Origin of the sequence: Corynebacterium sp. HMSC074A01 (genome assembly GCF_001831515.1) — a bacterium.
In the GTDB taxonomy this organism is placed as follows: Bacteria; Actinomycetota; Actinomycetes; order Mycobacteriales; family Mycobacteriaceae; genus Corynebacterium.
Genome location: NZ_KV825601.1, coordinates 59643 through 110350 on the forward strand (window position 1 = coordinate 59643; position 50708 = coordinate 110350).

Consider the following 50708-nt stretch of genomic DNA (forward strand, 5'->3'; position numbering starts at 1 on the left):
GCAGGATGATTTCCTTGGCGCCGTGGACCAGGTCCATCGCACCGCCCATGCCCTTGACCATCTTGCCCGGGATCATCCAGTTGGCCAGGTCGCCATACTGGGAGACCTCCATCGCGCCGAGGACGGCGACGTCGATCGCGCGGGAGCGAATCATGCCGAAAGAATCGGAGGATGAGAAGAAGGAGCCGCCGTTGGCCACCGTGATGGTTTCCTTGCCGGCGTTAATCAGCTCCGGATCCACCTCGTCCTCGTGCGGGTAGGCACCGACGCCGAGGATGCCGTTCTCGGAGTGCAGCACCACCTCGATCCCCTCGGGCAGAAAGCCCGGGATCAGCGTGGGCATACCGATGCCCAGGTTGACGTACTGGCCGTCGCGCAGCTCCTTCGCTGCGCGTGCCGCCATTTCTTCGCGGTTCCAGCTCATTTACTTGCTCACCGTCCTAAACTCGATGCCTGTTTCTTGCGGGCCAACCTCAACAACGCGGTCAACGTAGATACCGGGCAGGTCCACCTCTGCCGGGTCGATGGTGTCCACGACTTCCTCCGCCTGGACGATGGTGGTCTTGCCGCAAGTGGCAACGTCGGGGTTGAAGTTGCGGGCCGTCTTATTAAAGACGAGGTTGCCGTAGCGGTCCGCCTTCTTTGCGTGCACAAACGAGAAGTCCGGGGTCAGCGCCTCTTCCAGCACGTACTGCTCACCGTTGAACTCGCGGATCTCCTTCGGCTTGGAGTACTCGGCGATCGAGCCGTCCGGGTTGTAACGCACCGGGATCTCGCCGCTAGCCAGCGGGGTGCCCACGCCCGCCTTGGTGTAGAAGGCGGGCACGCCGGCGCCGCCTGCACGCATCCGCTCGGCAAGCGTGCCCTGCGGGGTGAACTCCACGGTGAGCTCACCCTCGAGGTACTGGCGCGCGTACTCCTTGTTAGTCCCCAGGTAGGAGCCGATGGAGCGGGCGATCTTGCCGTCCTTCAGCAGCAGGCCAAGGCCAAAGCCGTCGGTTCCCAGGTTATTGGAGATGATGGTCAACTCACCGGCGCCCTGCTTACGCAGCGCGTCGATGAGACGGGCAGGGATGCCGACGAGACCGAAGCCGCCGACGGCGATCGAGGCGCCGTCGCCGATATCAGCCACCGCCTCGTCGATTGATGTCACAACTTTGTTCAGCATGACTCCACCCTAGCGCCCGTTCGAAGACTGCACAAGGGTTCTCAACGCGAACATTTTTGGAGTACAGTGGGATGCAGCGCACATTCCAGTGCGCAATGTGCCCCGTGACATGGCGCGCAAAAACGCCCCTGAGCTGCAAAAAGGAGACCCGATGCAAGTACAAACCGTGCAGTCGCTGGTCCGTGGTCTTGCGGTCATCCGCGCTTTCGACGCCGAGCACCCCCGTCGCACCCTCGCACAGGTTGCCGACGCGACCGGGCTCGCCCGCGCGACCACGCGCCGCTTTCTGCACACGCTCATCGCCGAGGGCTACGCCGCCACCGACGGTGCAGAGTTCTGGCTCACCCCGAAAATGCTGGAACTGGGCTACGCCTACCTCTCCAGCCTCGGGCTGCCAACTATCGCGCAGCCGCATCTGGAGGCGCTCTCGCGCACGCTCAACGAGTCCTGCTCGCTGTCCGTGCTCGACGGATCTGACGTGGTTTACGTCGCGCGCTCCGCGGCCAGCCGCATCATGAGCGTGAACATCACCATCGGCACCCGCTTCCCAGCGCACGCGACCTCCATGGGGCGCGTCCTCCTGGCGGGGCTCGACGATGCGCAAATTGACGAGTACCTCGCCGACCCCCTCGAACCGATCACCCCGTCGACCATCACGGACCCGGACACCCTGCGCAGCGCGCTGCGCAACATCCGGGATGCCGGCTGGTGCGTGGTGGATCAGGAGCTCGAGGCGGGACTGCGCTCGATCGCCGCCCCCGTACGCGACTCCACGGGCAGGACGGTCGCCGCGGTCAACGTCTCCACCCACGTGGCGGCGCACCCCTACGAACAGCTTGTGGACAACCTCTTGCCGCAGCTGCTCAACACCGCCGAGGCCATCACCCGTGACCTCATGGCCACGCACAACAACGTCTAATCCCTGAAAGGACTACTCATGAACCAGCCAGAGATCGTCATTTGCAACCCGAAGCGCACCGCAGTCGGCCGCTACGGCGGCGCGTTTGTCGGCGTGCCTGTCCAAGAGCTCGCCGCGACCGTCGTCACCGAGGTCATCAAGGAGGCGGGCATCGAAGGCTCGCTTATCGACGACATCATCCTCGGCCAGGCCTCCCCCAACGGTGCCGCGCCTGCCCTGGGCCGCGTGGTCGCCCTCGACGCAGAACTGGGCGTAGACGTCCCCGGCATGCAGCTGGACCGCCGTTGCGGCTCCGGCCTGCAGGCAGTGGCCACTGCCGCAGCCCACATCGCCTCCGGCGCGGCCGACCTGATCATCGCCGGCGGTGCCGAGTCCATGTCGAACACCGAGTACACGGTGGACGGCAAGATCCGCTGGGGTGCCAAGGGCGGCAACCTCGAGTTCAAGGACCGCCTGCAGGAGGGCCGCGAGCAGGCCGGCGGCAAGCACCACCCGATCCCGGGCGGCATGATCGAGACCGCCGAGAACCTGCGCGATGAATACTCCATTGCCCGCGACCGCCAGGACACACTCGCCGTGAACTCCCACAAGCTCGCCGCCGCAGCCCAGGAGGCGGGCAAGTTCGACGAGGAAATCGTCCCCGTCTCTGTCCCGCAGCGCAAGGGCGACCCGATCGTGGTGGACAAAGACGAGCACATCCGCCCGAACACCTCCACCGAGTCCTTGGCCAAGCTGCGCCCGGTCATGGGTAAGAAGCTGGACGGTGCCACCGTGACCGCCGGCAACGCCTCCGGCCAGAACGACGGTGCCGCCGCCATGATCGTGACCACGCGCGAGAAGGCCGAAGAGCTGGGCCTTAACCCGGCTGCCGTCCTGCGCGGCTGGGCCGTCGCCGGCGTGGCCCCGGAGACCATGGGCATCGGTCCGGTCGCCGCGACCGAGAAGCTCTTTGACCGCCTCGGTATCTCCTTCGACGACATCGATCTCATCGAGCTCAACGAGGCCTTCGCCGCCCAGGCCCTGGCGGTGCTGGACGCCTGGGGCATCTCCGAGGACGACCCGCGCGTCAACCCGGTCGGCTCCGGCATCTCGCTCGGCCACCCCGTGGGTGCCACCGGCGCCCGCATGCTGGTCACCGCCTCCCACGAGATGCAGCGCACCGACGCCAAGCGCGCCCTGGTGACCATGTGCATCGGCGGTGGCCAGGGCTTGGCCGCGGTGATTGAGAAGGCGTAAACCGACGAGCAAGGGACGGTGTAACCCTATGACAGCGCCCCATCTCACAGCGCTCGGAGCCATTGAGCGCCCGACGCGCCAGCGCCCAAGCCTTAGAGACATACGGCGCGACCTCGGCCCGCTTGAAATAGGCAACGGGCTGGTCGCGCTCATCTTCTCCGCCTCGGGTCCGATCGCCGTCATTCTCGCGGCAGCGACGGCTGGCAACCTCTCACCAGACGAGACCTCATCCTGGATTCTCGGAGCCTTCCTGGGCAACGGCCTGCTGACGCTGTTTCTCACCTGGCTCTATCGGACGCCGTACGCGTTCTTCTGGACGATCCCCGGCACAGTACTTGTCGGAGACGCGCTCACGCACCTCGCGTTCGCGGAAGTCATTGGCGCGTACGTCGCCACCGCGGTGCTCGTCTTCCTCCTCGGCTGGACTGGCCTCATCGGAAGATTCATGGCGGTGCTGCCGCCCACCATCGTGCAGGCGATGGTGGCGGGTATCTTCCTCCACTTCGGACTCGGGCTGATCGAAGTGGCTATCGACGACCCACCGATCGTCCTGCCGATGATCCTGGTGTTTGTCCTGCTCTCCATCAATCATCCGGCGGTGCAGGGCATCGCGCGCTTCGCCCCGGCCGTTGCCGTGGCCGCCATCGTCGGCACCGCGCTCGCGTTTATGCTCGGCCGGGTCTCGGAGGGCATCCTCGACAACGGGATCTTCGCCCAGTCGGAGCTGATCATGCCGCAGTTCAGCTGGGCAGCCATGGTCGAGCTGGTGTTGCCGCTGGCCATCACAGTCGTGGTGGTGCAAAACGGCCAGGGTGTCGCCGTGCTCACCGCGGCCGGGCACAGGCCGGGCGTGAACTTGGCCTCGGCAGCCGCCGGACTGGTATCACTCCCGATGGCTTTCATCGGCAACGTAACGACCTGCCTGGCCGGCCCCACTAACGCCTTGATTGTCTCTGGCCCCAATCGCTCGCGGCACTACGCCGCAGCGATGGTCACGGCCATCGGCGCGATCGCCGTCGGGTTGGCGTCGCCAGCGTTCGTCGGCTTCATGCTGGCCATGCCGGCGTCCTTCATCGCAGCACTCGCGGGCATTGCGATGCTGAATTCGCTGAAGAATGCCTTCCTCGCAGGCTTTTCGGGCCAGTACCCCTTCGGCGCGCTGGTGTGCTTTTTGATCACGGTCTCCGAGTTCAAATTCCTCAGCATCACCTCTCCCTTTTGGGGCCTGATCATCGGGTGCGCGATCGCGTTTCTCATGGATGATCGCGCGTCGAAGTAGATTGCGGCTGCCTTGCCGGATGGGCAATCCACCGGGATACTCGGTGCCATGAACAATTCCAAGATGGATCTTCTGCTTGGCATCCTGGCGATTGTCGTCGCCGGGCTTGCCGTCGTGTTCCTCTCCGGCTCGATCGGCGTGTTCACGGCGATCGGTGCCGCGCTCGTCGGGGTGGTGCTGCTGATTCGCGCGGCTCAATCGGAAGGCGACGAAGCGCCTGCCGATCCCCTGCACCTGGAAAACAGCGAAGAGGCGGGCTTCGACTGGGACGCGCACTACCAGCGCGAATTCGGCAACCCCGACGACAACCCGTACAGCCAGCGCTAATAGTCATATCGCTGCCAGTGCGCAGCACGAGGGTCTTCTCAAGCCGCCGCCTGATCTAGAAAACGAGACACGTTGTACGGCTTTCCCTGTGGACGGCCGCTTTCACGACGCTGTACGCGCTGCCCGCGCACAGCGACTCGATGTGTGTTGCCCCCGTTCCAAGCGCGTAGACAGACATTGCCCATGAGGCAAGGCATGCCTTAGAATACTTTCGTTAGGTTAGCTATGCCTAACTCGATATTCTTTAACCATCTACGGAAGGTGCAACCTTGGCACTCTTTACCTCTCGTCCCTTCAAGGCAATCGCAGCCACTGTCACCGCGGCATTCATGCTTGCCAGCTGTTCGAGCGAAGCAAGCGGCCCAACAGCCGCTCCCGAAGCTTCCGATGCCAACGGGTCAGACGAGCGCATCGTGGCACTGGGTCTTGGCGACGTCGATACGCTCCTTGCCCTGGGCGAGCAACCGGTCGGTTACGCCACCTGGGAGCAAGAGGGCTCGGGCGATCCCTCCGGACTTGGACCGTGGGCCAAGGACAAGCTCACGGTCAACCCGAACCCAATCCGTGATACCACCACCGAATTCAGCACCGACACTGCGGAAAAGGTGGCCTCGCTCAACCCGACACAAATCATTGCAGTAAACAGCGGTCTCGAGGACGACAAGAAGGCACTGCTCGAGCAGATCGCGCCAACCACCTTCCACTCGGATGAGTACCAGGATTGGCAGGTCCCTTGGGATGCACAGGTCAAAGAGATCTCCAAGGCCGTAGACAAGGAAGACGAAGGTCAAAAGCTTATCGACGACGCCGAGCAGGCATTCGAAGACTTCCGCGAAGCACACCCAGAGCTGCAGGGGAAAACAGCGGTCATCGGCATGCCTTACGACGGGAAGTTCGGTGTGTACACCGCTGGCGACGGCCGCGGCTCCTTCATCGAAAAACTGGGCTTCAAGATTCCGGAGAAGTTCAACGGTGATGGCTCCAGCTTCTTCCTCGACTGGTCGCCCGAGAACTACGCAGATTTCAACGACGTGGACTACCTCTTCGTGTTGGACTACTACGGCGCGATCGATGCGCTGAAGAATGACGAGAACTTCATGGACCTTGACGTCAACAAGCGTGGCGGGCTCTATTGGCTCGACACCGACACGGCCAACGCAATGAGCATGCCCAACCCCCTCACTATCCCGTACGCAATCGAGCAATTCGAGCAACAGCTCTAGGCATTTCAGGGGAGGGTGCCTACCGAGGGACGACCAGTGGGCCACCGCTCACTGGGTCTGACGCCACAACCGCAGGCAGATCGAAAACGCGGCTCAGCAAAGACTCCGTGACTACCTCGGTAGGCGCACCGACCGCACGAACCTCGCCACGACGCATCACGATGAGCTGATCCGAGTAGCGTGCGGCGAGGTTCAAATCATGCAACACCATGAGCACAGTTCGCCCCTCCTGATCAGCGAGGCGACGTACAAGCGACAAGACCTCGACGGAGTGAGACAAATCGAGGTACGTCGTCGGCTCGTCCAAAAATACAAGCGGAGTGTCCTGCGCTAAGACCATCGCGATCCAGGCGCGCTGGCGCTGTCCGCCAGAAAGCCGCTCGAGCGGACGGTCTGCAAACTCTGCAATATTGGTCAGCTCCATCACTGCATCGACCGCACGCGCATCCTCAGCAGAGGCCTGCCGTAGCCAGGACTGATGCGGGTGGCGTCCACGGCTGACTAAGTCACGGACCGTGAGTCCCTCGGGGGCGACAGGCGTCTGTGGCAGTACTGCAAGCTGGCGCGCAATCTCGCGGCGCTTCAGTTTCGCCGTGTCCACGCCGTTCAGCGTGACCGTGCCACCCTCGCATGCAATAAGCCCTGCTGTAGCTCGCAACAGCGTTGACTTGCCGCAACCATTCGGACCGATGATTGTGGTGACCCCACCTTGAGGCACGTCGAGGTCAATGCCGTCAACAATGACGGAAGCGCCATAACTCACCTTGAGATTTCGAACTTGAAGCATCATACGGACACCTTTCGTGTTGCACGTAGCAGCGTGTAGAGCAGCGCTGTGCCACCAATCGCAGTTGTAGCTATACCTACCGGCAGGTTCCCGGGCACCAGGGTGCGCACCGCTAAGTCAGCGCCGGACACGATCGCCGCGCCAGCGAGCATCGCTGTTCCTAAAGGCGGCGTTGCTGCTTGCGTGATCTTGCGTCCGATCTGTGGCGCAACAAAGGCCACGAAAGCTATCGGGCCAGAGGCTGCGACGGCCACCGATGCCAGCACTACAGCCATGAGCATGAGGATGAGTTGCATATGCCGTGGCTCCACCCCGAGGCCAGCAGCCGTATCCTCGCCTAATGAGAGTGCCTGAAGATTGAAGGCTGCCCAACGCAAGAGCGGAACGACGACTGCCAGCGCAATGAGTACGGCGAGTGCATCGCGCCAGTTCGAAGAACCCACCGAACCGGTGATCCACGCCTGCGCTTTGCCTACATCGCGATAATCGGCGCGAACGAGCAGGAACGAGTTGTAGGCCATCGCTAACGCGTTGATGATGATCCCGGCGAAGACAAGTTGGAAAGATCCGAGACCCGCGCCACGGCTCAGCCACCAGATTGCCGCAGACACTGCCAATCCACCGAGGAACGCACTGAACGGGACCCCCAGAAGATGCAGCAGCATTCCGGAGCTTCCACCAGCAAGTAACGCAGTCAACGCGAAAGCGGAGGCACCCGAGGTGACGCCCAGAATATCTGGGCTCGCCAATGGATTCCTCGTGATGGTCTGGAAGATCGCCCCCGCAAAACCCAGCGCAGCTCCTACTCCCAAAGCTGTCACTACCCGCGGCAGACGCCACTCAATAATCACCGTACGAGCCAATTCCGTGGTTTGGCCCATGAGCGTAGAAACAACATCCCGGACCGTAAGCTCGAAGTCTCCGACCATGACACCCCCAAGGGCCGCGGCGAGAGCCAACACCGCAAGGACACCATTCGTCACGAAAACCCGCATCACAGTTTCGCCCCTTTACGCAAAAGGTACAGGGCGAACGGGGCGCCAACAAAGGCGAGCGTGATACCCACCTGCAATTCGCCGGGCCTGGCGATGATGCGTCCGATAACGTCGGCAAGCAACAGCAGCGATGCCCCCGCCAGCGCGGAACACGGCAGCACCCAGCGGTAATCTGGCCCCGTAAAGGCGCGCACTAGGTGCGGAACGACCAGGCCGACGAACCCGATCGGGCCCGCCCCAGCCACCGCGGCACCAGTGAGCAATGCAACGACGATGATGCCCACGGCCCGCGCGATGTTCACTCTCACGCCAAGTGCACTGGCCACGTCGTCTCCCAAGTTCAGGAGGTTCACCTGATGTGCCGTGCCAAAGGCGAGCACAAGCCCTAGGAGCATCACCGGGGCAAGCACCGCGACTACCTGCATGTCGCGCCCAGCGATAGCGCCCGCTGTCCAAAACCGCATCTCATTGAGGCTTTGCGTATTCGTCAGCACGATACCACTGGTAAGCGCACTACAGACCGCGCCCAGCGCAGACCCTCCGAGCACGACCATGATCGGGGACGATCCCAGGCTCCTCATGCTAAGCGCGAACACGAGCGCCACCGCGAGTATTGCGCCGAGGAAGCCCACTCCAACAGTGCCCAACACCGTCATGGAGCCGTGAAAGGAAATAGCTGCCGCCACTGCGAGCGCCGCACCGGGCCCTACGCCCAGCAGGTTTGTGTCTGCGAGCGGGTTTCGGGTGTGGCCCTGCAGCAGCGCCCCCGCTGTACCTAGCGCTGCCCCTACCAACAGGCCGAGCAGGGTGCGCGGAACTCGAAGTTGTGCGATGATCTTCGCCTCGTCGCTGGCCGCCTCGAGTTGTTCGGCGCCTCCCGAGAACGCCAGCGTGATTCCGTCGCGAACCGCGCTCACCGTTGCCCCGAACCCCATTTCGCGCGCCCCGAACAGAAGCGACACTAATGCTGCGCACACGGTGAAAGCCGCAAGGAAAGCGACAAGCCCTACACGTTTATCCACGTTGTAACCCCGTTATCGCCAGTACCCCATAAACGACACGTGGTGGCGAGGCACACCCGCTTCTTTCACCAGGAGCCGCCGCATCGCCGTCACAGCCGTGCTCTTCCCTGCGATCCAGTAGTAGGTATGCCCTGCAGTACCCGAAGCGGGGGCGATAGATTCACCGCCGCTGGAGTACGTGGGTGTCTCCCAGACCATGTCGAGAAGGGCCTCATCAACTGGCTCTAGTCTTCCAGCTCCCGAAGATACTGAGACACAGCGAGATGCGACATCGTCTTGCAGTTGTGCACGAAGTAAATCCCCGTGGTCGACGTCGCGGTGTTCGCGGAAGTGCCAGCGGACGTCGACCTGCGCAGGGGCGTCGATGGGCACATGGTTGCCGGCCGGTACCTCAATGTCAGCAGACCCGGCGAGGCCTCCGGGCCAATCCTCCAAGATGCGGGCTATTGCTGGAAGCGCGGTTTCGTCACCATAGAGGCATGCCATTGCTGCAGACCCCGGATTGAATTCGATGCCAACACCGGAATCATCGTCGCGGGTCGGCCCAATTATCAGGAGCTGCTGGCCAGGTTGCGCGTCCTCCGCCCATGCCGAGGCGGGGCCGGGGTTGTCACTGTGCAGAACAAAATCCACATCCAGCTCATCCGGTTCACCGGCGCATCGCCGGAATTCTCGAATCGAGTAGGTACGGAGGTGCCCGCGCGTGTGCTCCGGCATACCGCGCCACGCGTCCCACCACCCTTCCTCCGGAAGGCTGAGCACTCCACTGGCGGGCGGGATCAGCAGCTTGATGCGCAAATCCCTGATAGGTACGGCAGGCCCCATTGCATCGACCCCGGTGAACGTCACTCGTTGGAAATTCGGCGCGACGCGTTCACTACGGGCGACGGTTGCAAGGAAAGGTCTAAAACTCACCCTGCAGATTATATAGGATTGCCTTACCTAAAGGAAGAAGGGCGGGCGACCGGACCCTTTAATACCCATGCGCCTGGTTCAGTGCCTCGCCGTGCCCGAAGTGCGGGCGCAGGTGGTTATCAAACAGGGACAGGACCGCACCGATGGCCATCTGCATGTTCAAGCGCTGGCGGACGCCCCCGCCTCAGCAGGACCCAACGTTCACACAAATTGCGAACATAGCTGCAACAGTCAAGCACGAAAACCACTGCTGAGCCCAGCGCACAGGAGGCCGTCTCCCCTGCCGCGGATACGCTGGTCGCCAAGCTGATGCGGGAAGACGTCTACGCCCTGTCGCCGAACGACACGATCCGCCATGCGCTGCACATGTTCGTGGACAAGCGGATTTCTGGCGTGCCGTTGCTTAGCGACGACCGCACGCTGGCCGGTTTCGTCTCAGACGGGGACGTACTCGACGTGATCGGCGACTCCGTGCCGGCCTTCACCACGCCGTACGCGCTGCTCGCACACAACGACTCGACAGAGTTCGGTACTGACGTGGCCGCTGTTCTCGGCCGACCGGTCTCGTCGTTAGCAACGATGACTCCGTCGTTCGTCGTTGGCATCATCAATCGCTCCGACATCAACCGCTACCTCGTTTCGACGTTTGTGCCGGTCGCTGGGTAGCGCAACGCAACGGGCCGGAGCCTGAGAGTTGTTGGAGAGTTGTTTGAAACAACTCCAAACAACTCTCAAACAACTTCACCTCAAAACAATCCAGTAAATGCACTGTTTCTGCAGCTCAACATAGTTGTTTTGAGTTGTTCTGGGTTGTTTTGCTGACGGTCTGGCGTCTCTGGTTAAGTAGAAACCCATCGGACGCCTGGCCCCCGCTTAGGGCTATCGTGAGCGATCTTTGCTTTACCCAAATCTCTAAGGTGCCGGAGGAGCCGACTTACCGATTGCCTCTCAACACCTAATTCTTCAGCAACTTCACGAGCATTCAGAGCATTCCCTTCACGGAGCTGAGCGATAATCCAGTCCTCCGTCGTTACCGCACTGACTACAGAGGATGCTTCACCGTCAAAAGCGGCTCTGGCTTGCGCGGACAATATCCATTCAGGAGCATCCCTCAGCTGCTCCAGGAAGCCCTGCCTTGCATACCATCCTAAGGTTTCCTGGGCCTGCGCCTCCGAGACTTGCATAAGCCGAGCTGCAGTAGAAGTCATCAAGATCTGATTATTTGCCAAATGGCGTGTAACCAAGAGTCCATTCACACTATCGAAAATGGCATCCCCAAATGTTGAACGCAGCTGATATAGCGCCTTGATGAAATCTTGATCCACCTCACCAGAAGGCAAAGTAACCTCAACAAACGGCCCATCAGTGTTCAGACTCGGGGTTTGCCTGCCGCTTGAGAGCATAGAGACCCACATGCGGTCGAAACCGCGCGACGATTCCTCAGCGAGACTCAACTGCCTTAAAGCCCCCATGAGCACTGGGTTCCGCGGAATAGATTGGGTGGTCAAAATTCTTTCTTTACGAACACCCACTGGAAGGCTGCCAGGAGACCACACTGTCAAGCTGGTGGGAGACTGGTCTACGACTATTGCTGCGGTAGCTCCCCAATCGCGGTGAGCAAACGCATTGGAAACAACTTCGTCAACCGCCATCGTCGGGAACGCAGGAATCGGGAACTCCTGCCCATTCGGGAGCTGGACTCGAGCGATTTCCTGAGATGTATGGTCCGTGATGAGCGCGCGGAGGCGTTCGGAAGCTGTAATTAACGGTGCCGAGATCTCGGTCACCTTTGGATCACCACTGGGCACCTCCCGAAGAAGGTGACGAACTACCGACCGGTTATTTAACGGCTGCATGAAGAGTATTTCCGCTGCGAAAGTCAGTCCTCCATCAGGCTTTAGCAGGCCTAACTCACTGCATAGTTCGAGCCCCGTCCGCGGAACCGGTGAGCTGTCACCCAAGGCTTTTTCCGATTGGCTAGGAGAACTCTCGCCCGCTCGACGGCTTGCAGATCCAATTCTTCAGGCCCTCGCCTCGACGCCATAGCACTGAAATCTGGATTGGCGCGTGCCAGATGGATACTCCGACGCTCGTCTTCCCCGAGTGGGACACAGCTTTTCCCTACACGCTTGCTCGCTTGACCTTTGGATCGTTGGTAGAGCGCCATCCCTCGCGGAACACGCAAGATTATCAAACGCGCATCGCACCACTGGATTTCAAAAGCTTCTACTTGGATATGTGGCTGGGTCTTACTGTAGATCTTCTCCACCAACCAGTCGCAAGCACGGTCAGTTCCAGTAAACGCAGATGGCCCCGACTTCTTGTCGTTAACACCAAGGACGATGTATGCGACTCCGCCATCCGCGTTGGAAAAGCAAATAACTTCGTCGACGAGAAATTCTATTAAGCCCGCATCGGGATTCTTGTTCATCGGATGCACAGCGGGGTCTTCCTTGAAGTCCAATATCTGCGATTCCCTACTGCTGGCGTTCTCACCAGCTTCAATCGCAGAAAGCGCTTCCCTTACAACCTCAAACTCCGCATCGACCATGCAATGAGCATAACAGGAGTAATACACGAGTTGTTTGAAACAACTCAAAACAACTCTGAAACAACTTCCGCTCACAACGACCCAGTAAATGCGCTGTTTCTGCAGATCGACATAGTTGTTTGGAGTTGTTCAGAGTTGTGCATTACTCACCGCATTGCCCTGACAACTCACGCCACGCGGGATTCTTTCGCCCCGCGCCACGTAATGATCGCGCCGGCCGCAGCAATCAACGCAATGCCTGCTGCCATGGAGCATGTGATCTGGTCCCCAGAGAAGGCCCAGCCCACAATCGCGCCGATAACCGGGTCCAGCGCGAAAAGCGTGCCAACAACCGCCGCCGAGACAATGCCGGCAGCGATCGTGTCCATAACAAAAGGGACCACCGCGCCGATGAAGCCCGAGAGCACAATGGTGCCCCACATCGAGCCGTGCACATGCGGTGCCGTGGAAACAGCAAAGGGCGCAAGCACGAGCGCCGCGACGACCACCGACAGCGCCAAATCCGGCATCCCGCCGCCCTCGGCATTACCCATACGGGCAGCGAAGAGGGTGTAGATACCGAAGAACGCCGCACCAACTGCGGCAAAAGCAACGCCGACGATGTCAAGGTCGTTGGAGGGTTGGGCGATCAGGGCGACGCCCACGAACGCGGCGATGGCCCACAGGCGGGAGCACCACATCTTCAGGCCAAGAAAAGAAACGACGCAGGGGCCGAGGAAGTCGATGGTCACGGCCACACCCTGCGGAAGACGGGCGATGGCCTGGTACAGCATCACGTTCATCAACCCGATGGCGACGCCGTAAACCACGATATTGATCACCCGGGCGCGCGTCATACCCGATAACCGCGGCCGGAACAGCAGCACCATAATGACGGCGGCAGCGGCCATGCGCAGGCCCGAGACGCCCGGCGCGCCCACCGTCGGCAACATGTCAGTCACGAGCACCGCCGCGGCCTGGGTGCCAATCGATCCGATGAGCACCAGAAAAATGGGGGCTGCGGGAAGCCCGAAGAAGAAGTCTACGCCCCGTCGGGAAGCGGCATGCTGTCTCTGTTTATGGGACACCCACGCAAGATTAGTGCCCGCGCGCCTGGTTCAGCGCCTCGCCGTCTTCGAAGTGTGGGCGCAGGTGGTTATCAAACAAGGAGAGCGCCGCGCCGATGGCCATGTGCATGTCCAGGTACTGGTAGGTGCCCAGGCGACCACCGAAGAGCACCTTGTTCTCGCGGGATTCTTGTGCGGCGAGCTCGCGGTACTTCTTCAGCTTCTCGCGGTCCTCGGGCGTGTTGATCGGGTAGTAGACCTCGTCGCCGTCCTCGGCGAAGCGGGAGAATTCCTTCACAATCACCGTTTTGTCGGCAGGATAGCTATCCTGCCGCTCCGGGTGGAAGTGGCGGAACTCGTGGATGCGGGTGTACGGCACGTCCGCGTCGTTGTAGTTCATCACCGGGGTGCCCTGGAAGTCGCCGGTCTCCAGCACTTCGCGCTCGAAGTCGAGGGTGCGCCAGCCGAGGTGGCCCTCGGCGTAGTTGAAGTACTGGTCGACTGGGCCGGTGTAAACCACGGGCGCGTCGGGGGATTCGGCGCGCAGCTCGTCGCGGACGTCGAAGTAGTCGGTGGACAGGCGGACGTCGATAAGCTCATGCTCCGCCATCTTCTCCAACCAGGCGGCGTAGCCGTCGACCGGCAGGCCCTCGTAGGTGTCGTTGAAGTAGCGGTTGTTGAAGGTGTAGCGCACTGGCAGGCGCGAGATGATTTCCGGCGGGAGCTCGGTGGGGTCGGTCTGCCACTGCTTGGCGGTGTAGTGCTTCACAAAGGCTTCATAGAGCGGCTTGCCGATCAGCGCAATGCCGCGCTCCTCCAAGTTAGTGGCGGCCGCCGGGTCCTTGCCCTCGCGCTGCTCCTCAATGAGCTTGCGGGCCTCGTCCGGCGAGTAGTAGCGGCCGAAGAACTGGTTGATCAGGCCGAGCCCCATGGGGAACTGGTAGGCGGTGCCGTCGTGCATGGCGAAGACGCGGTGCTGGTAGTCGGTGAACTCGGTGAACCGGTTGACGTACTCCCACACCCGCTTGTTGGAGGTGTGGAAGAGGTGCGCGCCGTACTTGTGCACCTCAATGCCGGTGTCCGGGTCCTTTTCCGAGTAGGCGTTGCCGCCGAGGTGGTCGCGCTTCTCGACGATCAGCACGCGTTTGCCCAGCTCACTCGCGGCCTGCTCAGCCACGGTCAACCCAAAGAATCCGGATCCGACAACGATGAGGTCATAAGTCATGGCCCCAATCTTTCCACATATATGCGGCCTGAGCTCGCCCCACGACACGCCGAAAGTCTCAAGACTTACTTTAGACTTGAACTTCCTCTACACTGCACAACAGATAACTTTCTTCACATTTGCCCCAGCAATATCCAGGAGTCTTCCCGTGCACCAACGTAAACGCTTGAACAGGGCGTCCACCCGGACCGCGCCCTGGCGTACCGCAATCCTGGCCGCACTTCTGACCGTGGCGATGGTCGTCACGGCCGCTTTCAGCGGCGACAACATCCTGCGAGTGCAATCCGTCGGCGGCCCGGATAAAGAGGTGTACACGGATACCGCCTCATTCGCGTCCGGTAACGACACCACCGTCGACGACGCCGCCGTCAAGACCCAGGGCGGCGAAAAAGAAGTCCGCCGCGTGGTCAAGGAGTTCTCGCGCGACCGCGAGTTCACCATGTTTGGCCTGACCTGGAAGGGCGACCGCGACGTGGTCGCCTACGTGCGCGCGCAAAAGGCGGACGGCTCCTGGTCCGAGTGGTACGAGATGGACCACGCCGACAACACTGGTAGCGACACCTTCGGCACCGAGCCGATCTTTGTCGAGCCCACCAAGCGCATCCAGGTCTCCACTGGCAACGTCGACCTGCTCGACGGCGGGCGCACCGACTCCAACGCGCCGACCACCGCTAAGGACATCGAAGCCGTCTTCCTCGACGGCGGCACCGGCACCTCTGGCGGTATCGCCCCGGCTGCGGATTCGTACACCCGCGGCATGCCCAAGGTGGTCTCCCGCGCGCAGTGGGGCGCAGGGGCCTCATCCAACCCCACGTACACCGAGCCGGTCACCGCGGCGACGGTCCACCACACCGCGGGTTCCAACAACTACACCGAGGCGCAGGCCCCCGGCATCGTGCGCGGCATCTGGACGTACCACGCACGGAACCTGGGTTGGGGCGACATCGGCTACAACGCGCTGGTGGATAAGTACGGCAACATCTACGAGGGCCGCGCAGGCGGCCTGGATCGCGCCGTACAGGGGGCCCACGTCGGCGGGTTCAACACGAATACCTGGGGTGTGTCCATGCTGGGCAACTATGAAACCGCCACCCCCACCACCGCGAGCGTCAACGCGATGGGCGAGATCATCGGCTGGAAGGCGGCCGTGGCAGGCTTCGACCCGATGGGCTCGAACTACCACTACGCCGACTTCAACTTCCGCGGCTCCCGCTACTCGGCAGGCCAGGGCGCGATGTTCCCCAACATCAACGCGCACCGCGACTTCCACTACAACGCCTGCCCGGGCCAGAACCTCTACAACCGGATGGGCGACATCCGCCGCGTGGCCAACAACAAGTACAAAAGCCTCGGTGGTTCCCGCGGCCCCAGCGGAATCGTCGACTCCCTCCTGGGCGGCGGCAACGCCGGAACTGACCCGAACAACCCAGACGTAGAAGCCACCGACACCACCGTCGGCGACCTCTCCTCCGCGCTCGGCTCCAGCGAGAGCAATACGCAGACCGAGACCGTCGTCAACGAGGACGGCACCACCACGACCGTGGTCCGCCCGGCAGAGGGCACGCAGACCAGCGGGCTTTCCCTGTCCGGGCTCGCGTCCGGCGACGCCGTGGCGATCGCGGCTGCGGCCGGTACCCTACTCGGCCTGGTCATCCTGTACGCCAACTCCCGCGGCATGCTGCCCGGCGGCGCGAAGTCCGTCGCAGGTATGGAGCTCATGCCCGGCCTGACGGTGCAGCAGGTCACCCCGTACATCGGCCCGGCGCTGCAGACGCTTGGCAAGCAGGACCTGGCCAATGTCTGGTACCAGTTCGAGCCGACGCTTGGCGCGCTCGTCGCCGGTGTTGGCGGCCCACAGGTCGGCGGCCGCACCTATGCCTTCTACAAGGGCGGCGTGGGTATCCAGGACCGCCAAGGCCAGATCTTCACGCTGGCAGGCAAGATCGCGGACGCCTGGCTGCAGCAGGGCATGGATGCCGGCCCGCTCGGTATGCCGACGTCGCGCGAGCGCACGCTTGGCGACGGCACCGTGGCCGTCACCTTCCAGGGCGGTTCCATCACCTACAACCCGGTGCACAACGCGGTCAACATCACGACCAACTAGGCACCAATCAGGCACCAATCAGGCCAGGTCGTAGGAGCGGCGCACCGCGTCCTCCCACCGCGCCACAAGCCGGTCCCTTTCGGGGCCGGCCCACGTGTTTTTCCAGGTGGTGGTCTCGCCGAGGGACAGCGGGGCGTCGATAAGCTTGGCCCCAATGCCCGCCGCTGAGGCAGCCCCCATCACGGTGGTTTCCGTGTTGGCGGGGCGCTCGACGTCGATGCCGAGGATGTCGGCCTGCAGCTGCATGAGCAGGTCGTTCGTGGTCATCCCGCCGTCGACGCGCAGCGCGGTTGGCTCGCCGCCCATCGCGCACACGACTTCGCGGGCCTGCAGGCAGGTGGCCTCGAGCGCGGCGCGGGCGATGTGGCGGCGGTCCACGAAGCGGGTCAGGCCGGTGATCACCCCGCGCGCGTCCGGGCGCCAGCGCGGGGCGAAGAGGCCGGAAAAGGCCGGGACGATCACCACTCCGCCCGAGGTCTCCACCTGCGCGGCGAGCGTCTCGGACTCGGCCGCGGTGCGCAGCAGGCCAAGCTGGTCGCGCAGCCACTGGATGAGCGAGCCGCCGACGGCGACCGAGCCCTCCTGCGCGTACACGGGGGCCTGACCCTCGATCTGGTAGGCCACTGTGGTGAGCAGTCCGCGCTCGCTGATCTGCGGCGTTTCACCCGTGTTGAGCAGCATGAACAGGCCGGTGCCGTAGGTCATTTTCGCCTGGTTCTCCGCCAGACACCCCTGCCCGAACAGGGCCGCCTGCTGGTCGCCCAACACGCCGGTGATCGGCACGCCCGCGAGCGGGCCCCGGCGGCGCACGGTGCCAAAGTGGCTGACCGAGGGCCGGATCTCCGGCAGGATTTCCGGCGGTACGCCAATCTCGCGGCACAGCTCCGGGTCCCACTCGAGGGTGCGCAGATCCATGAGCAGGGTGCGCGAGGCATTCGTGACGTCGGTGACGTGCACCGCGTTCTCCGGTTCGCGGGCACCGCCGGTGAGGTTCCAGATCAGCCAGGTATCAATCGTCCCGGCGAGCAACTCGCCCGCCTCGGCGCGCTCTCGCGCCCCTTCGACGTTGTCCAGGATCCACGCCCACTTCGGCCCTGCCGGGTATGAGTTGTACAAAAGGCCCGTGCGCGCCAAGTACACGTCCTGTGTCGTGCCCGCGTCTGGTTTCGGGTTGGTGCGCGTGTCCTGCCACACGATCGCGCGGTGGATCGGGACGCCTGTGGCCTTGTCCCAAATCACGGCCGTCTCGCGCTGGTTAGTCAGGCCGAGGGCTGCGATGTCTTCTTCCGCGATGTCGGCCTCGGCCATCGCCTCGCTCAGTGCGCGGCGGGTGTTGCGCCAGATCTCCAGCGCATCGTGCTCCACCCACCCCTCGCGCGGCAGGTGCTGGGTGTGCTCGAACTGTGCCTGGGCGACGACGTTGCCGCGCGTATCCGTAAACACCACGCGGGTAGAAGTTGTGCCCTGGTCAATGGCCGCGATGAGAGACATGCCGCCAATTGTATGGGGCCGCTTGCGCTTAGAACCAGTGCTCCAGCACCTGTGCCACCCCGTCCTCCTCGTTGGAGGCGGTGACATAGTCCGCAGCGTCCAACAGTGCGGGCGCGGAATTCGCCATGGCCACGCCCATCCCGGCCCAGGCGAGCATCTCTAGGTCGTTGGGCATATCCCCGAAAGCGATGACTTGGGAGGGCTCGATGCCGTATTCGGCCGCGAGCACCGACGCCCCGCTCGCCTTGTTGATGCCGGGGTGCGACAACTCAATGAGACCCTCGTCCATGGAGTAGGTCAGGTGCGCGTCCTCCGGCTCGATCACCTGGGCGAGCAGGTCGAACATTTCCGCAGACTGCAGCTGCGGTGCGCGGACCAGCAGTTTGGCGGCGGGCTGCGAGGTGATCTCGGCGACAGTGCCGACGCCAAAGGCGGTGTCCCAGGCGTCTCGGTTGTACTCGGGTGTGGTGAGGAAGCACTCCTCCTCCGGGTCGAGCGCGCTCTGCCCCACGCGCTCCACCCCATAGCCGTGTTGGATGTTCAAGGGGCGCAGCGCCTCGTCGATTGCCTCGACGACGCGGCCCATAGTCTCCGGCGCCAGCTCAAAGGAGCGCAGCACCGTGTCCTCTACGGGGTCGTAGACCACCGCGCCGTTCGCGCAGACGCACGTGGGAGCGATGGGCAGCTGGTCAAGCACCGGGAGCAGCCAGCGGTGGGGACGCCCAGTGGCCAGGGCGAACTTTGCTCCCGAGCGCACCGCGCGAACCACCACGTCGCGCAGCCTTGGGGTCACCCGGCCTGCCGGGTTGATGAAGGTGCCGTCGATGTCGCTAATGATGAGCTGGGGAGCATGCATGGTCTCTCACGTGCCTTTCTTGGCCTGCTTCGCGGCCTTCTTTGCTTTGCGCTGCGCGCGTTCGCGCTCGTAGATCTCGGCCGCTTCCTCCAGCGTCGGGGCACCGCCGCCTAAAGAGGCTGGCACCCACTTATCACCGGGGGCGAAGGGCCCGAATTCCTGCTCGTATTCGGTGCGGGACTGCTCGAGCATGTGCTGCATCGTCTGCTTCAGGCGGCGGGTGTCCTCCTCCGCGTTGCCGCTGAGCGCAACCGGGGCGCCGTAGCGCACGATCACCGGCACGCCGCGCAGCTGCTTGGGCAGGTCCTTGGTCCAGATTCGGTGCGAACCCCAAATCACGCAAGGAATCAGCGGGGCGTCGGCCTGCGCAGCGATGCGCGCCGCGCCCGTCTTGAAGTCTGCGAGCTCAAAGGAGCGCGAGATGGTGCCTTCCGGGAAGATGCCAACGAGGTACCCATCGCGCACGTTGCGCACCGCGGCGTCCACCGCCGAGGCACCGTTTTCCCGATCCACCGGCACGTGCTTCATCGCGCGCAGGATGCTCCCGAGCACGGGCTTTTCAAACACGCTCTGCTTAGCCATAAAGCGCACGAGGCGCTCGCCGTGGACCAGGGGCCCGGTGCCGGTAAGCATGAAGTCGTAGTAGCCGGTGTGGTTGCCGGCGATGATCGCCCCGCCGCGGGCGGGTATATGCTCCGCCCCCTCGATGCGCACGCTGATGCGCTGCAGCCGCAGCAGCCACTTAAACAGGTGCACTGTAAAGGGGTAGAGCCGCTCCTTTGACTCCTCCGGGTGCGCGGCAGGCTGCGTATAGGCCGCTGGTACCAGCAGGCCGTGCAGCTTCTTCATGGCGCGGGAGGTCATGCTCATCTACGCCCCGAGGACTTCCTTGCCTACCCACGGCTGCAGCGCTGCGGGCACACGGACGGAGCCGTCCGCCTGCTGGTTATTTTCCAGGATGGCCACGAGCCAGCGAGTGGTGGCCAAGGTGCCGTTGAGGGTGGCCGCGGTCTGGGTCTTGCCGTTCTCATCGCGGTAGCGGATGTTCAGGCGGCGCGCCTGGAAGGTCGTGCAGTTCGAGGTAGAAGTCAGCTCACGGTAGGTGTCCTGCGAGGGCACCCAGGCCTCAGTATCGAACTTGCGGGCTGCCGACGAGCCCAGGTCGCCCGCGGCAACGTCGATGATGCGGTAGGGCACCTCCACGGCGGCCAACATCTCGCGCTCCAGACCGAGCAGTTTCTGGTGCATCTCCTCGGCGTCTTCCGGCTTGCAGTAGGCAAACATCTCGAGCTTGTCGAACTGGTGGACGCGCAGAATACCCCTGGTGTCCTTGCCGTAGGAGCCAGCCTCGCGGCGGAAGCAGGAGGACCAACCTGCGTAGAGCAGCGGGCCGTCGGAAAGGTCGATGATCTCGTCCTGGTGCAGGCCCGCGAGCGCGACCTCGGAGGTGCCGACCAGGTACATGTCGTCGCGCTCGAGATAGTAGATCTCCTCGTCGTGCTCGTCGAGGAAGCCGGTACCCTGCATGATCTCGGGGCGGACCAGCACCGGCGGGACCATGAGCTTAAACCCGGCCTCGCGCGCCTTCTGCGCGGCCAGCATCAGCATGCCCAGCTGCATCCAGGCACCGTCACCAGCGAGGTAGTAGAAACGCGCGCCGCCGATCTTGGTGCCGCGCTTCATGTCAATGATGCCCAGAGACTCACCAAGATCCAGGTGGTCTTTGACCTCAAAGTCAAACTCCGGCACCTCGCCGACGTGCTCGAGGACCACGAAGTCCTCCTCGCCACCGGCCGGTGCGCCCTGGGTGGGGTTGGGGATCTTGTACTGCAGCTCGTTGACCTTCGCCTCCGCTTCAGCCTGTGCGGCCTCCGCCTCCTTCACACGCGCCTTAAGCTCGTTGGAGCCCTCCAGCAGCGCGGGGCGCTCCTCCGGGGAAGCCTGGCCGATCTTCTTGCCAAAGGCCTTCTGCTCGCCGCGCAGCTCATCGGCAGCCTGGATGGCGCTGCGGCGCTTTTCATCAGCGGCAATGAGCTGGTCTACCAGGGCCGGGTCCTCGCCGCGGGCGGTTTGGGACTGGCGGACAACGTCAGGGTTTTCGCGCAGAAACTTCAGATCAATCACAAATGCATACTCTACCTTGTCCCTCACAGCCGCGGCCGCGTCTGCACAAAAGCGGTGGACTGGTCATAACCAGCGGAGTAGGGTGGAAGTATGATTACCGACGGCCCGACCCCAAAGCACGCCCAGTTGCGGGCGCTTTTGGAGCGCCGCTGCGCCGAAGAACTCAGCCCCGGTGATCTACTGCCCGGGGAACGCACCCTGGAAGAGGAATACGGGGTCTCGCGGATTACGGTGCGCCGCGCCATCGGGGATCTGGTCGCCGCGGGCAAGCTGCGTCGGGTGCGCGGCAAGGGCACGTTCGTCGCCCCCGCTCCCCTGGTCAGCCGCCTGCACCTGGCGAGCTTTTCGCAGGAGATGGCCCAGCAGCGGGTGAAGGCGGCGTCGGAAATCTTGCGGGCCACCACCGCCTTAGCCCCCGCGCAGGTCGCGGCCTTCTTCGGCACGAGCCCGGAGACCCCGCACATCCAGCTGCGCCGCCTGCGATTGGGCGACGGCGAACCCTATGCCGTCGATAACGCCTGGTACAACGCGCAGCTGGTACCCGATCTGCTGGAGCAGGACGTCAGGCAGTCTGTCTACACGCTGCTCGAGGAGCACTACCGGTTGCCCATCACGGAGGCCGAGCAGACCGTCACCGCCGCCAGCGCCACCGAGGCCACCGCCCCGCTTCTCGACGTCGCGTGTGGCACCGCCCTGCTCCACATCGCCCGCTTCGCCCGCAGCGGTTCGCACGCGGTGGAGTTCTGCGCCTCCTTATACCGCTCGGACCGGTACTGGCTGACCACGCGCGTTGGACGCGAGTCCGCGTGACGGGAATAGTATAGGGGCATGGCTTCCAATTCCAGCGCCGTGCGCGCGTTCTTCGTCGCCCTGCTTGCCGGGACGGTCGGCATGGGTTCGTACGCCATGACCACGGGCACCGATGCTGGCGGCAACGGCACCGAAGGCGGCCAGCAGGCGCAGCACGGCGATGCAGCTCCCGCCCCATTTACCACTGCCGACCAGGGTTCCTGCCTGACCTGGACCGTAGGCGAAGGCGGGGCGATCAGCGGATTTGAGCAGACCGACTGCGCGGGCGAGCACCGCTTCGAGGTGGCCTCGCGCCAGGACCTGGCGGTCTACCCCACCTCCGAGTTCGGCGAGAACGCGCCGATGCCCAACCCGACGCGCCAAGCGCAACTGCGCGAGGAGCTGTGCGGTGCCTCCACCGTCCGCTACTTAGAGGGCCGCTACGACCCGCACGGGCGTTACTCGATTGCCCCGATCCTGCCACCGGCGAGCGCGTGGGAGGCCGGGGATCGCACAATGCTGTGCGGGCTGCAGGAAACCGACCGTACCGGCGAGCCGATCCTGACCACCGGCCGCGTGGCCGAGCAGGACCAGGCCCGCACCTTCGAGCCGGGCGAGTGCGTGGCTATCGACGGGGCAAATAGTCTGTCCGTCGTGGACTGCGCCGCCGCTCACCAGATGGAGATCACCAGCAAGGTCGATTTGGCCCCTGTCTTCCCGGAAGGCACGCCTTCGGTGGAGGACCAGGACAAGCACCTGGGCGATGTGTGTACGAAGGCCGCCCACGACTACCTGGGCAGCGAGGAGAACCTGTACCAGATTTCGCTGCAGCCCTTCTGGACCACCCAGCAGCCGGCCGCGTGGGACGGTGGTTCGCACAGTGTGAACTGCGCGCTGGTCTTCTCCTCGCCGGAGGGAGGGTTCGCCGAGCTGACCGGCACCGCCACGGGCGGCAAGGAGGTCTTGCGTATCGACGGCAACCCGCCACCAGATCGCCCGAAGCGCCGCCCGCTGCGCGAGCACCAGGCTCCGCCGGCACCGGAAGCAGCGCCCCCGGCACCGCCGGCACCGGAGGAAGCCCCGCAGTAATGGTGGAGGTGACCAACGAGGAGTTCGAGGCGATGATCAACGACGCGCTCGACACCATCCCGGACTCCTTTGCCCAGCACATGACCAACATGGTCATCTTGGCCCGCGACTACAACGAGGACCAGCCCGGCCTGCTCGGCCTGTTCGAGGGCGTGCCGCTGCCGGAGCAGCACTCCAACCACACCGGCTTCCTCCCTGATGCGGTGTTCATCTACAAGGAACCGCTCGAAGCGATGTGCGCCACGGTGGAGGAGCTACGCCACGAGGTCAAGGTGACGGTACTGCACGAGGTGGGCCACTACTTCGGCATGGAAGAACACGAGCTGCACGAGCTCGGCTGGGGTTAGCGCGCCCGCCCGCTGCGCACGGCTTCGACCCAATCCGTGGCCGCCGCGATGCGGGCATCGCGCACCGGCGTGGGCTCCCCCACCACGCGCGGCCAGGAGCCGAGGAAGCGGATGCGCGAGGCCCGCAGGTAGACCCCGCGCAGCGCCTCGGCCACGGGCGCGTCGTCAATGTGGCCGACGATGTCGGCAAAGAAGTTGTACGTGTTCGGCTCCTCGCGCGTTGGGCGCGACTCAATACGCGACAGGTCCACGCCGCGGTAGGCGAACTCCTGCAGGATGCCGACCAGGCTGCCGGGCTCGTTGACGGTCTGGAAGACGATGGAGGTGCGGTCGTTGCCCGTGCGCTGCGGTGGGGTGTCCACAGGCCCGGCGAGCACGAAGCGGGTGCGCGCCGCCTCCAGGTCCGCCACGTTGCGGGCATGCACCTCGAGCCCGAAGAGCTCCGCGGCGCGCTCAGGGGCAGCTGCGACATCGGCACCGCCCTCGGCCACGAGCGCAGCTGCGGCCGCGTTTGACGTCGCCGCCTGGAAGCTCGCCTGCGGGGCGTGCTCGCCCATCCACCGCTTCACCTGCTGGTAGGCGACGGGGTGGGTGGCAAACCGGTGGGCGTCGGCAAGCGAGGCTCCTGGGCGCGTCATGATTGCGAAGGCGATCTCGAGCTCGGTCTCTGCGAAGATCTGGACGCCCGGGGTGGCCAGCAGCGCGTCCGAGGTGGTGGTCACCGCCCCGTCGACGGAGTTCTCAATCGCCATCACGGCGCGCTCGGCGCGGCCTTCCGCGACCGCGGCGAGTGCCTCGGCGGGCGAGTCCACGGGCACGAGCTCCGCTTCGGGCAATTTGAAGGCGTGCACCGCCTGCTCGGTGAAGGTGCCGGCCGGTCCCAGATACGCGATTCGGGTCATGGGCTTAAAGTTATCGCATGCGCCGCCGACTCATCATCGAAATTATTCTCGTGCTCGCCGTCACCTTCGGTTCCAGTGGGCTTCGCTCGTGCCTCAAGCTTATCGACGCCTACCTCACCGCCCCCTTAAACGAGCAGTCCACCACCCTGGTGCAGCCCTCTTCCTCCGTCAGCTGGCTAGACCTGGCGCTGCAGCTCACCTCTGCCGGCACGCTGGTGGCGTGGGGCGCGCTCGCCTGGTTTCTGCTGGGAAGCCGCTGGTGCTGGCCGAAGTGGAGGGATCTCGCGCACGGGGCGGGGCTGGCCGCCGTGATCGGGTTGCCGGGTCTGGCGTTCTACGTGGCCGCGGTCCACCTGGGCTTGTCGAAGGTGGTGGTGCCCGCTACCGACGCGGTGCAGATCCCGACCTCGCTTATCTGGGCCTTCGCCAACGGGTTTGGCGAAGAGGTCGTGGTGGTGGCCTACCTGGTCACCCGCCTTCTGCAGCTTGGTGCCCACCCCTGGCAGGTGGTAGCGGCCTCTTCGGCGCTGCGCGGCTCTTACCACCTCTACCAGGGGATTTCCGCGGGCCTGGGCAACATCGTGATGGGCGTGGTCTTCGCCGCCTACTTCCTGTGGCGGAACAAAGGCAAAGAGTCCGCGGCCGCAGACTGGATCGCGCCCGTGTGGGCGCTGGTGCTCGCCCACTTTCTCATCGACGCTGTGGCATTTATCGGTTACCCGCTTGTCGACCTCTCCCGGCTGGGGATCTAGCGGCAGCATTCCCGGCGAACTCCCAGCGCGCGGCGCTACGAACAGGTAGGCCACATCCGCCACAGCCGTTACACTAAGTGCATGTCTTCGACGCCGCGCTCCAACGACCCCCGCGACCACGCGGGGGAATACGTGATGGGCAAGGACGGGAAGCCACTGGTCGACCGCTACGGCAGGCCGATCCGCCGCCGCCCGGTCCAGCGCCCAAGCCAGCCCCACGCCCCGGAGCGCCCGGAGCGCACCCACCAGGTCCCCGAGTTCACGCGCGTGGAACGGCCCCAGCCTGCGCAGCGGCCCCCGCGTCCGCGCCAGGAGTTCCCCGAGTACCAGCCGCGCCGCACACCAACGTACTCGCGGCCCGCACCCGAGCCAGTGCCGGCGCAGGTATCAAGGCGGCGTCAGCGGGGTCCGACGCCGCGGCGGCGTCGTAAAGCAAAAGCCCCTGGCTGCGCCACCATCCTGGCGATCTTGCTGGTGCTGCTCGTCGCGGGCACCCTGCTTACCGACGCCCGCCTCACCCGCACCCAAGCGCTCCCCGAACAGCGAATCGCGAACACCGCCGGCACGAACTGGCTTTTGGTCGGCTCCGACTCGCGCACGGGCCTGAGCGAGAAGGACGTGGAAAGGCTCGGCACCGGCGGGGACCTGGGCACGACCCGCACCGACACGATCATGCTGCTGCACATCCCTCTGCGCGGCGAAGCGACACTCATCTCCATCCCACGCGACTCGTACGTGCCGATCCCCGGCTACGGATACGACAAGATCAACGCCGCCTTCGCCTTCGGCGGGGCGCCACTACTCGCCCAGACGGTGGAGGAAAACACAGGGCTGCGCGTAGACCGCTACGCCGAAATCGGCATGGGCGGACTGGCGAATGTGGTCGACGCCGTCGGCGGCGTGGAGATCTGCGTGTCAGAAGCCATCGATGATCCGCTGGCCAACCTCAACGTGCAGCCGGGATGCCAGAAGATGGACGGCGCGACCAGCCTGGGCTACGTGCGCACCCGCGCCACCGCCCAGGGCGACCTGGACCGCGTGATGCGGCAGCGCGAGTTCCTCAGCGCGCTGCTGGATCGGGTCACCTCGCCGGCAGTGCTGGTCAACCCCTTCCGCCTCGTGCCGCTCATGTGGACCGCGCCGACCATGTTCGTGGTGGGCACAGGCGACCACATCTGGCACCTCGCGCGTATCCCGCTCGCCATGAGCAGCGGGCTCAACGCGGTGACGATCCCGCTCGGCGGGTTCCAGGACACCGAGGTGGGCAACGTGGTGCTCTGGGACAACGCCGCAGCTGAAGAGCTCTTCGCCTCGTTGAGGTAGAGACTCAGTCAGAAAGGAGGAGCGATGGAACCGGAACCACTCACCGGTGCCGATGTGCTTGAACTGATCTCGGAGGACACCCCTGGTTTCTGGGATGTCCTGGAGGAACCCGACGACTCTCCCCCTACAGGTAGTCGTAGTTGATCTCCGTGTCCGGGGCGAAGAAGACGCAGCCACCCTCCATCGGGCGCAGGTAGATCGTGTCGCCCTGGTCCACGGTGATGCCGCGCGGCACCTTGACCGTGATGCGGTCGCCGCGCACTGCGATCTTCTCGTCGGCTTGCTCCTGGCGGTGCCCGTACACGTAGTGCTCGGAGCCTAAGTGCTCCACGATGTCGACGGCCACCGGCATCCCGTACTCTTCGCCCGGCTGGTTCACGCCGATGATCTCCCAGTTCTCCGGGCGCACGCCCACGATGACTCGGTCGGATTGCACCTTCGCCATCTGGTCTGCGGGCATCCGGTAGTCCAGCGCGTGGTCCTTGCCGCCGACGACGCGGCCGTCGATAACCGGCACCTGCTCGATCAGCGTCATGGCGGGCGAGCCGATGAAGCTGGCCACGAAGGTATTGCCGGGGTTCTCGTAGAGCGTCTTCGGGGAATCGACCTGCTGGATGATGCCGTTGTTCAGCACGCAGACGCGATCGCCCATGGTCATCGCCTCGGTCTGGTCGTGGGTGACGTAGACGGTGGTAGCGCGCAGCTCGCGCTGCAGCTGCAGGATCTGGGCGCGGGTAGACACGCGCAGCTTCGCGTCCAGGTTGGACAGCGGCTCGTCCATAAGGAAGACCTTCGGCTGGCGCACGATCGCGCGCCCCATCGCCACGCGCTGGCGCTGGCCGCCCGACATGGCGGAGGGCTTGCGGTCGAGCAGGTCCTCGAGCTCGAGCATCTTCGCGGCGAACGCGACGCGCTCGTCGATCGTCGCCTTGTCCGTTTTCGCGTTCTGCAGGGCGAACGCCATGTTCTGGCGCGCCGTCATGTTGGGGTAGAGCGCGTAGGACTGGAACACCATGGCTACGTCGCGGTCGCGTGAGCGGGTTTCGGTCACGTCCGCGCCGTCGATAAGCACCTGCCCCTCGTCCACCGGCTCGAGGCCAGCGAGCATGCGCAGGGTGGTGGACTTGCCGCAGCCGGAGGGCCCGACGAGTACCAGGAACTCGCCGTCGGCGATCTCCAAGTTGAGGCGGCTGACCGCCGGGGGCTTTTCCGGATCATAGATCCTGGAGGCCTGGCGGAATTCAACAGTAGCCATGGTGTCCTTTCAGTCCCTTACTACAGCTTCGGCGTGATATCGCGGTCGATCACGTCCTGGGTTTCCTTCTGCAGATCCTCGAAGGCCTGCTCCACGTCCTGGCCGCCAACGGTGATGCGATCGAGCACGCCGCCGATGCGCTGGCCGCCGCCCGGTACGAAGACGCGGGCGTAATCCTGCGGCTTGGTGTTCTCGTTCAGCTGCTTGATTGCAGTCTCGGCATTCGGGTTCTCCTCCAGGAACTTCTTCTCCTCCGGATCCTCCAGAGCGTCCTTGCGCACCGGCATGTAGCCCGTGGCCTGGGAAAACTTGATGGTGTTTTCGGTGTTGGTGAGGAAGTCGATGAACTTCACGGCGTTCGCCTTGCGCTCATCGGAAATGCCGGCCGGTACCGCCAGGCCCGCGCCGCCAGTAGCTGCCGACGGGCCGGGGCCCGGCAGGTAGGTGGTGATGAACGGGATGGTCGCGGTCTCGTTCAGCCCGCCCAGGGAGCCGGTGGACTGAAGCAGCCCGGCAGCCTTGCCGGAGCCAAAGGCGACGGTCGGGTCGGTGGCGATCTCGATGTGGCCTTCCTGGACCTGCTCCTGCAGGAACTTGCCAGCCTCGATGGACTCCGGCGAGGTGAAGTTCGGCTCCCACTCATCGGAGTAGGAACCGCCGAAGGCCCAGATCATGCCCTGGAAGTACCAGTCCAGGTAGTTGGAGCCGTCCGGCACGACCACAGCGGGCTTGTCCAGCTTGTCCTTGATGGCGGTGGCCCACTCATCAAACTCCTCCCAGCTCTCCGGGCCGCGGTCGGTAGGTAGGCCGGCTGCCTCCAGGTCATCGGTGTTCCAGTACATGAGGTTGGTGGAACGGGAGTAGGGCACGCCGTAGTGCTTGTCGTTGTAGGTGTAGTCCTCACGCAGGGTGTCGACGTAGCTATCGGCGTCGATGTTGTTCATCTCCCACAGCTCGTCCAGCGGCGCGGTCGCGTCGTTGAGTGCGAAGTTGAACCAGGTCACGTCGGAGGCGATCACCACGTCCGGCAGGTCGCCGCCGGCCAGGGCGGCGTTGAAGCGCTGTGCGACCTCCTCGTAGTTGGAGCCTGCGGTAACCAGCTTCACTTTCAGGTCCGGGTTCTCCTCCTCGAACGCGGCGATGAGCTCTTCCTCCATGTCCTTAGACGAACCGGGGTGGTTGGACCAGAAGGTAATGGTGTTCGCGTCGCCGGACTCAGCGGACTCGGAGCCGCCGTTGGAGTCATTCGACGCGGTGGTGGAGCCGCCAGCGCAGGCGGCCAGGGTGATGGTGGTCAGCAGTGCGGCGCCGAGAGCGGCGAAGCGCTTGGTGTTACGAGACATGGGAATACTCCTTGAAGTGGTGTGTGAAGAGGTCGGTGGTGCGGGGTCAGGGGGTCAGCCCTTGACCGCGCCCGCGGTCAGGCCCTTAATCATCGGCTTCTGTAACAGGAGGAAGACGATGAGCATGGGTAGCGTGGTCAAAACGGTGCCGGCCATGACCGGGGCCCAGTTGGTCACACCCTCCGCATCTTGCAGGCGGGTCAGGCCGACCGGCAGCGTGGCCGCCGCGGTCGTATCCGTGATTAGGAAGGGCCAGAGGTACTGGTTCCACTCGTTGACCACGGTGATCAGTACGAACGCGGAGAGCGTGGGCCAGGACATGGGCAGCACGACACGGAAAAGTGTGGTGAAGAATCCGGCACCGTCCATCCGCGCCGCCTCCAGAATCTCCGGCGGCAGCGACTGGAAGTGGTTGCGCATGAGGAAGGCACCGAAGGCCACGCCGGCCAGCGGGATGATCACGCCCGAGTAGGTATCGCGCCAGCCCAGCGAGGCCACCAGTGAGTAGTTCGAGATAATGGTGATCTGGTTGGGCACCATCAGCGCGGCAATAACCAGGAGGAACAGCAGGTTGCGGCCGGGGAAGCGCAGGAACGCGAAGGCATAGGCCGAGAGCACCCCGAGGACGACCTCAACCACGGTGAGCACCAGGGTGATGATCAGCGAGTTCTTCAGGTAGCTGGCAAAGCCGGAGGTCTGCCACACATACGAGTAGTTCTCCGCCATGAACGGGTCGGGCCAGAAGGTGATCGGGTCCGAGTAGACGCCCTGGAAGGACTTAAAGCTGGTAATGAAGATGAAGTACAGCGGCACCATGATCAAAAGCACGGTGCACACCAGCGCGAAGTAGCCGATTGCTTTGACCACGGGGCTCGTATGGTCCACCGGCTCACCCTTGCGCTTGCGCTGGGCATCGGTGATCACCGGCTCGGCGTCCGACTGCGTACCGGGCACCGGCGGCAGGACCTTGGCGACTGCGGGGATGGATTGTTTTGCGGACATCTACTTCTCCATCCTTTCCTGCAGCTTGATCTGCGCCACAGTAACGACCAGCACCACCAGGAACATGATGGTGGCCACCGCGGCACCGTAGCCCGCACGGTTGTTAATGAACGTCTCCTGGTAGACCTGGAACACCATCGTGGAGGTGCCGTAGCCGAAGGGCCCGCCGCCGGTCATGACGTTGATGATGTCGAAGACCTGGAAGGAGTTGAGCAGCACCGTGATCAGCAGGAAGAAGGTGGTTCCGCGCAGCTGCGGCAGCACGACGCGGAAGAAGTGACGGACCGGCGGAGTCCCGTCGATCTCCGAGGCCTCATCCAAGTCGCGGCGACGCCCCTGTAGCGCGGCGAGGTAAATAACGAAGACGTAGCCGACGTTCTTCCAGATATACGTCACCGTGATCATAAACAGCGCCCAGTTCTGCTGCTGGTAGAAGTTGGGCACTTCCACCCCGATCAGCCCCAGAAAGTACTGGATAAGCCCGTAGTTAGGGTCGAAGACGAATTGGAAGGCCACACCGATCGCGGCACCGGCGATGACGTAGGGCGCAAACACCATGGAGCGCACCGCCGAGCGCCCGAACAGCTTCTGGTCCAGCAACAGCGCGAGCGCCAGGCCCAGCACCATGGAGCCCACGACCGCGAAGAACGTAAACACGAAGGTGTTAAACACCACGCGGGAGGTATCCGATGCTTGGAACCAGTCAATGTAGTTGCGCAGGCCCACGAACTGCATCGTGGGCGAGGAGATGTTCCAGTCGTAGAAGGAGATGCGGATGTTATCTACCAGCGGACGGTAGGTAAACAGGATAAGCAGCGCAAGGTTCGGCCCGATGAGCAGGGCCGCGAGCCCAACCTGGCGCCAGTCCACCTTCCGCTTCCGCGGGGTGCGCGCAAAGTCCGCGGACACCTCCGGGACTTCGGAGACCGCGGGAATGCGCGCGCCTAGCTGCTGTGAAGTTTGCATACGGGAGAGGCTAAGGGGGCTGGGTAAACCCTCGGTATACGGCAGGTAGTTTCTGAGAGAATTGCCGTTGAATTTCCTCTCCCGCTCGTGACTAGATGGTCACCTGACGGGACTTGATGTTGTCCAGCTGCTTGCGCTCATCGGCGTTGAGCTGCGCATCGTTGGCGTATTCCGCCTCGATCTTCGCGTTCAGCGTCTCCAGCGCCTCCTTGTAGGACTCCGGCGCGACCTCCGGGTCCAGGTCCCACACGGGCACGACCACGCCGTGCGTGCGGAAGGCACCGGCAAACTTCGTGCCCTCGCCCAGCACCAGCTCGCCCTTCGCGGCGATGCGAGCAAGCGCCGCGAGCATCTTGGCCTCGTTGTCCTCGGTGCGGATCCAGCGGATGTGCGCCTTACCGCCACCCGGGTTGACCCACCACACAGCGCCCGGGACCTCTGCCTCGACCTGCGCGGAAGGCCACACCGCGTCGTTGGCCTGGGTCATCGCCTGACGCAGCTGCGCGGGGACGTCCTCGCCCTCGGCGAACCACCAGTTGAAGTCGGGGTAGGTGGTCACCTGTGGGGTCCACGCCGCGTCGATAAGCGAGGAAAGCTCCGGCTGGCTCCCATCCGCGGCGGTGGATTGCAGCGACTCGCCGGGCTTCGCCTTGAGCGCCCACTGCAGGGCAAAGGCGAGGTCGCGGCCCGGGTTCTGCGAGTGGGACGCGGCCTGCAGTGCCACGAGGCGCTCGCCGCCCTGCGCCTCCTCGCGCACAAGCGCCGCGCCCGCACCAGGCAGCACCGTCACCAGCGTCACTTCAGTCCCATCAACCTCAAGCTTTGCGCTTGCCGACGGCACGAACTCCTGCATCGCGATCAAGTCCGCCTCAGCAGCCAGCCCGCCAAAGGGACGCGGGTCCTTCTGCAGCGCCTCACGCTCCTTGGCGCGCGCGGCCAGCTTCGCCTGGCGGCGGGTCATGCCCTCGGGCAGATCTTCTTGCTTCTTACGCTTCTTCTTTGCCATGCGACAAATCTACCGCAAGCTGCGGCAGGTCTGTTGCCATGAGCTCCACTCCGTGCGTAAGGCACCAGTTCATCTCGCGTGGTTGGTTCACCGTCCACACGTATGCGGGCTCACGCATCGACTCGCGCTGCGCCTGTGAAATCGAGGGGCCCAGGCCAGTTGCGCCGCGAAGGTCGGTGGGCAGCTCAGCGGAGGGATCGCAGAGCAAGAAGGAGGGCACTTGCGGCAAAAGTGTGCGGAAGCGCTCGATCGCCTCCGGGTGAAAGGAGATGCAGGCCACCTGCTCGCCGTCATCCATCCCGCGGGCGCGCACGATATCCGCTACGGCCTCATCCAACCGCGCGCCAAAGGGCGAGGGGTGCTTGGTCTCAATCAGCACCCGCTTGCCCGGGTGAGCGGCGACGAGCTCTAGCAGCTCGTCGAGCAGCATTATCTGCTCCGGGGAATCCTCCGTGCCGAAATTCAGCTCGCGCAGCTGCGCAAGCTCCAGCTCGGCCACGGCCCCCGTGCCGTTCGAGGTGCGGTCTACAGTCAGGTCGTGGATGATCACCACGTGCCCGTCTTTGGTCATGTTCACGTCGCACTCAACGCCCGCGATGTCGAGCGCCAGCGACTGCGCAAACGCGCCGCGCGTGTTCTCACGAGTGTCGCCATTGTTGCCGCGATGGGCGATAATGCCGGTCATCAGGCCTGCACCGTCGCCGGGGTCTGCGTACGCACAGATTGCGCCCTTGCAAAGGTATCCAGCGCCAGATTCGGCAGGTCGGTGGCCAGCACGTCCACCTTGTTGTCCAGGCACCACATCATCTGCCGCGGCGTATTGACCGTCCAGGTATACGTCTTCAAACCGCGCAGTCTCAGCAGCTGCTTCTTCGCTTGCAGGTGCTGGATGGCCGGGCCCACCCCGTAGGGGCGCGAGAACATCGCGTTGCCCGGGTTCCACTTCTTCTCCCGCAGGCGGAAGAGGTAATAGGTCTCCAGCTGCGGCGCCATGCGGGTGAAGTAGCGAATGGCTTTGTGGGAAAAGGAGATGATGTGCATGCGCTCGTCGTCAAGCAGCTTGGCGTAGGCCAACGCACGCAGGGTCTGCTCGTCCACCTCGGGACCGTAGATGGTGGGGTGCTTCGTCTCGATGTAGAGGTGCTTGTCCGGGTAGTCCTGCATGAGCTCGAGCAGTTCTTCGAGCAGCATGATCTGTTGCGGATCTTCCTCGGTGCCGCAGTTGAGCTCGCGCAGCTGCGCAAAGTCGAGGCAGTCGACGCGCCCACGTCCGTTGGTGGTGCGCGAAACATTTGTGTCGTGGAAGACCACGAGCCTGCCGTCGCGGCTCAGCCGCACATCGCATTCAATGCCATGAATGGGAAGTTTCAGCGCTTCTTCAAACGCTCGCCTGGTCAGCTCAGGGTACATGCCGGAGAATCCGCGGTGCGCAACGATGTGTGTCTGGCTCACAGTCTCCAAACCTACAACGGGTTTACGCCCCGCGCGACTTGTAAAACTTTGCCATAATGCGGTACATGCGCGTTGCCAAGCTTTTCGACGCCCGCCGTGCGATCCAACGCGCCCGGGACCGCTACAGTTTCGACCACCACGGCCTGCTCGCCGCCCCGCTCGCGGCGGTCGAGGTGCTCGCTGACCTCTCCCCCGTCGTGCGCATGCGCGGGCTGCGCCGCCTGCCGAATTCCTTCCGCTCCGGCGTCGTTGGCGCCGAAATCGCCACCTGGGGCGCGGTGTCTCCCTCGCTGCTTCCCAGGCGGTGGTGGACGACGGCCGCGAACGTGGCGATCTGCCAGGCGGTGGGCCATATGCTCGGCACAGGTGCAGGCAGCATCGCCCGGGCCGTGGGAGCCAGCGGACCGCGGGGCAAGAACGCAAACCCGGCGCGCATCGCCATGAGCGCGCTTACTGTGGCGGCCTACGCATCCGCTGCCCGCGCACACGCGAAGCAGAAGACACTGGTGAGCACGCCGCACCCGGTCAAAAGGGGCGAAACGCTCGTTGGTCTTTCGCTCGGCACGCTTGGCTACGGAGCGATGCTGCTTGTGGGCGAGGTCGTGCAAGCTTCCGTCGACCGCGTCAATGCGGTCTTCGGTCGCAAGCTTCCACCGGTGACGTCTTGGCCGCTGGCCATTCTCGCGGTGGCGGGCGGCGCTTACGTTTTTGCGGACCGGCTGGTGGTGCGCAACTTTATGTCCACCGTGTACAAGGAGGCCGAGGAGCTCAACCGCGAGTTCTTAAGCGGAGCGCCGCAGCCGCACGAGCCGCAGCGTTCCGGCTCACCTGCCTCTGCGGAGCCGTGGCGCACGATGGGCAGGCAGGGCCGCGCCGTGGTGTCGGGCGGGCCGCGCGCGCACGACATCGCGCGCGTGCTCGAGGCACCCTTGGACGAGGTCAAGGAGCCGATCCGCATCTTCATCGGGCTGCGCGACGGCGAGCGCAGCCGCAGCTACGAGGAGATGGCCGAGGCCGCGCTACGCGAGATGGATCGCACGGGTGCCTGGGAGCGCGGGCACATCGCCGTGATGTCATCGGCCGGCACGGGCTGGATCAATGACTTTCACACCTCGGGCTTCGAGTTCGTCGCCCGCGGCGACAGCGCGATCGTGGCGATGCAGTACTCGTATGTGCCCTCGCTGTACTCCTACCTGGCGGATCGTGAGTCGGCGGTGCAGTCTTCGCGCCTGCTTATCGACGCTATCCGGAAACGCATCTCCCGCCTCGACACCCCCACCCCGCCGAAGCTGTACGTCGGCGGCGAGTCCCTTGGTGCCTACGGGGTCGCGGATGCGTTCCAGGATCCGGAGCAGCTCTTGTCGCGTACCTCGGGTGGTGTGTTTACCGGGGCACCGGGTTTTTGCAGCACGCTGACCACGCTGACCCAGCGGCGCGAGCAGGGCAGCCCGCAGCGCTTGCCGGTGGTCGACGGTGGCCGTCACTTCCGCTTCATCGCGCACCCGGACCACCTGGAGCACGATTTCGCCGGCAAGGCCTACGACGCCGAGTGGGAGCTCCCGCGCGCCGTGTTCGCGCAGCACGCCTCCGATCCGGTGGTGTGGTGGGACGCCGCGCTGCTGTGGCGGGCCCCCGACTGGTTGAAAGAGCCCGGCTCTCGCGGCGTACCGGCCCCCGCGGCGCAGCACTTGGATGTGTTGCACACGCTGCGCTGGTGGCCTTTTGTCACCTTCTGGCAGGTGGGCATCGACCAGGTCAGCTCGAACGAGTACGACGCCCCGCACGGGCACAACTACCACGCGGAAACAGTCGCTGCCTGGAACAAGGTGCTCGACGGCGGACTCACCCAAGGCGAGCTCGCACGCGTCAACCGGTGGATCCACGCGGACTCAACCAAGCTGCGCGCCTAGATACCGCAAGCCACCCCGGTGGAGTGGTGCGGGCAGTAGCCGTTTGGCACCTTATACAAGTACTGCTGGTGCTCGTCCTCGGCCAGGTAGTAGTCCACGCCAGCGCGGACCTCGGTGGTCATCTCCCCGTAGCCCGCCTGGCTCAGCTGTGCGCCGTAGGCGTCGCACCACTGTTGAATTTGGGCCGCCTCTTCCTCGGTGTCCGGGTAGAAGGCGGAACGGTACTGTGTGCCCGTGTCGTTGCCCTGGCGGTAGCCCTGCGTCGGGTCGTGCGCCTCGAGTGCGGTGCGCACCAGCTCCTTCAGGCTGATCTTTTCCGGGTCGTAGACCACCTCAACGACTTCCGTGTGGTTGGTTTTGCCGGTGCACACTTCTCCGTAGGTGGGGTTCGGGGTCACGCCGCCGCCGTAGCCAACCGAGGTGGACTCGACGCCGTCGAGCTCCCAGAACATCTTTTCCACGCCCCAGAAGCAGCCGATACCCAGGCGCAGGCGGCGCTGTCCTGGCCTCCACGGGCCGGTGATCGGGGTGCCCAATACGGCGTGCGGCTGCGGCGCAGCAAGGATCGGCTCACTGCGGCCGGGCAGGGTCTGCTCGGCGGGGAGGAGGCGTGGTGTTGGCGCAAAAAGAAAACCCATAGTTCCCACAACGTACACGTCCGGGAAGGATATTCCGCGGATAATTTCATTGCAGGAAATCAAGATTTGGCTACTATGGGCTTCGTCATCACAAGCTGACGAAAGGATTTAGCACAATGGCTGTTTACGAGCTTCCGGATCTCCCGTACGCATACGATGCACTGGAGCCGCACATCTCCGAAGAGATTATGACGCTGCACCACGACAAGCACCACGCAACCTACGTTGCTGGCGCAAACGCTGCGCTCGAGGCACTCGAGGCAGAGCGCAACGGCGAGGCTAACCCGGACAAGCTGCGCGCACTGTCCAAGAACCTCGCGTTCAACCTGGGTGGCCACACCAACCACTCCATCTTCTGGAAGAACATGGCACCGAACGCTGGTGGCAACCCGACCGGCGAGATCGCTGAGGCCATCGACCGCGACTTCGGTTCCTTCGAGGCATTCCAGAAGCAGTTCGCGGGCGTCGCTACCGGCCTGCAGGGCTCCGGCTGGGCTGTGCTCGGCTACGACCACATCGCTGGCCGCCTGATCATCCAGCAGCTGACCGACCAGCAGGGCAACATCTCCGTTGACTTCACCCCGGTCCTCATGCTGGACATGTGGGAGCACGCCTTCTACCTCCAGTACAAGAACGTCAAGGCTGACTACGTCAAGGCTTGGTGGAACGTTGTGAACTGGGACGACGTCAACGAGCGCTACGCCGCTGCGTCCAAGTAAGCCCTAATCACACCTGGGTGAAACGCCCGCGCCAGTGGCGCGGGCGTTTTTCTATGCCTCCAAGGCCCGCAGCGCAAACACAACGCCCGCCGCATCAGGAGGTGCATGCGGCGGGCGTTGTAGTTCACTAGATTCACGACGAGTCCTGTAAGGAACCCGCCTATTACTTTAGGTTAGGCTCACCTTATCGCGCAAGGGTTTAGGTGAAAAACTTTTCAAGTCGTTGCGCCGCCGCCCGAAATGGAGAACCATGGGACGGTATGAGAAAAGGGTCAATGGAGTATCGCCGGGCGTCGATAGGCATGCTGCTCGTGGGGCTCGCGATCTTCTCTTCCCTCTACGCCACCCAGGCGCTGCTTCCCACGCTCACCCGAGAGATGGACATCGAACCCTCCACGGCGGCGTTGACGGTGTCCGCGGCCACCGGTGCGCTGGCGATCTGCGTCGTCCCGGCCTCCATCCTGTCCGAGAAGTTCGGGCGCGGACGAGTGCTGATCATCTCCGCGCTCGCCGCCACCGCACTCGGGCTCGCCCTCCCACTGGCGCAAACCATCGGCCAGCTCGTCGTACTCCGCGCCGTCCAGGGCGCGCTGCTCGCCGGCACCCCCGCCGTCGCAATGGCGTGGCTTTCTGAAGAACTGGACGAGCGCGACCTCGCCGGCGCGATGGGCCTTTACATCGCGGGCACCTCCGTCGGCGGGCTCACCGGCCGCCTCATCCCCGCCTTCATGCTGGAAATCACCGGCTGGCGTTGGGCGCTGGCCACCAGCGCGGCGGTGAGCCTGGCACTCGCCATCGCAACCGCGCTGCTTTTGCCGGAGCAGCGAAACTTCCGCCCCAAGGCCTCGATCCGCCCGGGCGCGGAGTTCCGCGCCGTGGCCCGGCATTTGGGCAACCCCCGCCTTGTGGGGCTGGTGGCCACCGCGTTTATCGCCATGGGCGTGTTCGTCTCCATGTACAACTTCTTTGGCTTCCGCGCTATCAACGACTTCGGCCTGGCCCCCTCGCTCGCCGGGCTGACATACGTGATGTACCTCTCCGGCACCTGGTCCAGCGCCCGCGCCGGTACCTTCGTTTCCCGCTTCGGCCGCGGCCGCGTCGTGCTCGCCGCTGCAGTACTCATGCTCACCGGCGCGCTCGTCGGTGCCAGCGGCAACCTCTACGTCACGCTTGCCGGCCTGCTCATCTTCACCGCCAGCTTCTTCGCTCTGCACTCCACTGCCTCCGGGTGGGTCGGGCTCATCGCGGATAAGGACCGTGCGGAGGCATCGAGCCTGTACGTCTTCTGCTACTACATGGGCTCTTCGCTTTTGGGCGCGACCACTGGTTGGGCCTTCGAGGCGCTCTCCTGGCCTGGCTTCGTCGGCGTGCTCGCGGCCATGCTCGCCGTACTCATCGCCATTGCCGCAGCTCTCGCCGTGGCGGAGAAGCGCCTATAGCAGGGGCAGGCCCGGCGCACCCGCGTCTAAGAACTCGCGCACCGCGCGGGTGGCGCGGCAGTCGTCCTCGTTGTACTGCAAAAGCGTCGCCCGCGCTTCCGCTCCCATTTCATCCTCGCGGCGCGCTTGCCTGCGCAAGGCTACCGACGCCTCGCCGTCCACATCATCATCCTCCCAGGTAAAGCCGACGACAGGGCCGAGCACCTTCAACCCCAGCCCGTCAGTGCCCACCAAATGTTGGCGCACGTGCGCGAAGACGTCGACCCACTCGTCAGAGGCGATAAACGCCTGGACCTCAGCCAGCTCCACGGTGTCGAAGCGCTTCGCCGAGGATTTGAGCCAGTGGTTCTCCCCGCCAGCGGCGTAGCAGTAGGCCGCAAAGGTCTTGCCCTCCGCGTGCGCGGCATCGCGGCGCGCCATCAGCCAGCGCCAGAACTCGGTAAAGTTGCGCTCTTCCGCCTCGCCGCCGACCTCCTCCCAGATAACGAAGGGGTGGTAGGCCTCGCCGTCGAAGGCACCCCACAGGTACGCACCCTGGTCCAGGTAGGCCTCCATGTCCACATCGATCTCCACGTCCGCGCGCAGTACGCGCACCGGGCCGCGGCGCTTGAGCACTGGCACACCCTCGCGCCAGGCCTGCGCGATGCGTGAGGCGTCGCCCGCGTCGGCGTCGATAAGCTGGCCCACGGTGTGAATACCGCGCTCGCGCCACTGATCGGCGCGGCCGCCGGAGAACACGAGCGAGATGTCGTCCATCTCCTCGAGCTTTTCTCCGCACAGCGGCCAGAAGCGGCAGGTCGCGCACTGCTTCAGCCGACGCGGCTCGGGCGGGATCGGGGTTTCCAGCGCGCGTTTGAGCGGGGGGATGAACCGGGCAAGCTCGCCGACATAGGCGCGCTCGCGGTCCTGGCCGATCACGCCGCCGCGGCCTGAAGCTTTCTCCCCAAGCAGCAGGTGCGCCATAGCGAGCGTGTAGCCGTCGATGGTGTGGTGGCGCGGCTTCGCCTGCACCTCAAGCGGCGCGCCCAGGCCCAGCCTGCCGGTGGGCACCATCAACGCTAAAGACGCCGGATCCTTGCGCGCTACGCGATGGTTCGACACGATCACCGGCATATACCCCGCGTCAGTGCGCACCAGCACGTCGATCTCGCACACGACGCGGACGCCGTCAATCTCGCCGCATAACACCGCCCGCGTAATCAGGTGTGCGCCGTGGCGCAGCGCCTCCCGCGTCTGCCCGTCGCGAAGCTCAAGCTCGTCCGAAGTATCGGCGGGGGTGAGGTCGACGCGGACGAAGGCCTTGCCCCGCCCGTCGCCCACCGCGCGCTTGACCGGCAGCGCCGCGAACACCAGCGCCCGGGCCGCAGCGAGCTGTGCCTGACGCGACTGGCCCGCCGGGGTGGGGCCGACCTCCGGGTGGGCCAAACGCTGGCGCAACCGGTACCTGCAGCCCACGAGATCTGCGGGGCGGACCTGAAACGGCTCATTCACAATAGTGACCACAATACCTGCCTGGCGGGTAAGATCGGCGGCAGCGAAAAACAACACCACAAAGGAGTACCTCCCCAATGGGACTTTTTGAAGCCATCCGTAAAGCCCGCGCGCGCACCAAGGCCGAGATTAAGGCCGCCGAGGCCCGCGCCCGCAAGCTGGCCAAGGAGCAGGCGAAGGCGGACCAGAAGACCGCCCAGCTTTTAGACAAGGCAGAGAAGCGCCTCCTGAAGGAGGAGAAGAAGGGGCTCAAGCGCAAGCGCAAGCACGAGGAAAAGCTGGCTAAGGCGCACCTCAAGCGCATCGAGGAGTCCGGCCTGACCCAGAAGAAGGCGAAGCAGTGGGTCAGCGCTTCCCGCATCCTTGTGCCGGTACTGCTGCCGCTGGCGTACAAGGCCTACACCTCCTACCAACAGAACCGCATCAACACCCGCGCCGCAGGCATTGGCGTTGATCCGCAGGATCTCGCCCGCCACTCCGGGCGCGGGGCAGAGCTCAAGGCGCGTATCGACGCGCTGCGCACCTCCCTCGAGCACTCCGAGTCCCTGCCCTCGGGCTTTAAGGGCGATGCGAAGGTTCGCCTCAACACGCTAGCGCGCAACGTGCGCGACGCGGAGCACCTCAACCCGGAGCAGCGCCGCCTGGCCTACGCTTCCGTAGAGGACGAGCTGGCCGAGCTCGGCGCCGAGATCACGAAGAAGGCGAACTAGTTTAGAGCACGCCCTGTTCGCGCGCCGAGGCCACCGCGGAGGTGCGCGAGCGCACACCCAGCTTGTCGTAAATATGCACCAGGTGCGACTTCACCGTCGCCTCGGAGAGCATGAGCTGCTGTCCGATCTCCCGGTTCGAGCTGCCCTCGGCCACTAGCTGCAGCACCTGCAGCTCGCGCGGGGTCAGCGAGGAACGCGGGGCCTTTTCGCGCGTGGCCAGCTTCTCGCGCACCACCGGCGACAGCGTCGCATCCCCCTTCGCGGCGGATCGCACGGCGGCGAGCAGCTCCTCCGGCGGGGCGTCTTTGAGCAGGTAGCCCACCGCGCCCGCCTCGATCGCGCCGAGGATGTCGGCATCCGTGTCGTAGTTGGTCACCACCAGTACCTGCGGCGGGTTGCCCATGGCGCTGCGGATCCGCGCGGTGGCCTGCGCCCCGGTGGTTACCCGCGAGCCCTCGGCACCCGCGCCGAAGCGCAGGTCCATGAGGATGACGTCGATGCCGCCAGCCAGCGCGGTCGCGATCGCCGCCTCCGCCGTGGCCACCTCGCCCACGACACGGATGTCCTCGTCGACTTCCAACACGGAGCGCAGTCCCAGCCGCACAATCTCGTGGTCATCGGCCAGCAGCACCCGAATCATGGTCCACCTCTCCACTCCCCTCGACACCCGCCGAGGACTTGGCATCATTCTTTCGATTGACATTACCCGGTACCGCCACCGAAAGCGCCGTCGGCCCGCCGGGCGCGGACTCCACCACCAGCTTTCCGCCCAGCTCGGCGGCACGCGAGCGCATCGCGTCTAAACCCAGGTGCCCCAGCCCCGCCGGCTTTGCCGCTTGCGCCTCCGGGTCGAAACCGCGGCCGTTGTCCACCACGTCCAGGCGCACCTCGTCCGGCCCGTACGTCAGCGTCACCCGCATCCTCGTCCCGCCCGAGTGCTTCACCGCGTTCGCCATCGCCCCTTGCGCGATGCGCAAAAGCCCGGCCTCGGTGCGCATGGGCAGCTGTGCCACCTCGCCGTCGGTCTCCACCTCAATGTCCATGTCGCTGGCGGTTGCTAAGTCTTCGGCGATGCGCCCGAGCGCCTCGCTTAGCGACGTCTCCGTCAACGGCGCCGGTGCCAGCGCCGCAATCATCGCCCGCGTCTCCGCCAAGTTATTCGACGCCGCCCGGCGCGCCGTCTCCATCCGCTTCAGCGGTGCCTCCAACTGCTCCTTAGGGATCCCCGCGTTGACCAGGTCGCGCTCGGCGGCGTGCAACAGCATCTGGATGGACGAGAGGTTTTGCGCCACCGTGTCGTGGATCTCGTGGGCGAGGCGCTCGCGCTCCTGCGCCACGCCGGCGGCGCGCTCGGTGGCAACCAATTTGTCCTGGGTGGACAGGAGCTCGTCGATAAGCTGCTCCCGCTCCTTGCTCACCCGACCGATGGTGGTAAACGCGTAGTTGATTGCCACGACCACCACCGCCGAGAGCACGGGGCCGAGCACGCCGCCGAGGGTGAGCCCGGTGGGGATCTGGATGGCGATCGAGATCGCCAGCCCGACCGCTACGAGCACCAGCCCGCGCCAGTTGTTGAAGGCGCGCAGCACGACGAAGAACAGGATGAACACCCAGTACACCGCCACCGGCGAGAACGTGATGTCGGCGACCCACAGGGCGAGAAGCGCCGCGCACCAGACCGCGCGCACAGGCCGGCCCCACCGGTGCATTTCCACCATCCCGTAGAACAGGACGAAGGTGAAGGTGGCCACAAGCACGATCTGCAGCAGCGCCAGGTTCAGCGGCATCCGGGTCGTCGCGCCCAGGGAGACCATGACGAGGCAGACCGCCAGCACTGTGATGCCGGTATCCAACGCCTTATTGTCCGGCACATCTGCGGACGTGTGGGCCAGGCTCGCTAGTCTTAAGCTCATGCGTCTGAGATTACCCACCGCCCTCGTTGCCGCGGGCCTCGCGCTCGCCGCCTGCAGCGCCGAAACGGAGACCCCGGAAGCGCCGAGCGAAACGACGGCCGCCGCGCCTGACCAGGGGCTGCCCGTCGAGACCCTGCCGGAGACGCAGCGTACCGACTGGGCCGAGTGCCCCTACCTGGACACCGAGTGGGTCGCGCAGACCAACGGTCAGCGCGTGACCGGGGTGGGCATCGACTCCCGCTTCGACACACCCGCCTGCCAGTTCTGGTCCTACCCGGAAGAGCCGCAGCTGACGGTGATCGTGCGCCACATGGCCTCACCCCAGGAGTCGATGGCGGTGGTGGACTGGGCCACCCCGGTGGACTTCACTGCGCCAGCCGACCAGCCCCCGGGGTGGAACGGCGGGCGCCACGGCGGCGGCGAAGTACCAAACCGCATCGGCGCAGCGTACTCGGTCGCGCGCGGCACGCACGCAGTGACGGTGTTTACTAACCAGGACGAGTCGGTCAAGGCACAGCGCGTGGCGGAACAGGTCATCGCTACGCTGGGACTGTGACTGAGCGCAACCCGAAACCCCGCACGAACCTGCCCACTGACACAGAGATCGCCGTCGCCGCCATCGTCTTCCGCGATGATGCAGGCCGCGTCCTGTGCGTCCGCAAGCACTCCAGCCCGCGCTTCCAGCTGCCCGGCGGCAAGCTCGAGGCCGGCGAGACTACTGTCGACGCCGCGCTGCGCGAGACCCGCGAAGAGGTCGGGCTTGACGTCGACCGTGGGAACCTAAGCTACCTCGGCACCTTCAGCGCCGAGGCCTCGAACGAGCCCGGGCACACGGTCACTTCCACCGTCTACGTTCATCCAATGCCTTCGAGCTCCCCGCAGGCCGCCGCGGAGATCGCCGAGACCGCCTGGATCGACCCGAATGCGCCCGCAGGACACGCACTCGCACCCCTGCTGGCTACCCGGATCTTCCCGGCTCTTAACGACCGCCGGATCCAGTCCGTCACCGTCTTCGCCGGTGCCAACCCCGGCACGGATCCGGCGCACCTTGAGCTGGCGCGCCGCCTCGGCCAGGCACTTGGGGAGCACCGGATGACGCTGGTGTACGGCGGCAGCAAGCTGGGGCTCATGGGGGAGGTAGCCAAGGGGGCGCACGCGCACAAGGGCACCACCGTCGGCGTGCTCACCACGCACCTGGCCAACTACGAGCTAAAGTACGAGGGCCTCGACCGCCTCGAGCTGGTGGGCTCCATGTCGGAGCGCAAAGCCATGATGAGCCAGCTCGGCGAGGCATTCGTGGCGCTGCCCGGCGGCACGGGCACGCTCGACGAGTTCTTCGAGGAGTGGACGAACCAGCAGCTCGGCACGCACACCAAGCCAATCGGGCTGCTCGGCCGCACGTTCTGGCAGCCGCTGATAGACATGGTCGACCACATGGTGGCCCACGGGTTTGTGCGCCAAACCGACCGCGACCACCTCATCGTGGCCGACGAGCCGGAAGAGATGATCCAGAAGCTGCAGGCCTGGCTGCCGCCGGTGCCGCGCTGGACTGACTAGACGGCTACGTCGTTATACGGCATCTGCGCGGAGACCCACGGGAACACGACCTCCATCAGCAGGAAGAACACTGCCACGGCGATCACGAGGGCGATCAGCGTCTTCACCCAGGTGTTGCCCGGCAGCTTGCGCCATAGTGCTGCGTACATCTTTACTTCACCTCCTGCATCGCGGTGGGGAGCGTCTGCTGCTCCGGGTTCTTGGGCAGCACCTCGGTGCGCATCGCGTGCACGATCATGCGCTCCGCGTTGGAGAACTGCGGGTGACAGGTGGTCAGCGTGATGATGCCCTCCATGCCATCGACCACTTCCATCGAAGGCGTTTCCGGCATCGGGTTAATCACGTTGATGTCGCCCGGCAGCGTGATGTGGCGGCCCTGCACCGCGCCGTAGTCGCCGGTAGCCACGCGCTCGTTCATCTCCGTAGGCAGGCAACCCGCGGTTTCGGCGCGGCGCTCGTCCGGCTGCTGCGACATCGGCAGCACCCGGTAAGTCACCCACTGGGTCTGCGTTTCCACCACGATCGCGTCGCAAGCGTTGAGCCCGCCGAGGTCATTGAACGGCGCGCCCTTGCCCACGCGGTGCCCGGCCACGGCGAAGTTGCCGTCCTCGCCCGGCATCTGCGTGTCCGGGTAGCGCCCCGGCCCGGTGAGCAGCTCCTTTTCCTGCACGCCCTCGATGATGGCGAACTCGTAGTCTGGGCCGAAGGCGGGGATGTACATGCGCGCAAACGCGTCGCCAAGCGCCGGTGCCTTCACTTCGCGGGGGTTGACCCAGCCCTCGCCCCACTGCTCGCTCAGCGAATGCTGCGCCTCGTTTTGCATCTTGCCTGCGGCGATGTTGGTCCAGAAGGATTCGTAGAAGGCAAAAAGCAAAAGGAGCGCGCCCGTGGTAAGCAGGAGCTCCCCGATCACTTGCGACGCGCGTATCCGGTGTGGCGACTGAGGCATGGCCTAACATTAACCCAGTCGTCGCCGTCACCTGTAACGCACAATCCGAGAGGAGATTCCACACGCATGCTGGAAGTCCTGGTCTACCCGGTCGCTGCGGTGATCAAAATGTGGCATTGGCTACTCGTGCACCTGCTGCACATGGACGCCTCGGCCGCCTGGGTCGCCTCAGTGCTCCTACTCGTGGTGACGGTTCGCGCGCTCGTGCTGCCTTTCGCCATGGCGCAGTACCGCGTCGGCCGCACCTCCTTCCTCATGCGGCCGCACCTCGCGCGCATCGAGAAGGAGTACGGCAGCGCCACTACGCCCGAGGCTATCGCCGCGGAAAAACGGGAGCGGAAGCAGGTCCAGGAGGACCACAATTACAGCCTCGCCGCCGGCTGCGTCCCCGCGCTCGTGCAGTTCCCCGTCTTCATTGGCCTGTATCGCCTGCTCCGCTGGATGGCCGTGCCCACGGATGGCGACGGCCACCGCATCGGCATCCTTAGCGACCAGGACCTCGAGACCTTCCGCGCCGCCACGCTTTTCGACGCCCCCTTGCCCGCCTATGTGGCCATGAGCCCCGAACACCTCGCAGCGCTCGGCACGACGGAAGCACAGGTGCGCGCCGTGGCCCTGCCGATGGTGATCGCCGCCGTGATCTTTACGTGCACCAACCTCGCCATCTCCCAGCTGCGCAACCGCTCCACCCTGGACTGGGAGACAGCCATGACGCGCAAGAGCTACCACTTCCTGTGGTGGATGATCCCGCTCGTCGCGCTCGGCCTGGCCACCGCCGGGCTGGCCGGCATCGTCCCGGTAGCGATCCTGCTGTACTGGGTGAGCAACAACCTCTGGACGATGACGCAAACCGCGGCGCTGTGGGCCTGGACGGTCCGCACAATGCCCGCCGAGGAGATGCACCGCGAGTACTGGCGTGAGGCGAAGGAGCGCACCGCCGGTGCCAAACAAGAAAAGGTACAGCGCAAGCGGTCACGCCGCGCGCTGCGCCGCCGCGCCGTGCTCCACCCCAGCCAGGCTGGCGACGCCCTTGCGCAACTGCGCGCCGAAAAGCAGGAGCGGAAAGCGGAAAAGCTGCGCGAGAAGCAGGAGCGCAAGGAGCTGCAAAAGGCTCGCAACGAGGCGAGCAGGCAACTCGCGCAGCAACGGAAGGCTGAAAAGGCTGAAAAATCCGAGGATGCAGACTAGATGGAGTAGTCGGCAGGCGGCGCGCCGAGCTCGGATTCGGCGAGGTCACGCGCCTTCTGCAGCGGGGACACGTCGCGCATAAATCGCGCCCCGGTCATGCCGCCGTCGAGGAAGATGAGCAGCTCGTCCGCTTGCTTGGAAGAGTCGTACCCGTTCTTGGCGGTGAGCAGCTCGGTGATGGTGCCGTGCATCCACTTCCGGTGGTTGCGGCAGGTCTCCACGATGCGGTGCTCGGATTCGGTCTCCGGGCGGGGGTACTCGGTCGCGGCGTTGAGGAAAGGCGAGCCGCGGAACTCGCGCTGCGGCTCCGTTTCAATGGCCATGTCGAAGAAAGCGAGCACCTTCTCGTCCGTCGTTGAGGCTTTGACGGCGCGCTCCTCCCAGCGCTGGCGGTACTCCTCATCCATGCGCTCGAGGTAGGCGATAACCAGGTTGTCCTTGGAGCCGAGCAGGCTGTACAGGGAGGCCTTGGCCACGTCCGCCTCGCGCAGGATGCGGTCGATGCCGATGACGCGGATGCCCTCCTCGGTAAACAGCTTGGTGGCTGCGTCGAGGAGGCGCTGCCGCGGGCTCGGCCGATTGCGACGCCGCGCGGTCGTCTTCTTCTTCGCCGTCCCACTGCTCACTAGGTGCTCACTCCTTGGATGCTGCTCGCTTGTCTCGTCTCAATATAGACAAACCGGTACGTACACACCAGCCGTACCGGTGAAATACATTCTCGGACACGTGTTAGCGCGCACGTTGGCGCGCACGAAAAATGCCCCCGGTATGTACCAGGGGCATTTGCGTAACGGCGAGGCGTTAGCCGCGTTTGTTCGTGACCAGGTTGACGATCCACAGCAGCACTACCGCGCCAAGCAGGCAGGTAAGGAAGCTGAAGAACAAGCCGCCACCGGCGACGTCAACACCAAACAGGCCGAGAAGCCAGCCGCCAAGGAAGCCGCCGATCACGCCGACGACGATGTTCAGGCCGATGCCCATCTGCGCATCGCGGCCCTGAATCTTGGAGCCAATCCAGCCTGCGAGGCCGCCGATAATAATCCAACCAATGAATCCCAGTGAGGGTGCCATAGTAAGTTCCGTCCCTTCTTAAAAAATATTTCGGTTACGGACCCCATTATGCATACCTTTTATGCCTGCCGCATGGACAGGCAGTCAAAGGGGGCTGAATTACTCCTCCGGACGCACCACCATCATCGGGCACGGAGCGGACTGCAGCAGCGCGCGCGAGGTGGATCCGAGCAGCATGCCCTTGAAGCCGCCGCGGCCATGCGAGCCCGTGACCAGCAGCTGGGCACCCTCGGCAGCCTCCGTCAGCGCGCGGACCGGGCGGTCGCGAGTGATGACGGTACGTACCTGCACGTCCGGGTACTTCTCACGCAGCTCGCCGAGGGTCTCCTCCAGCAGAGCTTCCTTTTCCTTCTGAACCGCGGCCCAGTGGTCGTCGGAAACGGAGAAGCCCGCGCCCGGCGCCTGTACTTGCGTATCAATCCAGGTGTGCACAGCAACCAGCTCAGCGCCGCGCGCGTTGGCCTCCTCGAAGGCGTACTCGGTTGCGCGCTGGGAAACCTCGGAGCCGTCCACACCAACCACGACGGGGCCGTACTTGGTTTCATCCGTGACGTTGCTGTCCTCGCGGATCACCACCACCGGGCAGGATGCGTGGGAGACCACAGCGCCGGATACAGAACCCAGCACCATGCCAGACAGGCCACCCAGACCGCGGGAGCCCATGACCACCATCGTGGAGTTGCGGGACATCTCCAGCAGCATGTCGATCGGGGAGCCCTCAGCCACGGCGTGTCCGATCTTGATGTCCGGGGCGACCTCGAGCGCGATCTCGCGCGCCTCATCGATCTTCTGCAGGGTCTCGCGCTGCAGGTCGTCGAAAAGCTCCTGCGGCGGGACCATGCCCTCGGCGTAGAGGAACTGCGGCATGGTGTAGCTCGAAGCCAGGCGCAGCGGGACGCCGCGCTTCATCGCGGTGTTTGCTGCCCAACGGACAGCGGTTTGCGACGCCGGGCTGCCATCCACCGCGACAACGACGATGTCCTCACGGTCTTCCAGGTTTTCTCGTTCTTCGCGGCTCATATCTCCAGCCTTTCAGTAGTTCTTACTGGTTATATCCTCTAGTGTACCCGGTAGACGACGGTTTTTACTTGGGAATCTCCACCGGCGCAGCAGCCTCCGCGTTGGCAGGGAAGAAGAGTTCGTAGAGGAAGGTCATCACATCAGCGATCGACTTCCCGATACCGCCAGAAAAGAACTGAACCAGCGGGTCAAGCATTGCTCCAATATCCATGCCGGATACGCTACTACACACTATGGCCCGCAAGAAGAGTAAAGCTGCCCCTCCACTGCCCCCGCGCGGCGGCCTCGGAGCCTCGCGCGTGCGCGTGCCGGACACTCTTGCCCCGGTCACGGCACTGGAATTCCTCTCCGAGGTGGTAGCCACGCAGCGGCACCGCCACCCGGAAGATACCCCCGAAGCGGTAATGCAGCGCTTCACAGATGGGCAAGTTGTGCTTCGCGACGCCACCCCGCTCACCCCCGACGCCATCCTTTCACCCGGCACCGATGTCTTCTTCTACCGCCGCCCCGCCCCCGAGCGCGCCGTGCCCTACGAGATCACCACCGTCTTCGAGGACGAAGACATCCTAGTGATCAATAAGCCACCATTTTTGGCCACAATGCCACGGGCCGCCCACATCACCGAGACTGCTACCGTTCGCCTGCGTCGCGCCACCGGCAACGAGGAACTCACACCAGCCCACCGCCTCGATCTTATGACCTCGGGATTGTTGCTCTTCACGAAACGTCGTGAGCTCCGTGGCCCCTACCAGGAACTCTTCGCACTCCGGGAGGTGCGCAAACAGTACACGGCGGTGGCCGAGTTGCGGGACGTCGGGATTGGAACATGGTCGCACCGGATCAGCAAAGTTCACGGTGAAGTAGCGGCAACTCTAGTTCCGGGCAAACCGAACGCGATTACGCATGTGCGAAGTGTGACGCCGATTGACGAGTCCACGACCGCGGGTCTCGCTGCCACCTACAACGTGGATACTCCGCTCGCGACCTATCTGTTGGAGCCGGTCACCGGTAAGACCCATCAGCTGCGCATCCAGATGTCCGCATCCGGTATGCCAATTCTCGGTGACCCGATCTACCCCGACGTCCATCCGTTCGGATCTGAGGACTTCGCACGACCGATGTTGCTCACGTCGGTATTTCTCGGGTTTACCGATCCCCTTTCAGGTGCTGAGCGCGCGTTTAGCGCGGACCCGTGGTTACCCGGGGCTACACAAAAGTAACCCCGCAGTCGACCAATCGATTGGAAGCCAGCGGGGTCAATCCAGCGGTACAGGTCCGTTACGGAAGCATCGCCGCGATGTTTGCCGGCAGCATCGGCTTCAACGTCGGAAGTGCTGCAGCAATACCGCCAAGCACCACAAGGAGGACACCCGCAGCAACGACTCCGATGCCAGCGTCGTTCAGCTTGCCATCTTCGGTACTCAGCGCGTTCTTGCCATCGCCTTCATCGGGATTCTTCCCGTTGTCAGAGGATGAGCCCCCGTCATCACCAGGATTGGGCTGAGGATCTTGCTGACCCGGCTTCGGCTTGGGATTCGGGTTGGGCTTCGGCTTCGGTTTACCCGGAGACTGAGCACTTTCACATTGAGCCAAACCAGACTTCATAGTTTTCAGAATGCCTTCGGCCTGACGGACCAACTCATCATAGTCTGCAATAGACCGAGGGTTAGTGGCGCTCGCGCGAAGCTTCTTTGCATCTTGAAGACCCTTTTCGGATACAGCAATCGACTCCTTAATCTGCGCGATGGTCGCAGTTGCAGAGGGGCCAAAGTTGTAAGATCGTTGCTCTTGGGCAGAGAATGTCATGACACAGGCACCGTCAGAGTTCACCTTTACAGTGACGGCGTGTGAGTGCGGAGCTGCAACACCTGTCAGAATGAGACCGGCAGCAACTGCACTAGCTGCAGAGCGCTTGAAAGACATGATTAAAGTCTCCTGGAATTTAGAGGGGTAGGGACTGACGACCGACTGGACGCCTACCAATAAATTAAATGACACATGTATTGTTCGCAATAGCAAAGTACTAAAAAGACGAAAACTTTAAGCGCGGTCCGGTATGGCGCTAGCTCCGTTTGGCCCCACCCCGCCTGTAATCGGTACACGGTGGGTTGGGTGGGGTCGCGCCGCGGGAGGGTGGAATGATGTTGCGTTGGATTTCTAGCGAGCAGGCACAACACCATTGCAATGCGGGCTCGTGACACAATGAATCCACACCCGGGGGGATACACGCAGATCGCCGACAGAAAACCTGGCCTCACACCACACCGCGGCATACACACTCACCAGCACTCAAACATACCGGAGCACAATGCGAAAGCACCCCGCACGCCGGGGTGTTTCCGGTGTGCGGGGTGCTTTTGTTTGAAGTTGTTGGGTCGGCGGTAACCTACTCTCCCACACCCTCCCGAGTGCAGTACCATCGGCGCGGGCGGGCTTAGCTTCCGGGTTCGGAATGGGACCGGGCGTTTCCCCGCCGCCATCAACCACCGACACACCTTGTGGGGCATGCCAGTCAACCAACGAGCGTGTTGGTTGTTGATAGACACAGTATTCTTTTTGTTTGTGTTGACACGTGGTGTGTTGTGTCAGTGACTGCATAGTGGACGCGA

The 50708-nt window shown here is 64.3% G+C and carries 53 protein-coding genes and 1 rRNA gene (1 of these 54 only partly in view); 20 read left to right on the forward strand and 34 right to left on the reverse strand.

What is annotated here, in order from left to right:
* Together HMPREF2550_RS02780 and HMPREF2550_RS02785 are read right to left on the reverse strand one after the other, a co-directional pair.
* On the reverse strand, positions 1–424 hold the 5' portion of the coding sequence (locus tag HMPREF2550_RS02780; RefSeq protein ID WP_070762928.1) for a 3-oxoacid CoA-transferase subunit B. Its footprint begins 215 nt before the window's first position; 424 of the gene's 639 nt are visible here — the first part of the coding sequence; its start codon is at positions 422–424; its stop codon lies off the left edge, out of view.
* A complete protein-coding gene (locus tag HMPREF2550_RS02785; RefSeq protein WP_070762927.1) occupies positions 425–1168 on the reverse strand; it encodes a CoA transferase subunit A in 744 nt (247 codons plus the stop codon).
* 151 nt (positions 1169–1319) lie between these two features.
* Between HMPREF2550_RS02785 and HMPREF2550_RS02790 the strand changes: the two genes are divergently transcribed.
* From HMPREF2550_RS02790 to HMPREF2550_RS02810, 5 genes are all read left to right on the forward strand, one after another.
* Positions 1320–2087, forward strand: coding sequence for an IclR family transcriptional regulator domain-containing protein (locus tag HMPREF2550_RS02790; protein ID WP_141757801.1), 768 nt, complete (start codon positions 1320–1322; stop codon positions 2085–2087).
* A gap of 18 nt (positions 2088–2105) precedes the next feature.
* Positions 2106–3323 carry an acetyl-CoA C-acetyltransferase gene (locus tag HMPREF2550_RS02795; RefSeq protein WP_070762925.1) on the forward strand — a complete coding sequence of 406 codons (1218 nt, stop codon included), beginning with the start codon at positions 2106–2108 and terminating at the stop codon, positions 3321–3323.
* Between the two features lie 28 nt (positions 3324–3351).
* Complete coding sequence (locus HMPREF2550_RS02800) at positions 3352–4602, forward strand: benzoate/H(+) symporter BenE family transporter (protein WP_070762924.1); 1251 nt, start codon at positions 3352–3354, stop codon at positions 4600–4602.
* Positions 4603–4650: 48 nt separating this feature from the next.
* Positions 4651–4929 carry a hypothetical protein gene (locus HMPREF2550_RS02805; RefSeq protein ID WP_070762923.1) on the forward strand — a complete coding sequence of 93 codons (279 nt, stop codon included), beginning with the start codon at positions 4651–4653 and terminating at the stop codon, positions 4927–4929.
* Positions 4930–5198: 269 nt separating this feature from the next.
* Entirely contained in the window at positions 5199–6152 is a 954-nt protein-coding gene (locus tag HMPREF2550_RS02810) for an ABC transporter substrate-binding protein (protein ID WP_246817440.1), read from the forward strand.
* Positions 6153–6171: 19 nt separating this feature from the next.
* On the opposite strand, the gene HMPREF2550_RS02815 is transcribed toward HMPREF2550_RS02810, so the two are convergent.
* From HMPREF2550_RS02815 to HMPREF2550_RS02830, 4 genes are read right to left on the reverse strand one after another with little or no spacing between them, the layout of a single operon-like run.
* Complete coding sequence (locus HMPREF2550_RS02815; RefSeq protein ID WP_070762922.1) at positions 6172–6942, reverse strand: ABC transporter ATP-binding protein; 771 nt, start codon at positions 6940–6942, stop codon at positions 6172–6174.
* Positions 6939–7934, reverse strand: coding sequence for a FecCD family ABC transporter permease (locus HMPREF2550_RS02820; protein ID WP_070789560.1), 996 nt, complete (start codon positions 7932–7934; stop codon positions 6939–6941). Before HMPREF2550_RS02820 ends, HMPREF2550_RS02815 begins: the two co-directional genes overlap by 4 nt.
* The gene (locus HMPREF2550_RS02825) at positions 7934–8956 is read right to left on the reverse strand and encodes a FecCD family ABC transporter permease (RefSeq protein WP_070762920.1); all 1023 of its coding nucleotides are present in this window, start codon (positions 8954–8956) and stop codon (positions 7934–7936) included. Before HMPREF2550_RS02825 ends, HMPREF2550_RS02820 begins: the two co-directional genes overlap by 1 nt.
* 12 nt (positions 8957–8968) lie before the next feature.
* The gene (locus HMPREF2550_RS02830; protein WP_070762919.1) at positions 8969–9871 is read right to left on the reverse strand and encodes a siderophore-interacting protein; all 903 of its coding nucleotides are present in this window, start codon (positions 9869–9871) and stop codon (positions 8969–8971) included.
* 309 nt (positions 9872–10180) lie between these two features.
* On the opposite strand from HMPREF2550_RS02830, the gene HMPREF2550_RS02835 reads away from it, so the two are divergent.
* Complete coding sequence (locus tag HMPREF2550_RS02835) at positions 10181–10537, forward strand: CBS domain-containing protein (RefSeq protein ID WP_070762918.1); 357 nt, start codon at positions 10181–10183, stop codon at positions 10535–10537.
* Positions 10538–10710: 173 nt separating this feature from the next.
* Here the strand turns inward: HMPREF2550_RS02835 and HMPREF2550_RS11780 are convergent, their stop codons facing one another.
* From HMPREF2550_RS11780 to glf, 4 genes are all read right to left on the reverse strand, one after another.
* Positions 10711–11658: an ATP-binding protein gene (locus HMPREF2550_RS11780; protein ID WP_168167678.1), complete on the reverse strand. Its 948-nt coding sequence runs from the start codon at positions 11656–11658 to the stop codon at positions 10711–10713.
* A 119-nt stretch (positions 11659–11777) separates the two neighbouring features.
* Complete coding sequence (locus tag HMPREF2550_RS11785; RefSeq protein ID WP_083319747.1) at positions 11778–12422, reverse strand: AlbA family DNA-binding domain-containing protein; 645 nt, start codon at positions 12420–12422, stop codon at positions 11778–11780.
* Positions 12423–12589: 167 nt separating this feature from the next.
* Positions 12590–13405 (reverse strand): EamA family transporter, encoded by an 816-nt coding sequence (locus HMPREF2550_RS02840; protein ID WP_246817437.1) that lies wholly within the window; start codon positions 13403–13405, stop codon positions 12590–12592.
* 94 nt (positions 13406–13499) lie between these two features.
* Entirely contained in the window at positions 13500–14693 is a 1194-nt protein-coding gene (gene glf, locus HMPREF2550_RS02845) for a UDP-galactopyranose mutase (RefSeq protein WP_070762916.1), read from the reverse strand.
* Between the two features lie 148 nt (positions 14694–14841).
* Here glf and HMPREF2550_RS02850 point away from each other — a divergent pair, with 148 nt between their 5' ends.
* Positions 14842–16797: an N-acetylmuramoyl-L-alanine amidase gene (locus tag HMPREF2550_RS02850; RefSeq protein ID WP_070789562.1), complete on the forward strand. Its 1956-nt coding sequence runs from the start codon at positions 14842–14844 to the stop codon at positions 16795–16797.
* Positions 16798–16815: 18 nt separating this feature from the next.
* Here HMPREF2550_RS02850 and glpK read toward each other — a convergent pair whose 3' ends face one another.
* The 4 genes from glpK to serS are packed head-to-tail and all read right to left on the reverse strand — an operon-like array spanning position 16816 to position 21268.
* On the reverse strand, positions 16816–18288 hold the full coding sequence (glpK, locus tag HMPREF2550_RS02855) for a glycerol kinase GlpK (protein WP_070789564.1): 1473 nt from the start codon (positions 18286–18288) through the stop codon (positions 16816–16818).
* A gap of 28 nt (positions 18289–18316) precedes the next feature.
* Entirely contained in the window at positions 18317–19144 is an 828-nt protein-coding gene (locus tag HMPREF2550_RS02860) for a Cof-type HAD-IIB family hydrolase (RefSeq protein WP_070762914.1), read from the reverse strand.
* A gap of 6 nt (positions 19145–19150) precedes the next feature.
* Positions 19151–20014, reverse strand: coding sequence for a lysophospholipid acyltransferase family protein (locus HMPREF2550_RS02865; RefSeq protein WP_246819729.1), 864 nt, complete (start codon positions 20012–20014; stop codon positions 19151–19153).
* Positions 20015–21268, reverse strand: coding sequence for a serine--tRNA ligase (serS, locus tag HMPREF2550_RS02870; protein ID WP_070789566.1), 1254 nt, complete (start codon positions 21266–21268; stop codon positions 20015–20017). It lies immediately after the preceding gene.
* Positions 21269–21358: 90 nt separating this feature from the next.
* Here serS and HMPREF2550_RS02875 point away from each other — a divergent pair, with 90 nt between their 5' ends.
* The 3 genes from HMPREF2550_RS02875 to HMPREF2550_RS02885 are packed head-to-tail and all read left to right on the forward strand — an operon-like array spanning position 21359 to position 23493.
* Entirely contained in the window at positions 21359–22078 is a 720-nt protein-coding gene (locus HMPREF2550_RS02875) for a GntR family transcriptional regulator (RefSeq protein ID WP_070789568.1), read from the forward strand.
* An 18-nt stretch (positions 22079–22096) separates the two neighbouring features.
* Complete coding sequence (locus HMPREF2550_RS02880) at positions 22097–23146, forward strand: septum formation family protein (RefSeq protein WP_070789570.1); 1050 nt, start codon at positions 22097–22099, stop codon at positions 23144–23146.
* Positions 23146–23493: a metallopeptidase family protein gene (locus HMPREF2550_RS02885; protein ID WP_070789571.1), complete on the forward strand. Its 348-nt coding sequence runs from the start codon at positions 23146–23148 to the stop codon at positions 23491–23493. Before HMPREF2550_RS02880 ends, HMPREF2550_RS02885 begins: the two co-directional genes overlap by 1 nt.
* Here HMPREF2550_RS02885 and pheA read toward each other — a convergent pair.
* A complete protein-coding gene (gene pheA / locus HMPREF2550_RS02890; RefSeq protein WP_070789573.1) occupies positions 23490–24395 on the reverse strand; it encodes a prephenate dehydratase in 906 nt (301 codons plus the stop codon). The genes HMPREF2550_RS02885 and pheA overlap by 4 nt on opposite strands.
* Before the next feature lie 17 nt (positions 24396–24412).
* On the opposite strand from pheA, the gene HMPREF2550_RS02895 reads away from it, so the two are divergent.
* The gene (locus HMPREF2550_RS02895) at positions 24413–25147 is read left to right on the forward strand and encodes a CPBP family intramembrane glutamic endopeptidase (protein WP_070789575.1); all 735 of its coding nucleotides are present in this window, start codon (positions 24413–24415) and stop codon (positions 25145–25147) included.
* A gap of 81 nt (positions 25148–25228) precedes the next feature.
* Positions 25229–26470: an LCP family protein gene (locus tag HMPREF2550_RS02900; protein ID WP_070789578.1), complete on the forward strand. Its 1242-nt coding sequence runs from the start codon at positions 25229–25231 to the stop codon at positions 26468–26470.
* 124 nt (positions 26471–26594) lie between these two features.
* Here the strand turns inward: HMPREF2550_RS02900 and HMPREF2550_RS02905 are convergent, their stop codons facing one another.
* From HMPREF2550_RS02905 to HMPREF2550_RS02935, 7 genes are all read right to left on the reverse strand, one after another.
* The gene (locus HMPREF2550_RS02905) at positions 26595–27725 is read right to left on the reverse strand and encodes an ABC transporter ATP-binding protein (protein WP_070789580.1); all 1131 of its coding nucleotides are present in this window, start codon (positions 27723–27725) and stop codon (positions 26595–26597) included.
* Positions 27726–27745: 20 nt separating this feature from the next.
* Positions 27746–29068: an ABC transporter substrate-binding protein gene (locus tag HMPREF2550_RS02910; protein ID WP_070789582.1), complete on the reverse strand. Its 1323-nt coding sequence runs from the start codon at positions 29066–29068 to the stop codon at positions 27746–27748.
* Between the two features lie 54 nt (positions 29069–29122).
* Positions 29123–30070, reverse strand: a complete 948-nt coding sequence (locus tag HMPREF2550_RS02915) for a carbohydrate ABC transporter permease (protein ID WP_070789584.1) — start codon at positions 30068–30070, stop codon at positions 29123–29125.
* Positions 30071–31036 carry a carbohydrate ABC transporter permease gene (locus HMPREF2550_RS02920; RefSeq protein ID WP_070762904.1) on the reverse strand — a complete coding sequence of 322 codons (966 nt, stop codon included), beginning with the start codon at positions 31034–31036 and terminating at the stop codon, positions 30071–30073. It lies immediately after the preceding gene.
* A 91-nt stretch (positions 31037–31127) separates the two neighbouring features.
* Positions 31128–32042, reverse strand: a complete 915-nt coding sequence (locus HMPREF2550_RS02925) for a DUF5926 family protein (RefSeq protein WP_070789586.1) — start codon at positions 32040–32042, stop codon at positions 31128–31130.
* Positions 32023–32727: a glycerophosphodiester phosphodiesterase gene (locus HMPREF2550_RS02930; RefSeq protein WP_070789588.1), complete on the reverse strand. Its 705-nt coding sequence runs from the start codon at positions 32725–32727 to the stop codon at positions 32023–32025. The genes HMPREF2550_RS02925 and HMPREF2550_RS02930 overlap by 20 nt, the downstream gene beginning before the upstream one ends.
* Positions 32727–33494, reverse strand: coding sequence for a glycerophosphodiester phosphodiesterase family protein (locus HMPREF2550_RS02935; protein ID WP_246819730.1), 768 nt, complete (start codon positions 33492–33494; stop codon positions 32727–32729). Before HMPREF2550_RS02935 ends, HMPREF2550_RS02930 begins: the two co-directional genes overlap by 1 nt.
* Positions 33495–33559: 65 nt before the next feature.
* Here HMPREF2550_RS02935 and HMPREF2550_RS02940 point away from each other — a divergent pair, with 65 nt between their 5' ends.
* Positions 33560–35404, forward strand: a complete 1845-nt coding sequence (locus tag HMPREF2550_RS02940; RefSeq protein ID WP_083319754.1) for an alpha/beta-hydrolase family protein — start codon at positions 33560–33562, stop codon at positions 35402–35404.
* Here the strand turns inward: HMPREF2550_RS02940 and msrA are convergent.
* The gene (gene msrA / locus HMPREF2550_RS02945) at positions 35401–36042 is read right to left on the reverse strand and encodes a peptide-methionine (S)-S-oxide reductase MsrA (RefSeq protein ID WP_070789589.1); all 642 of its coding nucleotides are present in this window, start codon (positions 36040–36042) and stop codon (positions 35401–35403) included. The genes HMPREF2550_RS02940 and msrA overlap by 4 nt on opposite strands.
* Before the next feature lie 116 nt (positions 36043–36158).
* Between msrA and HMPREF2550_RS02950 the strand changes: the two genes are divergently transcribed.
* Entirely contained in the window at positions 36159–36761 is a 603-nt protein-coding gene (locus tag HMPREF2550_RS02950; RefSeq protein WP_070789591.1) for a superoxide dismutase, read from the forward strand.
* Between the two features lie 275 nt (positions 36762–37036).
* Positions 37037–38200 carry an MFS transporter gene (locus HMPREF2550_RS02955; RefSeq protein ID WP_246819731.1) on the forward strand — a complete coding sequence of 388 codons (1164 nt, stop codon included), beginning with the start codon at positions 37037–37039 and terminating at the stop codon, positions 38198–38200.
* Here the strand turns inward: HMPREF2550_RS02955 and HMPREF2550_RS02960 are convergent.
* Positions 38195–39703 carry a TM0106 family RecB-like putative nuclease gene (locus HMPREF2550_RS02960; RefSeq protein WP_083319755.1) on the reverse strand — a complete coding sequence of 503 codons (1509 nt, stop codon included), beginning with the start codon at positions 39701–39703 and terminating at the stop codon, positions 38195–38197. The two genes, HMPREF2550_RS02955 and HMPREF2550_RS02960, sit on opposite strands and share 6 nt — an antisense overlap.
* Positions 39704–39768: 65 nt before the next feature.
* Between HMPREF2550_RS02960 and HMPREF2550_RS02965 the strand changes: the two genes are divergently transcribed.
* Positions 39769–40401 (forward strand): DUF6474 family protein, encoded by a 633-nt coding sequence (locus tag HMPREF2550_RS02965; RefSeq protein WP_070789595.1) that lies wholly within the window; start codon positions 39769–39771, stop codon positions 40399–40401.
* Position 40402: 1 nt separating this feature from the next.
* Here the strand turns inward: HMPREF2550_RS02965 and HMPREF2550_RS02970 are convergent, their stop codons facing one another.
* Together HMPREF2550_RS02970 and HMPREF2550_RS02975 are read right to left on the reverse strand one after the other, a co-directional pair.
* Positions 40403–41041, reverse strand: a complete 639-nt coding sequence (locus HMPREF2550_RS02970) for a LuxR C-terminal-related transcriptional regulator (RefSeq protein ID WP_038592977.1) — start codon at positions 41039–41041, stop codon at positions 40403–40405.
* The gene (locus tag HMPREF2550_RS02975) at positions 41016–42314 is read right to left on the reverse strand and encodes a sensor histidine kinase (protein WP_083319749.1); all 1299 of its coding nucleotides are present in this window, start codon (positions 42312–42314) and stop codon (positions 41016–41018) included. The genes HMPREF2550_RS02970 and HMPREF2550_RS02975 overlap by 26 nt, the downstream gene beginning before the upstream one ends.
* On the opposite strand from HMPREF2550_RS02975, the gene HMPREF2550_RS02980 reads away from it, so the two are divergent.
* Together HMPREF2550_RS02980 and HMPREF2550_RS11790 are read left to right on the forward strand one after the other, a co-directional pair.
* Positions 42313–42870 carry a DUF2020 domain-containing protein gene (locus HMPREF2550_RS02980; protein ID WP_070789599.1) on the forward strand — a complete coding sequence of 186 codons (558 nt, stop codon included), beginning with the start codon at positions 42313–42315 and terminating at the stop codon, positions 42868–42870. The genes HMPREF2550_RS02975 and HMPREF2550_RS02980 overlap by 2 nt on opposite strands.
* Positions 42867–43871 carry a TIGR00730 family Rossman fold protein gene (locus HMPREF2550_RS11790; protein ID WP_246819732.1) on the forward strand — a complete coding sequence of 335 codons (1005 nt, stop codon included), beginning with the start codon at positions 42867–42869 and terminating at the stop codon, positions 43869–43871. Before HMPREF2550_RS02980 ends, HMPREF2550_RS11790 begins: the two co-directional genes overlap by 4 nt.
* Here HMPREF2550_RS11790 and HMPREF2550_RS12205 read toward each other — a convergent pair.
* Both HMPREF2550_RS12205 and HMPREF2550_RS02990 read right to left on the reverse strand, forming a co-directional pair.
* On the reverse strand, positions 43868–44020 hold the full coding sequence (locus HMPREF2550_RS12205) for a hypothetical protein (RefSeq protein ID WP_038592999.1): 153 nt from the start codon (positions 44018–44020) through the stop codon (positions 43868–43870). The two genes, HMPREF2550_RS11790 and HMPREF2550_RS12205, sit on opposite strands and share 4 nt — an antisense overlap.
* Positions 44021–44022: 2 nt before the next feature.
* Positions 44023–44820: a class E sortase gene (locus HMPREF2550_RS02990; protein WP_070789601.1), complete on the reverse strand. Its 798-nt coding sequence runs from the start codon at positions 44818–44820 to the stop codon at positions 44023–44025.
* Positions 44821–44886: 66 nt separating this feature from the next.
* Between HMPREF2550_RS02990 and yidC the strand changes: the two genes are divergently transcribed.
* Positions 44887–46008, forward strand: coding sequence for a membrane protein insertase YidC (gene yidC / locus HMPREF2550_RS02995; RefSeq protein WP_070789603.1), 1122 nt, complete (start codon positions 44887–44889; stop codon positions 46006–46008).
* Here yidC and HMPREF2550_RS03000 read toward each other — a convergent pair.
* From HMPREF2550_RS03000 to HMPREF2550_RS12210, 4 genes are all read right to left on the reverse strand, one after another.
* Positions 46005–46634 (reverse strand): TetR/AcrR family transcriptional regulator, encoded by a 630-nt coding sequence (locus HMPREF2550_RS03000; RefSeq protein ID WP_070762894.1) that lies wholly within the window; start codon positions 46632–46634, stop codon positions 46005–46007. The two genes, yidC and HMPREF2550_RS03000, sit on opposite strands and share 4 nt — an antisense overlap.
* A 175-nt stretch (positions 46635–46809) precedes the next feature.
* Positions 46810–47079 (reverse strand): GlsB/YeaQ/YmgE family stress response membrane protein, encoded by a 270-nt coding sequence (locus HMPREF2550_RS03005; protein WP_070762893.1) that lies wholly within the window; start codon positions 47077–47079, stop codon positions 46810–46812.
* 99 nt (positions 47080–47178) lie between these two features.
* On the reverse strand, positions 47179–48099 hold the full coding sequence (locus HMPREF2550_RS03010) for a universal stress protein (protein WP_070762892.1): 921 nt from the start codon (positions 48097–48099) through the stop codon (positions 47179–47181).
* Positions 48100–48163: 64 nt separating this feature from the next.
* Positions 48164–48310 (reverse strand): hypothetical protein, encoded by a 147-nt coding sequence (locus tag HMPREF2550_RS12210; protein ID WP_168167124.1) that lies wholly within the window; start codon positions 48308–48310, stop codon positions 48164–48166.
* Between the two features lie 22 nt (positions 48311–48332).
* On the opposite strand from HMPREF2550_RS12210, the gene HMPREF2550_RS03015 reads away from it, so the two are divergent.
* Complete coding sequence (locus tag HMPREF2550_RS03015; RefSeq protein WP_246819733.1) at positions 48333–49319, forward strand: pseudouridine synthase; 987 nt, start codon at positions 48333–48335, stop codon at positions 49317–49319.
* Between the two features lie 58 nt (positions 49320–49377).
* On the opposite strand, the gene HMPREF2550_RS12010 is transcribed toward HMPREF2550_RS03015, so the two are convergent.
* Positions 49378–50022, reverse strand: coding sequence for a hypothetical protein (locus HMPREF2550_RS12010; protein ID WP_141760498.1), 645 nt, complete (start codon positions 50020–50022; stop codon positions 49378–49380).
* Between the two features lie 450 nt (positions 50023–50472).
* Positions 50473–50590, reverse strand: a 5S ribosomal RNA gene (gene rrf, locus HMPREF2550_RS03025).
* Positions 50591–50708 lie beyond the last annotated feature (118 nt).

Coding starts and splice junctions, on each gene's coding strand:
- HMPREF2550_RS02785 (WP_070762927.1), bottom strand. CDS start 1,168: ATGCTGAACAAAGTTGTGACATCAATCGACGAGGCGGTGGCTGATATC.
- HMPREF2550_RS02790 (WP_141757801.1), top strand. CDS start 1,320: ATGCAAGTACAAACCGTGCAGTCGCTGGTCCGTGGTCTTGCGGTCATC.
- HMPREF2550_RS02795 (WP_070762925.1), top strand. CDS start 2,106: ATGAACCAGCCAGAGATCGTCATTTGCAACCCGAAGCGCACCGCAGTC.
- HMPREF2550_RS02800 (WP_070762924.1), top strand. CDS start 3,352: ATGACAGCGCCCCATCTCACAGCGCTCGGAGCCATTGAGCGCCCGACG.
- HMPREF2550_RS02805 (WP_070762923.1), top strand. CDS start 4,651: ATGAACAATTCCAAGATGGATCTTCTGCTTGGCATCCTGGCGATTGTC.
- HMPREF2550_RS02815 (WP_070762922.1), bottom strand. CDS start 6,942: ATGATGCTTCAAGTTCGAAATCTCAAGGTGAGTTATGGCGCTTCCGTC.
- HMPREF2550_RS02820 (WP_070789560.1), bottom strand. CDS start 7,934: ATGCGGGTTTTCGTGACGAATGGTGTCCTTGCGGTGTTGGCTCTCGCC.
- HMPREF2550_RS02835 (WP_070762918.1), top strand. CDS start 10,181: ATGCGGGAAGACGTCTACGCCCTGTCGCCGAACGACACGATCCGCCAT.
- HMPREF2550_RS11785 (WP_083319747.1), bottom strand. CDS start 12,422: ATGGTCGATGCGGAGTTTGAGGTTGTAAGGGAAGCGCTTTCTGCGATT.
- glf (WP_070762916.1), bottom strand. CDS start 14,693: ATGACTTATGACCTCATCGTTGTCGGATCCGGATTCTTTGGGTTGACC.
- glpK (WP_070789564.1), bottom strand. CDS start 18,288: ATGTCTCTCATCGCGGCCATTGACCAGGGCACAACTTCTACCCGCGTG.
- HMPREF2550_RS02860 (WP_070762914.1), bottom strand. CDS start 19,144: ATGCATGCTCCCCAGCTCATCATTAGCGACATCGACGGCACCTTCATC.
- HMPREF2550_RS02865 (WP_246819729.1), bottom strand. CDS start 20,014: ATGAGCATGACCTCCCGCGCCATGAAGAAGCTGCACGGCCTGCTGGTA.
- HMPREF2550_RS02875 (WP_070789568.1), top strand. CDS start 21,359: ATGATTACCGACGGCCCGACCCCAAAGCACGCCCAGTTGCGGGCGCTT.
- HMPREF2550_RS02880 (WP_070789570.1), top strand. CDS start 22,097: ATGGCTTCCAATTCCAGCGCCGTGCGCGCGTTCTTCGTCGCCCTGCTT.
- HMPREF2550_RS02885 (WP_070789571.1), top strand. CDS start 23,146: ATGGTGGAGGTGACCAACGAGGAGTTCGAGGCGATGATCAACGACGCG.
- pheA (WP_070789573.1), bottom strand. CDS start 24,395: ATGACCCGAATCGCGTATCTGGGACCGGCCGGCACCTTCACCGAGCAG.
- HMPREF2550_RS02895 (WP_070789575.1), top strand. CDS start 24,413: ATGCGCCGCCGACTCATCATCGAAATTATTCTCGTGCTCGCCGTCACC.
- HMPREF2550_RS02900 (WP_070789578.1), top strand. CDS start 25,229: ATGTCTTCGACGCCGCGCTCCAACGACCCCCGCGACCACGCGGGGGAA.
- HMPREF2550_RS02905 (WP_070789580.1), bottom strand. CDS start 27,725: ATGGCTACTGTTGAATTCCGCCAGGCCTCCAGGATCTATGATCCGGAA.
- HMPREF2550_RS02910 (WP_070789582.1), bottom strand. CDS start 29,068: ATGTCTCGTAACACCAAGCGCTTCGCCGCTCTCGGCGCCGCACTGCTG.
- HMPREF2550_RS02915 (WP_070789584.1), bottom strand. CDS start 30,070: ATGTCCGCAAAACAATCCATCCCCGCAGTCGCCAAGGTCCTGCCGCCG.
- HMPREF2550_RS02920 (WP_070762904.1), bottom strand. CDS start 31,036: ATGCAAACTTCACAGCAGCTAGGCGCGCGCATTCCCGCGGTCTCCGAA.
- HMPREF2550_RS02925 (WP_070789586.1), bottom strand. CDS start 32,042: ATGGCAAAGAAGAAGCGTAAGAAGCAAGAAGATCTGCCCGAGGGCATG.
- HMPREF2550_RS02930 (WP_070789588.1), bottom strand. CDS start 32,727: ATGACCGGCATTATCGCCCATCGCGGCAACAATGGCGACACTCGTGAG.
- HMPREF2550_RS02940 (WP_083319754.1), top strand. CDS start 33,560: ATGCGCGTTGCCAAGCTTTTCGACGCCCGCCGTGCGATCCAACGCGCC.
- msrA (WP_070789589.1), bottom strand. CDS start 36,042: ATGGGTTTTCTTTTTGCGCCAACACCACGCCTCCTCCCCGCCGAGCAG.
- HMPREF2550_RS02950 (WP_070789591.1), top strand. CDS start 36,159: ATGGCTGTTTACGAGCTTCCGGATCTCCCGTACGCATACGATGCACTG.
- HMPREF2550_RS02955 (WP_246819731.1), top strand. CDS start 37,037: ATGGAGTATCGCCGGGCGTCGATAGGCATGCTGCTCGTGGGGCTCGCG.
- HMPREF2550_RS02965 (WP_070789595.1), top strand. CDS start 39,769: ATGGGACTTTTTGAAGCCATCCGTAAAGCCCGCGCGCGCACCAAGGCC.
- HMPREF2550_RS02970 (WP_038592977.1), bottom strand. CDS start 41,041: ATGATTCGGGTGCTGCTGGCCGATGACCACGAGATTGTGCGGCTGGGA.
- HMPREF2550_RS02980 (WP_070789599.1), top strand. CDS start 42,313: ATGCGTCTGAGATTACCCACCGCCCTCGTTGCCGCGGGCCTCGCGCTC.
- HMPREF2550_RS02975 (WP_083319749.1), bottom strand. CDS start 42,314: ATGAGCTTAAGACTAGCGAGCCTGGCCCACACGTCCGCAGATGTGCCG.
- HMPREF2550_RS12205 (WP_038592999.1), bottom strand. CDS start 44,020: ATGTACGCAGCACTATGGCGCAAGCTGCCGGGCAACACCTGGGTGAAG.
- HMPREF2550_RS02990 (WP_070789601.1), bottom strand. CDS start 44,820: ATGCCTCAGTCGCCACACCGGATACGCGCGTCGCAAGTGATCGGGGAG.
- yidC (WP_070789603.1), top strand. CDS start 44,887: ATGCTGGAAGTCCTGGTCTACCCGGTCGCTGCGGTGATCAAAATGTGG.
- HMPREF2550_RS03005 (WP_070762893.1), bottom strand. CDS start 47,079: ATGGCACCCTCACTGGGATTCATTGGTTGGATTATTATCGGCGGCCTC.
- HMPREF2550_RS03010 (WP_070762892.1), bottom strand. CDS start 48,099: ATGAGCCGCGAAGAACGAGAAAACCTGGAAGACCGTGAGGACATCGTC.
- HMPREF2550_RS12210 (WP_168167124.1), bottom strand. CDS start 48,310: ATGGATATTGGAGCAATGCTTGACCCGCTGGTTCAGTTCTTTTCTGGC.
- HMPREF2550_RS03015 (WP_246819733.1), top strand. CDS start 48,333: ATGGCCCGCAAGAAGAGTAAAGCTGCCCCTCCACTGCCCCCGCGCGGC.
- HMPREF2550_RS12010 (WP_141760498.1), bottom strand. CDS start 50,022: ATGTCTTTCAAGCGCTCTGCAGCTAGTGCAGTTGCTGCCGGTCTCATT.